Source organism: Mesorhizobium muleiense, assembly GCF_900099905.1.
GTDB lineage: Bacteria > Pseudomonadota > Alphaproteobacteria > Rhizobiales > Rhizobiaceae > Mesorhizobium > Mesorhizobium muleiense.
Map to the genome: position 1 here is coordinate 55,841 of NZ_FNEE01000010.1, position 48,499 is coordinate 104,339.

A 48,499-nucleotide genomic window follows, 5' to 3' on the forward strand; every position below is an offset into this window, starting at 1 on the left:
GGCCTGCAGAACGAGGTCGAGCCAGAGCGGCGTGTCGTTGTCGCACAGCGCCAGCGCGATGGCGCCTGCGGTGGCCGACAGCGGCGCCGGCGGGCGGGCAAAGACCGGCAGAGGCTGCAGGGTGCCCGGCCGCGCCATTGCGTCCATCACGGCGCGGAACACTGTCTGGGCGTCGAACACCGGATCGGCAAAGCCGCCCTCGATCGCCTGGGTTGCGATGTCCATCAGTCTTCTCCGCGCACCATGGTGAAGAAATCGACCTTCGTTGCCGCCGTCTCGGCGCGCCGCCGCTCACGTCGGCTGGCCAGTGCGGCCTGCAGCGGCGCAATGAGTTTGCTCTCGACCTCGGTGCGGCGGGTGGGATCCTGCCAGAGCGCGTCGGCGATCGCCGCCAGTTTTGCTTTCTGCTTGTCACGGCCCAGCACGTAGCAGTGGCCGACTTCTCCCGAGGCAAGCCGCACCGTCGCGCGGGTGACCGTCGCCTCGCCGAGGTTGAATGGCGCGCCGCCGCCGCCGATTCGGCCACGCACGGTGACCAGGCCGGTTTCGGGACCGCGCAGGAACTCTGCTTCCGAAGGCAGGCCGGCTTCGTTCCAGAGGCGGACGATATCGTCGCCGGTCGATTGCGCCAGCGTCGCCATGACGGCCTTGCGCTCAAGCTGCTGATCGCGCGCTTCCTGTCCTCGCATGGTTAACATTCCCTTGCATCGAAATTTGTCCATTGATATAGACAATTATACAAATTATATCTATTTTCTAATGCGTGTCCATGACGGATGGATGACAGGGGCGAAAAGATCGGGGCAAAGAGATGATCGGTCAGCAGATGGCCAACAGCTTGGAGCGGCGCAGCGGCGTCTCGCTGTGGCGGCAGATCGCCGACCAGATCCTGCAATCGATCGCCGTCGGCGACTTTGCCGAGAATGCTGCGTTGCCACCGGAAGTTGCACTGGCCGAGCGCTATGGCGTCAATCGCCATACGGTGCGCAGCGCCATCGCCGCGCTGGTGCAGGATGGCGTGCTTAGAGCCGAACAGGGGCGCGGCACTTTTGTGCTGTCGCGCAAGCGCCTGTCCTATCCGATCGGCGCCCGCACCCGCTTTTCGGAGGGCTTGCAAGGGCAGGCGTCGGAGCGTCGCAGCGTGCTGCTCGAATCGGCGGTCGAGCCGGCCAGCCGGCGCGTCGCCGAAGGGCTGGGGCTTGCCAGGGGTTCGACTGTCATACGCCTCGAGACACGCGGCGAAGCCGATGGGCAACCGGTCTCGCGTGCCACCGGCTGGTTCGACGCGGCTCGCTTCGCCGGCATCGATGCCGCCATGGCCGAAACCGGATCGGTGACCGCCTCATTTCGGCGTTTCGGCATCGGTGACTATCTCAGACAATCGACGGTGTTGTCGGCCCGCCACGCGGACGCCGCCGACCTTGCCGATCTCGATCTGCAGCCCGGCGCCATCGTGCTGGTCACGGTCGCCGTCAACGTCACGCCGGACGGCCAGCCGATCCAGTTCGCCGAAACGCGGTTTCCGGCCGAGCGGGTCGAGCTCAAGATATCGGCGCTTTAGGTCCGGTTCATCCGACCTGGATGACGGCCTTGATCAGGCCGGATTTTGCATGCGCCCAGCGGGCGAGGTCGCGCGGCGTGTCGCCAAGCGTCGTGCGATGGGTGACGAGCTTTGCCAGCGGCACAGCACCATCGCGGATCGAGGCAGCGACATGGTCGAAGTCGGCGCGCAGCGCGTTGCGGCTGCCGATCAGCGTCATCTCACGCTTGTGGAATTCAGGATCGGAAAAGACGATGTCGTCCTTGACGACGCTGACCAGGACCAGCATCCCGCCATGCGCGACATGGGCGAAGGCTGACTGGACGGACTGGGTGTTGCCGGTGGCATCGAAGACCGCGTCAAAACCTTCGCCGTTGGTCGCCTCGCGCACCAGATCGGTCGCAGACTGCCGCGAGGCGTCGAGAGTGGCGAAGCCGAGTTCGCTTGCAGCAAAACCCAGCCTCTCCGCACTCATGTCGAGCAGCGTTACGTCGAGGCCGGCGATGCGGGCAAACAGCGCTGTGCCGAGGCCGATCGGCCCGGCGCCGATGACCAGCGCGCGCGCGCCGGGATCAGCCAGCGAGCGCCGCACGGCATGCGCCCCGATCGCCAGGAATTCGACGGCGGCGGCATCGGCCAGCGACAGGCCGTTGGCCGGGTAAAGATTTTGCGCCGGCACCAGGATCCGTTCGCACATGGCGCCGTCGCGGTGGACGCCGAGCACTTCGATCCCGACGCAGCAATTCGGCTTGCCTTGGCGGCAGGCGATGCATTTGCCGCAGGCGAGATAAGGATTGATGATCACCGGCTCGCCCACAGCCAGATCGACGCCTTCGCCGGCCTCGATCACGGTGCCGGAGACCTCGTGACCCATGATGCGGGGATAGGCGAGGAACGGATGCTTGCCCTCGAAGATGTGATAGTCGGTGCCGCAGATGCCGACATGACTGACCGCGACCAGCGCCCAGCCCGGCGGTGGTGTGCTCGGCGCCGGGCGGTCTTCCACAACAAGATCGCCGGGCGAACGGCAGATGACGGCTTTCATGCTTTGATCCACTCGGTTGATGGCACCGCCGGCCCGATCGCCGGGCCGGCGGTTGTTAAGATGGTCTACTTGCCGCGGCGGCGCAGGCCGTCGAAATAGACGATGACGATGATCAGCACGCCGGTGATGATGCGCTGCCAGAACGCGTTGACGTTCAAGAGATTGGCGCCGTTGTTGATGGTGGCGAGGATGAAGGCGCCGAGCAGCGGTCCGTGCACCGAGCCGACGGCGCCGAACAGCGACGTGCCGCCGATCACCGACGAGGCGATCGCCTGCAACTCCCAGCCCTCGGCCTGCGTCGGATTGCCGATGCCGATGCGCGAGGCAAGCAGCACGCCGACAAAAGCCGCACACAGGCCAGACAGCGTATAGGCCATGTAGATGGTGCGCTGGACGTTGACACCGGACAGACGCGAGGCCTCGGCGTTGGAGCCGACCGAGAACAGATACCGGCCCCAGCGGCTGTGATGCAGGAAGATGTAGGCAGGGATGCCGACCAGGATCACCATCCAGAACAGATTGGGGACGCCGAGAAACGAGCTGCGCGAAAACAGCTGGAAGGCGTCGTTGTTGATCGAGATCGAGTTGCCGTTGGTCATCAAAAGGCCGATGCCGCGCAGCGAGGTCAGCGTCGCCAGCGTGATGATGAAGGGCGGCAGGCCCATCTTGACGATGCCAAAGCCATGGAACAGGCCGATGGCGACGCCGACCAGCAAGGTGATCAGGATGGCGAGGTAAATCGGCACGCCGGCATTGATCAGCATCGCAACGATGACGGTGGCGAAGCCAACGACGGCGCCGACGGAAAGGTCGATGCCGCCGGTGATGATGACGAAGGTCTGGCCGACCGCCAGGATGGCGATCATCGAACCTTGCCGCAGCAGGTTCGAGATGTTGTTGGCGGAGGCGAAGCTCGGCGTCGCCACCGACAGGATGACCCACAACAGCACCAGCAGCGCCAGCAGCGTCAGCCCGAACAGGGCATTGTAGTTGCGTTTCGGCCTTTCGGCAGCAATCGCCTCGGTGCTCATATCTGTCCTCCCGGTTTTTCTTGTTTCTCGGCCAGCGCCTGGGTGAGGATCTCCTCATGGTCGGCAGTGTGGAAACCATGCGTGGCCACCAGTTTGCCGCGCCGAAACACATGCAGCGTGTCGGCCAGTTCATAGACCTCGGGCAGATAGGACGAGATCAGGATGATGCCGGCGCCCTTGGACAACAGTTCGCCGAACAGGCGGTAGATCTCGGCCTTGGTGCCGACATCGACGCCAACTGTCGGCTCGTCGAAGATGAACAGCTTGGCGCCGTGCGCCAGCCATTTGCCAATGACGATCTTCTGCTGGTTGCCGCCGGACAGGCTGGAGGCGAGGGCGTGGCGCGTCGGCGTCTTGATCCTGAGATTGGCGATCTGGCGATCCGCCTCGGTCTTCTCCTGCGCGCTGGAGATCAGCAGATTGCTGGAGATGCGCTTGTAGATCGGCAGATTGAGATTGAGGCCGACCGGGAGGTTGAGGCAGAGGCCCTGGTCGCGGCGGCTTTCCGGCGCCAGAGCCATGCCGAGCTTGATAGCGTCATGCTCGGAGTTGACCTGAACCTCCTTGCCCTTCCAGAGGATCTGGCCGGCCGACTTGCGATGACGGCCGTAGAGCGTGGTGACGAACTCACTGCGCCCGGCGCCGATCAGGCCATAGAGCCCGACGATTTCGCCGGCACGGATCGTCATCGAGACATTTTCAAAACCCTTGCCGGAGAGATTTCGGGCTTCGAGGAGCGTCGCGCCCGGGATAAAATGCTCCTTGTGATAGACTTGCTCGATCGAGCGGTTGATCATCATCTTGACCAACTCGGCGTCGTTGGTCTCGGCGATGTTCCGGGTGCCGACAAGCGTGCCGTCGCGCAGCACCGAGACACGGTCGGCGAGCTCGAACACCTCTTCCATGCGGTGGCTGATGTAGATGATGGTGACGCCTTCGCCCTTCAGCCGGCGGATCAGCGTGAACAGCTGGTCGGCTTCCTTGCGGGTGAGATAGGCAGTCGGTTCGTCGAAGATCAGGAACTTGGTGCCGCGCACGGTGGCACGGGCGGCGGCGATCAGCTGCTGCTGGCCTATGGTCAGGTCACCCAGCACGACATGCGCCGGCAGATCGAAGCCGAGATCGTCGATGATCTTCTGCGCTTCCCTGACCATGGCCCGCTGCTGCAGGATACCGAAGCGGGAATCCTCCTCGCCGAGGAACATGTTGGCCGCGACAGTGAGATGGCGGCACAGAACGACCTCCTGATGCACGGCATTGATGCCGAGCGCCATCGCCTCATGCGGCGTCGCCAGCGCTGCCGGCTTGCCCTCCCAGATGACGTCACCGGAGGTGCGCGGCATGACCCCGGTCAAAAGCTTGATCAGGGTGGATTTGCCGGCACCGTTCTCGCCGACAATGGCGTGGATTTCGCTGGCCTTGAAGGCGAGGTTAACCGGCTTCAGCGCGTGCGTGCCGGGATATCGTTTTTCCAGTCCCTTGAGTTCGAGGATCGTCCTGCCCGGTTCCAGCGTTGGGGCCGGATGCAGTTCCTGCGCCGTCGACGTCATGACGTTCCTCCCAGATTGGCCTCCCAGATTGGCCCCACGAGTGGCACGAGTGTAGGTCGTTTCCGGGGCAAAAAGCCCCGGAAACGGTGTGCCAATGCCGGTGCTCAGTCGAGCTTCGGATTGAGCAGCGCGTCGATCTTCGGATCTTTCATGTTAGCCTTGGTGACGAGGTTGGCGCCGGTGTCGACATTGGCCTCGACCTTCTCGCCTTTCGAGGCAGCGAGCGCCGTCTTGATGCCGTCATAGCCCATCCGGTACGGATCCTGGACGACGAGGCCGGAAATGACGCCGTCATTGAGGAACTTGACCAGCTTCTCGTCGCTGTCGAAGCCGATCAGCCCGACCTTGCCGGCAAGGCTGTTCTCGGCGATCGCCTGGCCAACGCCCTGCGCCATGATCAGGTTGGAGGCGAAGATGCCCTTGAGGTTCGGGTTGGCGGTGATCAGGTCGGTGGCGATGTTGAGGCCGGTGGTGGCCTGGCCGTCGGCGTATTTGTCGGCGATGAGCTTGAGGCCGGGATATTTGGCGGCAAGCTGTTCCTTGAAGCCTTGGGCGCGCTGCTCGAGCGAGCCTGCGCCGGGAAGCGCAGTGATCAGGGCGACGTCGCCCTCGATTTTGCCGCCATTGGCTTCGCCGATCGCGGCGGCCAGCCCGTCAGCGGCGACGCGGCCGCCCTGGATATTGTCTGTGGTCAGGAACGAGGTGAAGGCCTTGGAGTCGGCGCCGGAATCGATGCCGATGATCTTGACGTTGGTGGCTGCCTCGTCGATCGGCTTGCCGAGCGCCTTGGCCTCGGTCGGTGCGATGACGACGGCGGCCGGGCTGCCGGCGACGGCGTTTTCAAGGATCGAGATCTGGCCGTTGACGTCGGTCTCCGCCTGGGCGCCGAGTTCCGGTACGTTGACGCCGAGGTCCTTGCCGGCCTTGCGGGCGCCGGCCAGGACGATCTGCCAGTAGAAAGAGGTGGTGTCCTTGACGATGATCGGAATGGTTACGTCCGCCGCCGAAGCCGGCGCCGAATGCATCACGCCGGCAAGCATCGAGGCGGCGGCGAGCGCCACGAATGCGCGGCGGTTGAGAATGCTGGTCACGAATTTCATTAGACTTCCTCCCTAGGTCGCCAGGTGAACGTAGCGGAAGCTCGGTTTGGATAGGCGCTGGCCAAACGGAACTTTATCAATAAAAAACATTTACCGCATTTTGATAGTGCATCGGTCCGGTCGACGCAAGCGGTGTTTCGTATCGTCCTGCCTATGCCTCGACCGGAAGGGAGTGCCGATCCTCATTGCCAAACCCCTCCCCCGAAAAGGTATGGAATATTAATTCTATCTGCCAGTCAAGATGGAATATTCGTTCTTTTTTGAGGCGTAAGGTGAGGCGCCTCCTGATCGCACCGTCCGCCGTTCAACCGGCGAAGGCCGCAGCGCATCAGCCGAGCTTCTGAACGACCGTGTAGGGATCATATTTGGCGAATTCTGTTTCGGGCACCTGGATGTCGAGCAGTTGCAGATTTCGTTCCAGATTGGCCGGTTTGGCGGTGCCCGTCAGCACAGAAGCCACCACAGGCTCGTGCAGCGGGAACTGGAACGCTGCGGCGGCAAGCGGATAGCCGCCCTCGGCGGCGATTTTTTCCATGGCGCCGACCCGGCCGAGAATGTCCTGGGTGGCCGGCTGGTAGTCGAAATGCGCACCCGGCACCGGGCCGGTCGCCAGGATGCCCGAGTTGAAGACGCCGCCGATGATCAGCGAGGTCTGCCGTTGCCGGCAAAGCGGCAGCAATTCGGCTTCGGCGGTGCGGTCAAGCAGCGAATAGCGGCTGGCGAGCAGGATGCAGTCGAGCGGCGCCTGGCGCAGCACATCGAGACAGATCTGAACCTCGTTGACGCCAAGGCCGTAGGCGGAAATGACCCTGGACGACTTCAGCTCTTCCAGCGCCTTCAGCCCGCCATCCAAAAACTGGCGGAAATGCAGCTTCGTTTTCTCGACGCCATGCGTATAGACGCCGATGTCGTGAACGAACAGGATGTCGATTCGATTGAGGCCAAGCCGCGCATAGCTGAACTCGACCGAGCGCATGATGCCGTCGTAGGAATAGTCGTAGTCGGGCGCAAAGGGCAGCGGATCGACATAGGAATGATCCGGAATCCGGTCTTCCGGCACCGGCCGCAACAGGCGCCCGACCTTGGTCGACAGCACGTAGGAGTCCCGCGGCTTTTCGCGCAGGAAATCGCCGAAGCGGCGTTCCGAAAGGCCGAAGCCGTAGAAGGGCGCGGTATCGAAATAGCGCAAGCCGGCATCCCAGGCGACCTGCAGCGTCTGCATCGCCGTCTCGCGTGGGCAGGCTCGGTAGAGCCCGCCGACCGCCGCGCCGCCGAAGCTGACCTCGGTTATTTCCAGCGCGGTGCTGCCGACACGGCGTTTCTTCATGCAAAGCCTCCCACCGGCCATTGTCCGGCCTGTCTATCGTCGTTGTCGGTTAGCGGTCGGGCTAGAGGGTCGCTCCGAGGTGCCACGGCACGAACTCGTTGTCGCCGTAGCCGAACTCCTCGCTCTTGGTCTTGCGGCCGGAAGCCGTCTCGACGATCAGCTCGAAAATCTCGCGGCCCATGCCGGCAATGGTCTTGTCGCCGGAGGCGATGACGCCGCAGTTCACGTCCATGTCCTCTTCCATCGCGTGGTACATGGTCGAGTTGCTGGCGACCTTGATCGACGGTGTCGGCCGGCAGCCGAAGCAGGAACCGCGGCCGGTGGTGAAGACGATGACGTTGGCGCCGCCAGCCACCTGGCCGGTGGCGGAAACCGGGTCGTAGCCGGGCGTGTCCATGAACACCAAGCCGTGGCCGCTGACCTTCTCGGCATAGCCGAAGACGCCGTTGAGCGGCGTCTGGCCGCCCTTGGCGACGGCGCCAAGCGACTTCTCCAAAATGGTGGTCAGGCCGCCGCGCTTGTTGCCGGGTGACGGATTGTTGTCGATGGAGGCGCCATGCTTGGCGACATGATCTTCCCACCACTTTACATAGCCATCGAGCTTGGCGGCTATCTCCGGGGTCGCCGCACGATAGGCGAGCAGATGCTCGGCGCCGTAGATTTCCGTCGTCTCGGAGAGGATGCCGATGCCGCCGACGCCGGCCAGGATGTCGACGGCGGCGCCCAGCGCCGGATTGGCGGTGATACCGGACATGCCGTCGGAGCCGCCGCATTGCAGGCCGACGACGATCTCGCTGACCGGGATCGGCTCACGCTCAAGCTTGCCGACCTCCTCTGATATCTCGGCCAGCACGACCAACGCCTTCTCGACAGATTTGCGCGAGCCGCCGGCTTCCTGGATGTTGAAATGGCGCTTTCCCGCGGCGACGCCCTTCTGGCCATAGAGGGTGAGCTGGTTGACCTCGCAGCCGAGACCGACCATCAGCACACCGCCAAAATTCGGATGACGGGCATAGCCGGCAAGCGTGCGGTGCAGCACCATCATGCCGTCGCCGGTGGCGCTCATGCCGCAGCCCTGGCCGTGAACGATGGGAACGAAGCCGTCGATCCCCGGATATCTGGGCAGCAGCGTCCGGTTCGCCTCGTCGGCGATGGCGTGGCAAACGGTGGCCGAGCAATTGACGCTGGCGAGAACGCCGATGAAGTTGCGCGTGCCGGCACGGCCGTCGGCGCGGCGGTAGCCCATGAAGGTGCGGGCGCGATCGGCCTCTGTGGCGTGTACGGCCTCGCTCGGCGGCACCACCGGCAAACGCCCGGATTCGAAGACCAGATTGTGCGAATGGACATGCTCGCCGGGCGCAATGGCTTCAGTGGCGCGGCCGATCGCCTGGGCGTATTTGACCACGGCCTCGCCGGCGGCAATCGGCTTGATCGCCACCTTGTGGCCGGGTTCGATCAGCGCCGTGGCAACGGCGCCGCCCGGCAGCACCGCGCCGATCTCGATGCGGCCGTTGGCGACCGCGACATTGTCGGCGGGGGACAGAAGAATGCTGTTTGCGGTGTTCACGGGCAGTTTCCTGGGTGTTCCTGGGATCGGCAAGCGATTGACACGCGCCTGTTAACAGTTAATGTCTTTTATCGTGAAAAAACAGTTTTGCGTCAATTGTTTTTTCGTGACGAAGCCGCGCGTTCTTGCGGATGCGCAGAGGACCGGACGCTGGAACCAGGCCTGACTTCCGAAAAGCGATTCCGCTTCCCGGGAGCTTGCGCCAGAAGCATCTGCATATCGCGCTTCAAGCCGGCCGCCGCAAGCGCCGGCGCGCAACGGGGCAGGGGATGTCGAAGAGCAACAACGTCTATAAGGACGCCTACAATCGCGGTTTGCGGCTGCTCGACGAAACGAAAAGCCTGCCGTCAGAGCCCGAGCTGGGCACCCTGCTTGGCGTCAGCCGCACGACGATCCGCACCATCCTTGCGCGCATGGAAGAGACCGGGCTGATCGCCTGGAACAAGCGCAGCAAGACGGTTTTGCGCGTGCCGCGGCCGGACGACTTTTTCCCCGAGGAAGAAACCGACACGCTGTCGCAGATCATCGAGCGCTCCTTCATGCGGCGGCTGCTTGTCGGCGGTGCTGAGCCCGGCATGCAGATCAACGAGCTCGAGCTGGCGCGCGAGATCGGCGTTGGCACCACCAGCGTGCGCGAGTTCCTGATCCGCTTTTCCCGCTTCGGGCTGATCGAGAAGCGCCGCAACAGCCATTGGGTGCTGAAAGGCTTTACCCGCGCTTTCGCGCTGGAACTGACTGAAATCCGCGAGATGTTCGAACTGCGCTCGGCCTCCGCTTTCGCCGCGCTGCCGGAAGACAGCCCGGTGTGGGCCGACCTCGACCTGCTGGAGGACGAGCATCGCCTGCTGGCGCGCGAGATCGCAACGCGCTTCAACGAATTCTCGGAACTCGACGAGCGCTTTCACCGGCTGATCCACCGCGCGTCGCACAATCGCTTCATCGTCGATTTCTACGACGTCATCGCCATGATCTTCCACTACCACTATCAGTGGAACAAGGCGCAGGAGCGGGAGCGCAACGAAGTGGCGGTCGCGGAACACCTTGCCTATATCGCGGCGCTCAAATCGCGCGATCTCGGCAAGGTCGACGCCGCCTGCCGCAAGCATCTGAAATCGGCGCGCAATACGCTGTTGACCTCGATCCCGGAGGGCCAGCAACCATAGCTAGCTTTAGGTTGTTGTTTTATGCATGTCGTTATCGCAAAACCGCTGCATACTTTTGCGCGACATGCATTAAAGCGCCGCGTTGCCGCAGTGGTAATTTGGCGATTTTCCGACCGCCGGCCGCGTGCTAAATATCTGGCCGTTGCTGCGTGAGGAGGCAGGCCTTTGAACATCCGGCGGAGACGATGGAGCATGCCGTCGGCATTCGCCGCGGTCTATTTGCTCGTCCTCCAGTCGGTGCTTGGCGCATTCGCCTTCGGCATCGGGCCGGATGCTTCCCAACGCGATGCTTTCGGCAACGTCATCTGCACCCAGGACGGCGCTGCCCAGCGTTCCGGCGGTGATCCGCACCAGCAGCACATGCCGGCTTGCTGCATGCCTGGCTGCGGCATGGCTTCGGCTGTCTACGCGCCGCCGCCCGCTGCCGCCACGGTGTCCGGCAATTTTTCCGTCGAAGCCGTTGCGTTTGTGCTGCCGGCGTTCAGGTATCTCGACTTTGCCCGCGACCGCTCTCCGTCGAATCCGCGCGCGCCTCCGGTGACGGCCTGATCCGTCCCAGTTCGCCTTGCGGAATTTGTCGCGGGCGAATTCGTTCAACATCGAAACTGTTCGCGACCGGCCGACGGCGCGATTTCTCAGTTCCTGGAGCTATCATGTCTCACACTTTTCGCGCGCGGCCCGGCCGCAACAGCCGCTTCCTGCGCAGCTTCGAGGAGCGACTCGGCGTCACCGTACTCCTCCTCGCCCTGCTGTTCGTCAGCGCCCAGGCCGTTTTCGCGCATGAGTTCAGGGTTGGCGACCTCGAGATCGTGCATCCCTGGTCGCGCGCCACGCCGCCCGGCGCCAAAGTCGCCGGCGGCTACTTCACCGTGACCAACACCGGCAGTTCGCCGGATCGGCTGCTGTCGATCTCCTCCGATGTGTCGGACAGGACCGAACTGCACGAAATGGGCGTCAAGGACGGCGTCATGACCATGCGGCCGGTCAGCGGCGGCCTCGAAATCCCGGCCGGCGGCAAGGTCGCGCTAGCTCCCGGCGGTTATCACTTGATGTTTATCGGCCTCAAGCGTCAGCCCAAACAAGGTGAGACGTTTTCCGCTGCGCTGACCTTCGAAAAGGCTGGCACGGTCGCCGTCGAGTTCACGGTGGAAGGCATGGGCGAAACGGGCGGCATGCACGACCATGCCAATTGATCCGGCCAGATCCGCTCAATTCAAACTCGAGGAACCATCATGAACAATTATCTTCTGTCGGCCGGCGTGTTTTTCGTCCTGGGGACAAGTGCTGCCTTTGCCCAAATTACGCTGGAAGCGCAGGAGGCGGCGGTCGGTTCGACCTACAAGGCCGTCCTGCGCGTGCCGCATGGCTGTGAAGGCAAGGCGACGACCGCCGTGCGCGTGCAGATCCCGGAGGGAGTGATTTCAGTGAAGCCGATGCCGAAGGCCGGCTGGACGCTGCAGGTCAAGAACGGCAGATACGAGAAATCCTATCAGCTCCATGGTCAAGAGGTGTCCAGCGGCGTCAAGGAAGTGAATTGGAGCGGCGGCAGCCTGCCGGACGAATTCTACGACGAATTCGTCTTCCGCGGCACACTGGCGGCGGATCTGCCGGCAGGCCAAACGCTCTACTTCCCGGTGGTGCAGGAATGCGAAGGCGCCGCCGAACGCTGGATCGAGATTCCAGCGGCCGGCCAGGATGAGGACGCGCTGGAATATCCGGCGCCCGGCCTCAAGCTTGCGCCGAAGCAATGATTTTTTGGCGGCGCGCCTTGTTCGAAAGAGCGCGCCGCTGTTTTTGTGCCGTGACATGAGTGCTGCATCCCTGCTGCGAACGGTCTGCACAACCGGCCGATTTGCGATCTGCCTGCTGGCTGCGATCGTGCTGCTTGCCGCCATTGCCGCGCCAGGTCAGGCCTTCGCCCACGCGGCGCTGGTCACAACCGAGCCGACGGACGGCGCCGTGCTGGCGCAGAGCCCCGCGCAGTTCTCGCTGACCTTCAGCGAGCCGGTGTCACCGCTGATGCTGACCTTGGTGCGGCCCGATGGAACGCCGGTTCCGCTGACATCCTTTCGGCTCAATGGCCAGACGCTCGACATCGACAATCCGCAACGGCTCGGATCCGGCACCCATGTGCTGAGCTGGCGGGTGATCTCCGCCGATGGCCATCCGGTCGGCGGCTCGGTGCTGTTTTCGATCGGCGCGCCGAGTGCGGCGCCGGCCGTCGCCGAAGCTGTCGACCGGGGTCTGAGGTCGGCAATCTGGATCGGCAAGGTCTTTCTCTATGTCGGCCTGTTTCTCGGCGTCGGCGGCGCCTTTGCCATCGCCTGGCTGGCGAAGGGCGAGCGTTCCGGCCGGCGCTTCGTCATCGCCGCGATCCTGTGCGGCCTCGTCGCGGCGCCGTTGTCGCTCGGCTTGCAGGGACTGGACGCGCTCGGCGCACCGTTCGTCCGGCTGGCGCAGCCAGGCGTCTGGCAGGCCGGGCTCGCCACCAGCTTCGGCTGGACGGTGCTGATCGCGCTGGTGGCGCTCGGGCTTGGCCTGCTGTCGCTGGTCGGGCCGCGCGGCGGCGCAAAACTGTTTGCCGTTGCAGGCCTGGCCGGTATCGGTGCCGCCCTTGCCGCCAGCGGGCATGCAAGTGCCGCCGAACCGCAATGGCTGACACGGCCGATGGTGTTTCTGCACGGCGCCGGCATCGCGTTCTGGGCCGGGGCGCTGGCGCCGCTCGGTCTCACTATCAGGCGGAAGCCGGCCGAGGCCGCGCCTTTCCTGCGTCGGTTTTCCCAGGCGATCCTGCATGTCGTGGCCGTGCTTGTGGCCACCGGCTTCGTGCTGGCTGTCATCCAGGTACAGGCGCCCGCAGCTTTGCTCGAGACCGCCTATGGCCGGCTGCTGCTGGTCAAGCTGGCGCTGCTGTTCATTCTGTTCATTCTGGCCGCCATCAACCGCTGGAAGCTGACCGGTCCCGCGGAAGCGGGAGAGACGGAAGTACAGAAGAGGCTGGTCCGCTCGATCGGCATTGAGATGCTGATCGTTCTGGCGATATTCGGCGTTGCCGCCGGCTGGCGCTTCACGCCGCCGCCACGCGCCCTGGCGATCGCAGCGGCGCAGCCGGCTTCGGTGCATATCCACACGCCGAAGGCGATGGCCGACCTCAGCATCACGCCCGGCCATGTCGGGCCGGTTGCCGCCTCGATCGTCATCATGACCGGGGATTTCGGCCCGCTCGATGCTGAGCAAGTGACGCTGGTGCTGTCAAAACCCGATGCCGGGATCGAGCCGATCAAACGCGCGGCGGCAAAGCCAGGCGACGGCACCTGGCGTGTCGACGATCTCGTCGTCCCGGTTCCCGGCCGATGGACGGCGCGGCTCGATATCCTCATCTCGGATTTCGAGATGGTGAAGATAGAGGCGCCGATCGACATCAGGCCGTGAGGACAAGCTGCAACACAATTCGGCGAGTGCGGTTGACGCGGCCCTGAAGGCCCGTCAATCATCCGGCAAGAATGGCATCCCGACAAGAATGGTCGTCGCCACAAATCGCGGCCTCAACAAAAGATCCGAAAGCAGGGAAGAAACGATGGAAAAAGCCGAAATCGGCCTGATCGGCCTTGGCACGATGGGCTCCAACCTGGCGCTCAACATCGCCGAGAAGGGGCACCGCATAGCCGTTTTCAACCGCACCGCGGCACGCACCGACGCCTTTGTCGAGAATGCCGGGGCGCTGAAGAACATGGTGGTGCCGTGCTACAGCCTGGAGGAACTCGCCGCCGCCATCCGGCCGCCGCGGCCGATCATCATCATGGTGCTGGCCGGCAAGCCGGTCGACGAGCAGATCGCGGCACTGCGCGGCGTGCTGTCGGCCAACGACATCGTCATCGACGCCGGCAATGCCAATTTCCGCGACACGATGCGGCGCTTCTCCGAGCTTTCCGGTTCGGGTCTCACCTTCATCGGCATGGGCGTGTCCGGTGGCGAGGAGGGCGCGCGCCATGGACCGTCGATCATGGTCGGCGGCACCGAAGAGTCCTGGAAACGCGTCGAAAAGGTGCTGACCGCCATTTCGGCAAAGTTCAGGGACGAGCCCTGTGCGGCATGGCTTGGCACCGATGGCGCCGGGCATTTCGTCAAGACCATCCACAACGGCATCGAATATGCCGACATGCAGATGATCGCCGAGATCTACGGCATCTTGCGCGACGGCTTAAGCATGGGGCCGAAGCAGATCGCGCAGGTGTTTGCCGGCTGGAACAAGGGCCGGCTCAACTCCTATCTGATCGAGATCACCGCCAAGGTGCTGGCCGCCGACGATCCGAAGACAGGCAAGCCGGTGGTGGATCTCATCCTCGACCGCGCCGGCCAGAAGGGCACCGGCAAATGGTCGGTGATCGAGGCGCAGCAGCTCGGCATTCCGGCCACCGCAATCGAGGCCGCGGTGGCGGCGCGCGTGCTGTCGTCGATCAAGGACGAGCGCCTGGCCGCCGAAAAGGCCTATGGCACAGGCGGCGTGACCAGGATTTCCGGAGACAAGGACGCGCTTCTTGGCGATCTCGAACTGGCGCTGTTCGCCGGCAAGATATCAGCCTATGCGCAAGGCTTCGCGGTGATGAGCGGCGCGTCGAAGGAATTCAACTGGGACCTGCCGATGCCGACCATCGCCAAGATCTGGCGGGCAGGCTGCATCATCCGCTCGCAATTGCTGGACACGATGGCGGAAGCCTTCGGCACCGGCGGGGCGGCCACCAATCTTTTGATGGCACCGGCCTTCATAGCGATGATGCAGGAAGCGCATCCATCGCTGCGGCGCATCGTGGCAAGGGCGTCGGAAGCCGGCTCGCCGGTGCCGGCGCTGTCGTCGGCGCTCGCCTATTTCGACAGCTACCGCCAGGGCCGCGGCACCTCGAACCTGATCCAGGCGCAACGCGATTTCTTCGGCGCGCACGGCTTCGAACGCATCGATGGGCCGGGCGCTTTCCATGGCCCGTGGGGCAGCGGAGCGGCAGCTTAGCGCCTCATGTCAGTCACTCCCGATCGGCCGCGGGCTTCCTGAAACCTGTCATTCACTGAGCCGGTCATTGAGACCAATTCGATTGCCGACGGGCTCATTCCCAGCTATCGAAGAAAATGGGGGCAAGTTTAATGGCAAAAGAAGAAATTGGCGCCGTGGACGTTGTGGCGGACGGCGAATTGGATTCAGCGACTACTGTTGCAGAAGCAATCCAGGCGATAATTGAGGAGTTTGACGTCCAGCCGGTCCTATTCGTCGGCTCGGGTCTACCTCGCCGGTACATGGGAGCGCCGGACTGGGAGGGCGCCCTTAGGTATGCCCTCGACACTGTCGGCAATCGCGCGCAGCCGTATTCTTATTTCGTTCAGAAGTTCGGGGATGACAAAGTCAGGATCGGTACCGCGATAGCCGATCTGATCTTCGAATGGGCATGGAGTGACGGCAGGGAGCGTTTCGACCCCGCGCTTTTCCAGGGCACAGACAGACACGTGTTCATGAAGTCGATAGTCGCGGAGCATCTAAATAAGATTACGCCGTCCGATCGGCGCGGTCTTGCGGCGGAGTATAGTGAAGAGATATCCGCGTTGAGGGATATACGCCCCCACGCCATCATCACCACCAACTACGATTCCATGATCGAGCTGATCTTTGAAGGCTACGAGCCTATCGTCGGGCGTGGGGTCCTTCGGTACGACCTCAATTCGTTTGGCGAAATCTTCCATATTCATGGCATGACCGAAGATCCGCAGAGCCTCGTTCTCACCAGCGCCGACTATGAAAACTGGCACAAGCAGAGCCGGTACTTCGCTGCGAAACTCCTGACGTACTTTGTCGAACATCCGGTCTTCATTTTTGGCTATGGCCTGGGCGATCCGAATGTCCGAACACTGCTTCAGGACATCGGACGGATTGTAGCGGACGAAAGTGGATTGGTAGGTAACGTCGCCCAGGTGGTTTGGCATGCCGAACTCAAAGCCGGTCCGTGGCAGTCCGAGGTGGCCATCGACGACGAAGATGATGGTCGACAATACAGGCTACGCGTCTTCAATGTTTCATCTCTGAAGGAGGTTTTCGAGTTGCTGTCCGCAAGGCACGAGCTGAAACAGGTCAATCCGGCCCTGCTACGCGCCCTCGCCGCAAGATTGATGAAACTCACGCGCAAAGACATTCCCCGTGGAACTGTGGAGGTGGACTATACCACCCTGGAAAAGGTAGCTCAGGACGACGAACAGCTCCCTCGTATGCTCGGTCTAACCTTGGCTGACACCGACAACAAAACGCATCCCTTCACGCTCACCCAAGTCGCGGACGAACTCAAGCTCAAGGGATGGAACGCCCTGAATCCGGTCATTAGAAAGATCAAGGATGAGAAAGGAATAGACTTGCGAGCCTCTGACAATTGCTACCACGAGCGGATTAAGACGGGGAAAAAGTCGGCGACGAGGAAATGGTCGCATGATGCAGTCGGGCTGTTCTGCAATGTGCTCGCGGGTAAGGAGTACAAGCTGCGGGATTGATTCATTTCGTCCCATTTTTAATCCGTATCAGAATCAGCACAGCGTTAAACGACTGCGTTTGGAAGCAGAACGGCGCCTCAAGAGGCAGCCTGGAAAGCAGGTTTCAAGTCGACTGCCGTAGTATGGATTTGAAAACGGGAAATCTGGCGCCGCAACCCAATGCTTGGTGAGATCTGCCAATGATCGACTGCAAAGAAATCCCTGACGGCGATGCTTGGGAGGCGTTTTGTCGAGACTATCTCGTAGCCCTAGGCCTGGTCGTCGAAATTCCACCTGCCAAAGGGCCAGATGGCGGCCTCGATCTCTTGGTCAAAGAACAGCTGCGCGGTTCTCTTGCGTCTCGGCCATTTACTTGGCTCGTTAGCTGCAAACACTACGCAACTAGTGGGAAGTCAGTCGGAACCGCTGACGAAATCAACATCACCGATCGCCTAGAGCAGCATGGAGCGGATGGCTTCATCGGGTTCTATTCTACCATGGCAAGCGCTGCGCTCGTCACGAGGCTTAAAGAGCTTCGCGACCAAAAGAAAATAGAATCCTACGAGATCTATGACGGCACGCGAATTGAAAATGGTTTTCATGACGCTGGGCTGTCCGGAGTTCTCTTACAGCACCTTCCCAAAAGTCACACGTCTCTACGGCCCATCCACCCGCTGCTGGGCCGGTATCAGCCTCTACCTTGTGACGTCTGCGGAAAGGACCTGCTTAAGGCTAGCGTAACAAAAGAGACACTAGGGAACATAACCTTTGCGACCCGCTACGGCATTGGCGACGAACCCATCATCGAGAGCGTTCACTTTGTATGCAAAGGCGAATGCGACCAGCGTATGGATCATCTTATCCATAACCGCGGCCTCACTACGGCGTGGGACGACATTTCTGATTACTGCAATCCACTGATTTTCATACGCCGGATCACGGGGTACACCAATCAGATGAGAACAGCTCCCAACTCTTACGCGAACGCAGCGCACGACAGGCTGATCAACTTTTACATCACTTTAAGTCAGCGAACCCTTCGGCAGACCAATGGGGAGGATCGGAAGGCACTCATTGATGCCATCGAGCTTGAAGGACTAGGCGTGTGACTGCCGTCTCAATTTGGTTGGTGCTCTATAGAAATCGAGATGAAGCCCTGAGACGCGGGTAACTATCAGACCCTTTACGTCGTGGGGGAACCAGTCATGGCGGTCGCAAACATAACGGCGGCTTTGTTCGGAATTTGGACCCGATTGCGGACTGTCAACTTGCGGCCCCATAGCTGTCGACTAGACTAAGCACGCCCGGCCTCCCATTCAACACTATCAGGATTGGCTTACCATCCACTTAGCAAGGCGTTGATACCTAAACATCAGTTTTGCTGCCGACCTCCCATTCTGGCCAGGGAAGCATGAAGAAGGCGACCATGGCCAGCAGGCACGCCGCGGCGATGAACGCGAAGACAGCAGCGAATTGATTGACGCTAAACGTGCTCGCGGTGGACGCCACCCATCCAGTTGCGCCCTGCAAGATGGCAACGCCGAGGAATGCAGCTGTGTTCAGAATTCCGAATGCCCGGCCGACGACCTGAGGATCATATGCACTCTTAGTGTCTGCGAACTGCAGGATCGTGAAGCCGGTGAGCGCCCCAAGCGCAACGCACATCGTGGCATCGACGATCCAGTTGGCGGAGATTGCAAGGATAAGGAAAATCCCGGCGGAAGTGGCCATGCTCGCGCAGATCAGGTATCGCCGTGAGCGTCCTTTCGCCCGCACCAGACCGAATAGCGGTGGGCCAACCAAGGTCGCGACCGACGAGGCGAGAAGCACATTCCCGACGCCCGTCAGTGTGAAGCCGTGTCGCTCCATGAACAAGGGTGTGGCCCACAGGCCCCTCAGCGCGATGTAGGACGGATAGCCAACGAGCGCGAGCGCAACGATGCCCTTGGTCTGCCGTTCTTTCAAGATTGCAAGCGTCTCTCGAATTGCGCCTGCGATGTCGCCTGAGTTCTTGCCGTGATCATCCCGAACGAGGACCAGGATGCAGACCAAGTTTGCCGCCGCAACGACGCCTGTCACCACAAAAGCGCTGCGCCAGCCCCAATGTTCGACTACCCATGCCAGCGGCGTGCCAGTGGCCAGTAACCCAAGGCCGCTGAAGCTGAGAACCAAGCCCGATACTCGGGCAAAACTCTTTTCAGAAAAATGTTTGCTTACAAAGAACAGCGATCCCACAAAGGCTGGTGCGCAGCCGATGCCAATGAGCAACTGCCCCAGCATCAAAACCGGGAAGCCGGTTGCAATGAACGACAGGAGCGCTCCCGCTACTGCAAGGAGGAAAGCCGAACCAACGGTCTTTCTCACGCCATAAAGGTCAAGCGCTAGGCCCATCGGGATCTGGGCGAGGGCAAAGGACAGATGGAAGGCGCCGGCGTAGATGCCGAGTTCTTCGGTCGAGAGTCCGAATTCACGTTGCAGTCCGGGGGCGACGATGGCCGCAATAGTACGAAACACCTGACTCATCGCAGCCACGCCAACAAGCGTCGCGAGCATGACTCCGGCCGCACCGGCCTTGTCTGCGTTGAATACTTTCAGCCTACCGCCCTCCTTCCGGCCAAGCCGCAATGCGATCGATAACCTGGTATCCCGTTGCACCTAGGGGCAAATCTCTCCCATGGGAATGCGGCCTCGTCTGCCTACGCTGTCCGCAACTCGAGCATCTCGACGTAGTGCGGATTGTACAGGATACCCAATACGTTGCCGAACGGATCAACCACCGAGGCGGTGACGAAGTCGCTCTCGCGCTTGGTGATCGGATCGTACTCCGTGGCGCCCATGGCCTTGAGCCGAGCGAACGCCGCCTCGATGTCGTCGACGTGCCACAGCAGTGTGGCGCCGCCCGGACCGGGCTGCATCGTTGCTGGTGAGTAGCGGCGGTCGATGATGCCGAACTCGTCCTCGTCGTCGCCGATTCGGAACTCGACATAGGCGGGGTTTTCCGCATCGGGCCGCTGGAAGTACGCCTCGACGCCGAACAGCTCCGCGTACCAGTCGCGCGCCGCGGCCACGTCGTCGGCCCAGAAGTTCACCGTGGCCATGCCACGCAAAAAGTGCTTGTTGTTCATTGTCGTAACCCTTTCCTTGATTGCGATCGGACGGCCAAATGATGCGCGATAGTGTAAAGCCCGTATTTCAAAAACCCGCAGACGGCTACGAGCCCCATGGGCGCCTCGATCCGGCCGGTTTCGACCGCCAAGGAGCGCGGTGTTCCGAACCTCATCGGGGAAGCGGGTAGCAAGGCCTGCTACTGACTCATCTTAATTGCACGTCTTAGGCGGGTGTAGTGACTTTGGAGGCGAGGCAGCCTCCGAACCTGGCGCTTTCCGGGTGGATCTGACAGGCAAGCTCGCGGGTGTCGGTCATCAGGCGCCCGTTGGGCGGCAGCTTGCTGGATGATCTGCTCCCAGCGGTCGGTCCGCATCCGGCCCCGTCCAGAAGAGCCGAAAGCGGTTTCACTTAGATGGAAAGGGAAGGGCCAGTTTCTGCTGGACCGGCCCAAGGTATCAAGGATCCGTTCTCTGCGGGCAAAATGCTCGTAGGTGATTTGCCACGGATCGTTGCCGGACGATCTTTCCTCGCCGATCCAATGGAAGCTGTCGGCCGCGATCTCGGTGAAACGCCACCGCGCTTTGAGGCCCCGCGAATCCTCGCCGATCTGGACAATGTCCTTACCCTCGGCTCGTCCAATCTGGCGCGAGTAGTCCTGGTTGAGCGGGTCGTTCCAGATGATGTGCCAGCCCCCGATGTCGGGATCGAAGATACGCAAGGTCGTGCCATACATGGTGGACGGCGCAGGGCGTCTGGGCCTGATCCAGATATCCTGAATGGCGCGACCTTCCAGCACCCAGCCGAAATGGATTTCTCCGGTTGATTCCTCGGTCGTGCCGTCATCGAGATGACGTATGGTGTCCATTTCCCAGCTTCCGATCAGCCACCCGTACAGGTGCATGTCTTTCGCCCCGTCGGCTGGCGGAGCCTTGGATCCGAGAGCGGCGAGAAACGGCGATATCGTCATAGTCAAAGACCTTTTGTTCTTCAGCAATCGTGGCAGAAGTTTAGCACGGCCCTCCTGACAGGGAGCCGTCAGGAGATCGGGCCAAACGTCGGGCTGGGCACGTCAGCCGAACGGCGGCTAACCGCTGAACTCACCCTGATTGCAGACAGACGGCTCACGGCCCCAAGGCTGCCAGTCAGCAGCGCGCATTTTGCAGCCAAGTGGAATCACTCGGCGTCGCAGAAATGCGGCTAAGACGAATAGATGGAGCGGGATGGCCCAGCTCAATTTGACCGCATCCGCTCTAGTCGGGACGGCGATAGGCCATAACCCCGGTCGGCTTGCTCAGGCTCTGCAAGGAGCCGGGTGCCGCGCCGCCGATCCAGCCCAGCACCGAGCGGGCGAGCTCCGCGCCGGCCAGCCGGAAGTTCTCGTTGACGGCCAGCAATTCCCTGCGGAACAGGTGCAGCAGGTCGGACGACTGCTTGGACACCGCGTCGACGTCCCGGCCGAGCCTGAACCTGGACATTCCTCGACCGCCTTGGTCGTAGCGAAGAAGTGCCAGCGCAGTCCACTGCCGGATTGCTTTCAAGGAGACAACCGGCAGTGGTCTGCGGAGTCGGAGAGAAACACTCTCGAAACAAAACCGCCGGATGAGCCATCCGGCGGCCGTATTTTCGTTTATGACAGCTTAAAGCTCGAAATGTCCGCACACGGCGCGTGGCCGAACTATTGCGCCTCGACAGATCCCTTGCGGGCAGCTTCGTCGATCACGTCAGCGACGACCTTTGGCTGAGTCATAAAGACCGCATGGCTTGCCGCGACCTCCGTGATTGTCGCCCCGATGCGCTTCGCCATCGTTTGCAACATACGCTGATCGAAGGCCTTGTCGTCGGTTGCAATCACTGCCCAGCTCGGCTTGCTTCGCCATGCGGCATGCTCAAGCTTGGTTGCGAAGGCGGACATGTTTATCGGCACCTGAGAGTCCCGCATGAAAGCGGCATCCGCGTCCGTCGTGTCGTTGGCGAAGCCGATCTTGAACCTGTCGGGAGAAACGAAGCCGAAGCCGTCCGCGGTAGTTTCGATGACAAATTCAGGCGGGGTCTGGTAACCCTCGTACTGCTGCGCAGTCGTCTCTCCGGCATCTGGCGACAACGCCGATACGTAAACCAGGCCTGTCACGTTTGAATGGGTACCTGCTTCCGTTATCACCGTGCCGCCCCAGGAATGCCCCACAAGGACCGCAGGTCCATCCTGACGGTCAAGAATGCGTTTGGTTGCGGCAACGTCGTCCGCAAGCGAGGTAAGCGGGTTCTGGACGATCGACACACGATAGCCGCGGGCGGTCAGTTCGTCATAGACGCCGCGCCAACCCGATCCATCAGCGAACGCGCCGTGCACCAGCACCACGTTCCGGACGGTCCGGTTGTCGGGAATTCTCTCGGCAGAATGAGCGGCCGTGGCTGCGGCAATTCCTGCGACGGCGGCAGTTGCGGCCAGAAGGTTAGTCGTCCTGGAAGTCATGCTGATCTCCTTTTGTTTATCCGATAACAATTATCGCGATATCTTTCTCTACGGTTCCAGCCGCGATATGTCCAGCATAATTTTTATCGCGATATCCTTTTTCGAATCGGGTAGGCTATATCGGGTCCAAGGAGAGCCACCCATGCCGGCGAAGAAACTCAACAATCCATTGCCGCTCGACGATCAGCTCTGTTACGCGATCTACTCTGCCGGCATGGCCATCCAGAGAGTGTACAAACCACTGCTGGACGATTTGGGCCTGACCTATCCCCAATACCTCGCACTCAATGTCCTCTGGCGCGAGGACAACCTGACCGTTGGCAGGATCGCCGAAAGGCTCGCGCTAGAGTCGAGCACTCTGACGCCCTTGCTCAAACGGCTCGAAGCGGCAGGATTTCTGCGCCGGACACGGAGTCCCGCGAACGAGAGGCAGGTCGTGGTTGCGCTGACTGATAAGGGACGCGAACTCAGATCTCGTGCAGGCTGCCTTGCTGACGCTCTGCTTTCCTCCTCAGGACAAAGCCCAGCGCATCTCAACCAGATCAACCGTGACGTCAGGGAGCTGCGTGACGCGATCTATGAACATACGGGCGTCTGGAAGAGCACGGCCTGAGCCGGCACGCATGGGAGGCTTTTTTACACTGTAGGCACGGTTCCTCCGTCGATTACGAACTCCGCACCCGTGATCGAAGAGGCACGATCGGAAGACAGAAAGGCAACGAGATTGGCGATCTCGGCCGGGCTTGAGGGGCGGCCGAGGGGGATTCCACCGAGGGAGTCCATTATGATCCTCTTGCCGCCTTCAATGTCGGTGCCTGCCTCATCGGCGAGACGTCGGGCGAGCTTGACGGAAGCCTCGGTTTCTATCCAGCCCGGGGACACGCGAACGACCCGCACGCCTTTCGGCGACACCTCCTTGGAGAGGCTTTTGCTGTAGGTCGACAACGCCGCCTTCGCCGCGGCGTATGCGGTCGTGGCTTCCGGCAGGGGGAGCAGCCTCTGGATGGAAGAGACGTGGATCACCACGCCGCTGCCTTGCGCGATCATTCCTGGGATCAGTTCTCGGTCGAGCCGCACGGCGGGAAAGAGGTTGAGATCGAGTTCCTTGTGCCAATCACTTTCGCCCAGCGCCGCGAAGCCGCCTGCCGGCGAGGAAGAACCGCCGAGCATGTGGACGATGATATCGACGCCGCCCAGCTGCCCCCTGACGGCCTTGGCGACCGTAAAGCAGCCTTCGCTGGTGGTGAGGTCGGCAGCCACGAAGAGGTCCGCCGAAGAACTTGGGGGGAACGAGCGAGCCGTCGTCAGCACACGCGCGCCGAGTTTGCGAAACAGGTCGACGGTTGCCGCCCCGGCTCCCCTTGTGCCGGAGGTGATCAGGGCGCGCTTGCCTGAGAGATTCAGGAAGTCGCTCATGCGCCTATCTCCAAGGCTGCGATCTTGTCGCCCATCAGACGGAAGACGTAGGTGAGATTTGCAGGGCTGCCGGGAAATTCACCGGTGACCTTGGCGATCACCTTCGTTCCATGCTCGTCGGTAAGGGCCTCGAGCGGCTCGGCGACATGCCGATACCTGGCTTTCGACCATTCCCACCAATTGCCGATGGCATAGTGCCCGGAGTAGGAGCGGCCCTCGTCATGGACAGCGGCGCTCGGCGCGAAACAGGCCGGCAGAGCCTCGCAGTTGTTCTTCCGATCCGCTTCGAAATATGCCTGGATCGCCTGAGGCAGTTGCATCTCTCATCTCCTCTTGGGGTTGTTCGCTCCACAAGTAGGCGTATTCCGGTGTTCGGATAATTGGGATAAATATGGATGTCGAATTGCGGAAAGTGGGATAATGGCGAGGCCTGGCCTTCACGATCTGGAAGCTGTCGTAGCCGTTGCTCGCAGATCCTCTTTCCGCGGCGCGGCGCTTGAACTGGGAATGTCGACGACTGCCCTTAGCAATGCCGTCGGCAAGCTGGAGGCCCACCTTGGCGTTCGCTTGTTCAACCGAACCACCCGCAGCGTATCTCTGTCGGATGCCGGTCGCCTGTTCGTCGAGAACGTCGGTCCTGCGTTGCAGGACATCCACGGTGCCATGGATGCAGCGCGCTCAAAGCAGGCAAACCCCACGGGAACGCTCCGCATCAATTCCTATGCCACTGCCGCGCGAGAAATCCTTTCACCCCTGCTTCTGGAGTTCATCAGGCGTTACCCGCAGGTCCATATCGATCTGGTCACCGAGGGACGGCTCTTGGACATCGTCGCGGAAGGCTTCGACCTGGGCGTGCGTCGCGCCACCCTCGTGCCGAGTGACATGATTGCGATCTCGCTGGGTCGGCCGCAGAGAAATGTGGTCATAGGCTCGCCCGACTATTTCAAAAGCTATGGTACGCCTTCCACGCCGACTGACCTGCTTCAACATCGGTGTCTCCGTATCCGGCTGCCGAATGGCGCGCTCTTTCGCTGGCGCTTCGAGAAGGATGGGGAACCGCTATTGATCGATGTGAACGGACCGATGACTTTGGATGAGGCAAGCCTGTCCCGCGGCACCGTGCTCGAAGGTGTGGCGCTGGGCTACGTAATGGAACGTGACGTGCGCGAGGATATTGAGGCAGGGCGGTTGATCAGCGTTCTGAAGGAATGGCTGCCGCCTTCCGACGAACTCTGCATCTATTACCCGGGACGACGGAATCCATCCGCGGCGCACAGAGCATTCGTTGAGCTAGCACGGGAACTCGGATCAAAAGCCCGAAACACGGCTTAAGCGCCGTTCCGCTTTGCGCCGCAATGGGCGTCGTTCGAGCTGTCGATCGCCTTCCAAAAGCAGACATAGTTGTGTTGCCGAAGTTCAGCCGAATATTTCGGCGCATGCGTTCGAACACTCCGTCCGCCACTGACAAACCAACCTTCACCACCTTCCGTCAGCTGGCGCGCGAGAACTCGTTCGCCGCCGCCATCAGCGCACCGGGATCAATTCCCATGCAGCGCAACGCACGTGCCGCCACTCCCTGCTCCATCGCTGCGACTATAGCCACGACATGCGCACCCAGCAGTGGACGGTGATCGTTTCGGTTGGCCGCCAATTCCTTCATCACCTCAGCTCCCGACGGGGCTGCGTCATAGAGGCCTGCCGCTCCCTGAAGCGGTTCTGGGGTTAAACCCCCGGATTTGTGTTCGCCGGCGTTCACCCCAACGGAGCGCAGGGCTTCCCAATATTGAGCGCCGACCGCGTCGCGGAAGCCAGCGGCATCCGCCCCAATTTCGCGGAATGCGAGACGGGCGGTATTGTCGGGAAGATCGATGGCCGCCAGCAGGAAATGTTCGGCGCCGGCCTGTCGCTGCTGGTCCTTTAAAGCGTAGTTTTCGGCACTTTCGCACAGTGTCTTGATGGTGCGGACGTTCGATAGACGGGTTTTGATGCCGCTGAGCATGATCGTCTCCTATGGCGGAGTGTCCTGGGCGTTGATGTCGGACAGCCGCTTATGGGCTGCCTGTTTGGAGATGCCGAGTGCCTGGGCAATCTTCGCCCAGGACCAGCCTTGCTTCAGGGCCGCCCTGACCGCTCTACGCTCCAATAGGTCAGCCGCTCGCCGAAGCGCAACGACCGCAGCCAAGGCTTCCTCCGGCTGGTCAGGTGTAGGCAGTTGGCGGACATCGATCATGCGTCAACATTAGTTGATGAAATCGTCTCGTGTCAACATATGTTGACGGGACGATGCATTCGGGTCGGTTTCCAGAGAACCCGGGGCAGAGCGGCCGCCAGGCACGCATCTGTGACTTCTGGTTTGGGAAAAAATCCGATGCTTGAACAAAAAGATCAGTCAGGAGCGCGATAGGCCAGAACCCCCGGTCGGCTTGCTCAGGCCTGCAAGGAGCCAGGTGTTGCGCCGCCGTTCCAGCCCAACACCGAGCAGCCGGAGCCAGACCCATTGCGGTCATTGGCACGCGCTGACGAATCTTTGTGCGCCCGAGCCTACGGACTCGAGTCGATCCGGGCACAAGCCGAACAAGCAGCAGGGCAGCCCAATCCGCCGCTGCTCGGTTTTGATGGGCCACGGCCCAATCGCCGATCGGGGAAGATCCACGTTCGAGATCGGGTCATTGGCAGGAAAGTGCGATCTCGCTGACGCGCCTCCTGGTTCGTTGTTACTTGGCAGCCCGGGTGGTAGAATGACGATGAGTTCAGGCAAAATAGCTTTATCATTTTCGAGCGCCATGACTTTCGTGCCGCGCGCTGCAGCCGCTGCGATGAGTATCTTATGGAGAGGACAGTCGTGACAGTCCCAGAGGACGATTTTTTCGTCCTCTCGACCTTGCCGCCAAGTCAGGCGCAGAAGCAGCTCGCTCTCGTTTTTGTGCTTGGCCTGTTGGCCGTCTACGTGTTGATCACTGTTAGTCCGCTCTCGGGCATCCATCTGAGCCGGGTCGACGCCTTCGTCCCTGCCTATGCGACAGCGATGTTCGTGAACGATTCGATCACCGCAATCCTCCTGTACACTCAGTTTTCCATCCTGCGCTCACGTGCCACGCTCCTGATTGCAAGCGGATATCTCTTTACAGCGCTCATGCTGATCCCGTTTGTTCTGGCATTTCCAGGTCTGTTCACGCCAAAGGGCGGCCTGGTGGGCGGCATGCAGAGTACGTCATGGATCTACTTTTTCCAGCACGCTGGCTTTCCCCTATTTGTCATAGGCTATGCCCTCTCAAAGGGCTCGAACCCCAGCAAACGATTTCGACAGGGTACCGTGCGGGGGCAGATCGCTGTCAGTGTCGCCCTGACTGCAGCTGTGGTCTCGTTAGCGTCTTTTTTTTTCATAGCGGGCGAAGCGTCGTTACCGCGCGTGACCCTCGATTCCACTCGCCTTAGCCCGGTGTGGCCCTATGTGGGTGCGCCCGTCGCGTTGTTGAGTATCGTCGCCATCGTCGTGCTCTGGATCCGGCGACACTCAATGCTCGATCTTTGGTTGATGGTCGTCATGATCTTATTCACGATAGAGATGCCTTTAAGCTATTACCCCGATCCGGCCCGCTTCAGCCTTGGCTGGTATACCGTCCGCATCTTCGGAGTTCTGTCCAGCGGTCTCGTCCTTATGGTTCTGCTTCACGAGATAACGACCCTTTATACGCGGCTTCTCGGAGCGGTCCGTGGCCAGCGTCACGAGCGCGAGGCGCGACTGGTAACCGGCGACGCAGTCGCAGCCACGGTTGCGCATGAAGTCAAACAACCTCTATCTGGCATTATAACAAGCGCCGATGCGGGCCTGCGGTTTCTCAGTCGCTCGATGCCCGATCTGGAGGAAGCAAAGGAGGCATTCAAGCAGATTATCGCCGGTGGTCATCGCGCGGCGGCGGTGATCGACGGAATTAGAACGATCTTCAAGAAAGAAGACCGCAAGCGAGCTCCGCTCGACCTCAACAGCCTTATCGGGGAAACACTCGCTCTGGTGCGAGAGGGTCTGGCGAAACACCGGATAATGGTCGAAGCCGAGCTGGATGAACGCCTGCCGCGGGTAACAGGCGATCGAATCCAGCTACAGCAGTTGCTTGTAAACCTGATCACGAACGCCATCGATTCCATGGCCGCGGTCGGCGGGGCGCGGGTGCTGTCCGTGAAATCCAAGTTGCATGACGATGGCCACGTAACGGTTTCGGTTGCGGACACTGGAACAGGAATTGGTCCGCAAGACGTGAATCGAATATTCAACCCGCTCTTCACGACAAAGCCCGACGGCATGGGGATGGGCCTGTCGATCTGCAGATCGATCGTCGAAGCCCACGATGGGCGGTTGTGGGCGGCCCCGAACACGCCCCGGGGTGCCATATTTCATTTTAGCGCAACTCGATCTGTCTCCGCATGACAAGGATCCGTCTGTGATCAAAGTCGCACCGAACAGTTTGCAGCCGACGACAGAGGTCGAGGCTGCTGTCTATGTGATCGATGACGACGTCGGAATCCGCGACTCGCTCGGCCTGTTATTCCGCTCGGTCGGTTTGCGCGCCGAACTATTCCATTCGGCGAACGAACTCATGCAAAGCAAGCTGCCTCCGATCCCGAGCTGCCTGGTTCTCGATGTTCGGCTACCGGGGTTGAGCGGCTTCGAGCTTCATGCCGAGTTGACCAAGGCCGATGTCCATATTCCCATCATCTTCATCACTGCACACGGCGATATCCCCATGTCCGTACGGGCTATGAAAGCCGGCGCCGTCGACTTCATCACCAAGCCGTTTCGCGACCAGGATATGTTGGATGCCGTCACCGCCGCGATCACCCGCGACCGGGCCAGGCTGGATGCCGATCGCGCACGGCTCGACTTAAAGGGCCTGTTCGACAGCCTGACGTCGCGCGAACAGGAGGTGATGGCGCTCGTCGCTACCGGCTTAATGAACAAACAGATCGCCGCTCACATCGGCCTCAGCGAGATTACGGTTAAGATTCATCGCGGCCACGCGATGAAGAAGATGCGTGCGAAATCGCTCGCGGACCTGGTCAAAATGGCCGAAGCACTCGGTATCGGCCGGGAAATGTCCTCGTAGCCTCATATCTATGTATGACTTTCGAACACAGCCGACTCGTACCATTGTCGGTGCGCATTGATGGGCCAATCGCTTGCCAGACACTCCCGTTATTTCAATCGTCGACGATGACGAATCCATTCGAAGCGGAACTACGAGTCTTGTACGGTCGCTTGGGTTTGTCGCCCACGCTTTCCCATCCGCACGTGCGTTCTTGCATTCGGAACAACTGGCTCAAACCTCGTGTCTGATTTCAGACATCCAGATGCCGGAGATGAGCGGAATCGAGTTGCACGATATCTTGCGCATACGTGGACATCACACGCCCATCATTTTCATCACGGCCTTTCCCGATGAAAAGGCGCACGCTCAAGCGTTGGTTCGAGGCGCCGTCTGCTTTTTGAGCAAGCCTTTTGACGGCGACACGCTGTCTCGCTGCCTCGACGTTGCATTGAAAAACAATGCTGGTGAGAGCGACTAGCGCGTCGCCGATCGCTGGGCACGATCAGGCTCAGCAGACCGCCAAGTCCAATCGTCGAAGCGCATCCGTTCAACCGAGGGACGCTCGGGCCCGTCGACGCCTATAAACCTAGGTATGACCGCCATAAACGAACACGCGGTCACGACCAACCTACGTCCGATGGAGCGCGCACTGGAGTGAGAGCACAACTAAAGTGTTCAACCACTCTAATGGCATCGCGCAACGAAGGAGACTGATCATGTCCACGGCATCACCGGCGCCAAATCGGCGCGACTTTCTTGCCACATCGGCCACCGCATTGCTTGCCACTTCGGCAGGTGCTGCCGCGTTCAACTTCACCTCGTCTCAGCCGGCGGCCGCGGCCGAAGCCAGTTCAATCCGCCCGTTCACCGTCAGCTTCCCGCAGCAGGAGATCGACGAGCTACGCCGTCGCATCGCCGCCACGCGCTGGCCCGATCACGAGTTGGTGTCCGAAGCAGCTTCTCGGCGGACTTCGGCGACGTTGGCGGCAGGCGACACACAAGGCGTGCAACTCGCGACGATGCAGAAGCTCATCCAGTACTGGGGGACGGAATATGATTGGAGCAAGTGCGAGGCGCAGCTGAAGTCGCTGCCGCATTTCGTCACCGAGATCGACGGGCTTGACATCCACTTCATCCACGTGAAATCAAGCCATCAGGGTGCGCTGCCGGTCATCATCACGCACGGCTGGCCCGGTTCGGTCATCGAGCTGCTGAAGGTCATCGATCCGCTCACGAACCCCACGGCGCATGACGGAACCGCGGCCGACGCGTTCGACGTGGTGATCCCGTCGATGCCGGGCTACGGCTTTTCCGCCAAACCGACCCAACCCGGTTGGGATCCGGTGCGCATCGCGAAAGCGTGGACCGTGCTGATGAAGCGCCTGGGCTATAACCGGTTTGTTGCACAGGGCGGCGACTGGGGGGCTCTCATCACCGAACAGATGGCTCTGATGGCGCCTCCCGAGCTGATCGCCATCCACACCAATATGCCAGCGACCATTCCGCCCGAGATTGTGAAGGCGCTTGCCGCCGGCAGTCCGCCTCCCGCCGATCTCGGGCCCGACGAAAAGCGCGCCTACGAGCAGGTCGCCTTCTTCTACAAGTTCGGCCTGGGCTATGCCAACGAGATGGCGCTTCGTCCGCAGACGCTTTACGGGCTCGTCGATTCACCGGCCGGCCTGGCGTCATGGATTCTCGATCACGATGCGGACAGTTATGCACTGATAGCCCGCTCCTTCGATGGGGAGCCGGAGGGCCTTACCCGCGACGACATCCTCGACAACATCACGCTCTATTGGCTGACCAACACGGCCATCTCGTCGGCCCGGCTCTATTGGGAACACCGGCAAACGGCGAAGGCGGGCTTCTTCGACGCCAAAGGCATCACCATTCCCGTCGGCGTGAGCGCGAACCCCAGCGAGATCTACACCGCGCCGAAGAGTTGGACCGAGCGCGCGTTCCCGAAGCTCCTGCATTACGGCCACCCGGCCAAGGGCTGCCACTTCGCGGCATGGGAACAGCCGAAGTACTTCACCGACGACGTGCGCGCATCGTTCAAGACGTTGCGGACGGCGTGACGTGTTGAGCGGGGATGGCGCGCCGGAGGTGCGCGTCACCCTCCGCCTGGCGATTAACCCCCAGCGCATCTCCAAAGGAGAGAATGCAATGAACCTTCTCATCCAGACGCTCACCGCACTCGCGGCTTGCACCGTGTTCGCCACGGGTGCGTTCGCCCAGAGCACGGTCGTGCCCATCGACAACGAGCCCGCGCCAAAGCTGATCGTGGAGCCGCCGCTTCCGGGTCCGTTGGCCGGGGGCGTGGTGTTCATCCCGTACCGGGTGGAGAACCTGCGCATCCTGCCTGTCGGTGGGCCGGCCGCGCGTAACGTGTCTCCGCGGGTCGGGCATCTGCACCTCACCGTCGACGACCTGCCCTGGGCGTGGGCGGATTACGGTCAGAGCGACACCATCATCCTGGTGGGCATGCCGCGCGGTCAGCACAAGGTCCTAGTCGAGGTGGTGGACGCCGAAGGTAACGTCTTCACCAAGCAAACGGTGACGTTCCACTCGCCGGGCAAGGAGATTCAGCCATGAAGCTCCACAAGTTGGCGACCGTGCTGGCATTCGGGCTTTGCATCTTTTCCGCCTTGGCCAACGCCAGTGCGGCCGAAGATCGCTCGATCCGGCCCTTCACCGTCAGCATCCCGCAAGCGGCGCTCGAAGACCTTCGTCGGCGCATCGCCGAAACACGGTGGCCGGATCGCGAGACGGTCGATGACCAGTCGCAGGGCATACAGTTGGCGAAGCTGAAGCCGCTCGTCAAGTATTGGGGCACCGGCTACGACTGGCGAAAGGCCGAGGCCAAGGTCAACACCCTGCCTCAATTCATGACAACGATCGACGGCGTGGACATTCACTTCATTCACGTCCGCTCGAAGCATCCCAATGCTTTGCCGCTGATCATGACGCATGGCTGGCCCGGGTCGGTGTTCGAACTGCTCAAGACAGTGGGCCCGCTGACGGATCCCACAGCTCATGGCGGACGAGCGGAGGACGCGTTCGATCTCGTCCTGCCTTCGATGCCGGGATATGGCTTCTCCGGCAAACCGACAGAGACGGGTTGGGGACCTGATCGCATCGCGCAAACCTGGGCGGAGCTGATGAAACGCCTGGGTTACACCCGCTACGTCGCACAGGGTGGCGACTGGGGCTCCCCCGTCTCCAGCGCGATGGCGCGCCAGGCGCCGACAGGTCTGCTCGGCATTCATATCAACTTGCCGGCGGTGGTGCCGCCCGAGATTGCCGCGGTGCTCGCCGTCGGCGGGCCAGCGCCAACGGGACTCACGGATAAGGAACGCGCAGCGTTTGACGCGCTCAGCGCTGCAGCCAAGATGGGGAACAGATCCTACGCTACGATGATGGGCACCCGGCCGCAGACGATCGGCTACGCCATCAATGACTCTCCCACAGGCCTCGCGGCGTGGATGCTCGGACATCCGGGCTTCTCACGCTGGACATACGACAACAGCGATCCCGAAAAGTCCCCGGACGAGGTGCTGGACGACATTACTCAGTACTGGCTGAGCAACAGCGCGACCTCAGCAGGGCGGCTGTACTGGGAGTACGGTGGACGCAGCGTTGTTTTTGCGGCCGTCGAGCGGACCCTCGAGATCGCGCTGCCGGTGGCCATCACGGTCTTTCCGGAGGAAACTTATCTGGCCCCGGAGACGTGGGCCCGGCGCGCCTATCCAAACCTGATTTACTTTCATGAGGTCGACAAGGGCGGTCATTTCGCCGCCTGGGAGCAGCCCGAACTGTTTTCCGCCGAGTTGCGTGCGGCGTTCCGACCGCTCCGACAAGATTTCTGAGGCGCGCGTACCAGGCCCCAGCCCGGACGCGTTCAACGCTTAACAGGTTAAACCTAAGGAGATATCGACATGAGCAGCACCACTCTGACGCCTAGCGAAAAACCGATCGAAACAGCCGGAACGCGGACGCTCGACATGAAGCTCGAGGCCGTGGTTATCCCAGTTTCGGACGCAGCACGCTCCAAGCAGTTTTACGAAGGCCTGGGTTGGAGGCTCGACGGCGACTTCGTCGTCGGCGACACGTTCCGGGCGATGCAGTTCACGCCTCCGGGCTCGCCGGCCTCGATCCATTTCGGCACCGGCATCACGTCGGCCGCGCCCGGCTCCGCAAGCGGGCTTTTCCTCGTCGTGTCGGAAATTGACGCCGCGCGCGCCGAACTCATTGGCCACGGCGTCGAGGTGAGCGAAGTGTTCCACCGCGCCGGTCCGGGCAAACCAGCGCTCAGCGGCAGGCATCCGGAGCGGCAGAGCTATTCCTCTTACGCAACCTTCAAGGATCCAGACGGCAACGAGTGGCTGCTGCAGGAGGTCACCACCCGGCTCCCTGGCCGGGTCGATTCCAATACGACGGACTATGCTTCGGTAGCGGACCTTGCGGCCGCAATGTGGCGCGCGGGCTTAGCCCATGGCGAGCACGAGAAGCGCAACGGCGGCCAGCGCGACGAGAACTGGCCCGACTGGTACGCCGAGTACATGGTGGCGGAGCAGGCTGGCAAACCGCTGCCGCTTTAAGCAGTAACCGAGATTGGGTGAGCGGGACGGGTCACCGTCCCGCCGCCAAACTTAGCCGGCGATCCAAGCCAGGTTTGCGGCTGATGGTTTTCACGCGCAGTTGCCAGCGCAATCGAATGGGAGAGCGATTATGACGTATTCCAAAATGGGCATCGCGATGGTGACCGGCGCCTCCGCCGGGATTGGAGCGATCTACGCCGACCGGCTCGCGCGCCGCGGCTATGACCTCATTCTCGTGGCACGCAGCCAGGAGAGGCTGGACGAAGTGGCCAGGCGCATCGCCGGCTCAACGAATTGCAACGTCAGCACTGTTGCGGCTGACCTCAACGACAAGGCGGATCTGGGCCGGATCGAGACCTTGCTCGGCGCCGATCCCGCCATCACGATGTTGGTCAACAACGCCGGCATCGGCGGGGTCGCGCCGCTTTTGGAGTCCGACGTGAACAAAATGCAGGCGATGATCGAGCTCAACATCACAGCGCTGACTCGCCTGACTTATGCCGCGGCTCGGGCCTTTGTGGCGCGAGGCGGCGGCACAATCATCAACATCTCGTCAGCGGTCGCCATCGCGCCGGAAATCCTCAACGGTGTCTATGGCGCGACGAAAGCCTTTGTGCTCGCTTTCAGCCTTTCGCTCCACAAGGAGCTTGCGGACAAGAAGCTGCGCATCCAGGTGGTTCTGCCCGGCGCCATCGCCACCAATTTCTGGGACGTATCAGGAGGTTCGCTCGACGATCTGCCGAGCAAGGCGATCATGCAGTCCGATGACCTTGTCGACGCGGCCCTTGCCGGCCTCGACCAGGGCGAGTTGGTGACTATTCCCTCGCTTCCCGACGTCGCCGACTGGCACGCTTATGAAGCGGCCCGGCAGAAACTCATCCCGAACCTTTCGCTCAACACCTCGCCGGCGCGGTACGGCATCGCCGTGGCCGCGTAACCAAGCGAAAACTCAATGGGTCAGCCTGAGTAAAGCGCCGGAGGAGAATCAAAATGGACAAACTTTTGACGGCGGTCCTCGAGGCGCATGGCGGTTTGCCGAATTGGGGCAACGTTACAAGCATCACTGCGGAAATGTCGCTGGGGGGCGTATTTTGGGCTGCAAGGGGCTGGCCGGACATCTATTCCAGGCAGACGGTCACGCTCGATCCACATCGCGAGCACATCGTTTTTGCGCCCTTCACAGCGCCAGACCGTATGTCAGTGCTGGATGTCGGTCCCGAACGGATCGCTATCGCTACGCGCGACGGCCGCATCGTCGAGGAACGTTTCAATCCACGTGGCTCATTTCCGCTGCCCTTTCTGGATGGCAGCACACCCTGGGATGCGATCCAGGTGGCGTACTTCACGAGCGCCGCCGTATGGAACTACCTCACGGCGCCGTTCGTCTTCACCCTGCCCGGTGTCGAAGCACGAGAAATCGCCGCCTGGAGAGAGGGCGCGCAAACTTGGCGACGGCTGGCCGTCACGTTCCCTAAGACCATCGCCAACCATAACGCCGATCAGGTCTTTTATTACGACGATGCGTTTATGCAGCGGCGCATGGACTATTCGCCCGACGTGACGGGAAACCCGCCGGTCGCACACTACGCTTATGACCACAAAACCTTTGACGGGTTCGTATTCCCGACACGGCGGCGTGTGCTCCTGCATGACGCCGAGGGGGTCGCAAAGCAAGCATTCGCACCTATCACGGTCGACGTGTCCGATGTGACAGTCGACCGAAAATAATCCTCCACCAGGCACCATGCCTTATCAACGGATACAAACCACTATGACCGAACAGATCGACCTCCATCGACGTCACTTTTTGGGCGTGGCCGTCACCACCGTCGCGGCCGCTCAGTTTGCCATGACGGGCTCGGCAAATGCGCAGTCCAGCATTACGAAACCGGACGCCGGCACAATCGAACCACAAGCAAACACGTCGTTCGGTCCGTTGAAGCAGGTTCAAGCTGGCGACCTCGACATTGGATATGCCGATGTCGGTCCTGGCAAAGGGTCGGTCGTCATCCTCCTGCATGGATGGCCGTACGACATCCACACCTATGTCGACGTTGCGGCGATTTTGGCGTCGAAAGGCTTTCGGGTCGTCGTTCCATATCTACGCGGCTATGGCACCACGCGGTTCCTCTCCAACAAAACGCCACGCAATGGCCAGCAGGCGGTGGTCGCGATTGATGTCATTGCGCTGATGGATGCACTGCAGATCGATAAGGCGATCGTCGGCGGTTGCGACTGGGGCGCACGCACGGCCAACATCGTCGCGGCATTGTGGCCGGAACGCTGCAAGGCCCTGGTTTCGGTCAGCGGTTATCTGATCGGCAGCCAGGAGGCCAACAAGATGGCGCTGCCGCCGAAAGCCGAGCTGCAGTGGTGGTACCAATATTACTTCGCCACTGAGCGGGGCCGCGCTGGCTACGGTAAACACACGCGGGATTTTGCCAAGCTGATCTGGCAGCTCGCTTCTCCGCAGTGGAATTTCGACAACGCAACCTTCGAGCGCAGCGCTACCGCCTTCGACAATCCGGATCATGTCGACATCGTAGTACACAACTACCGCTGGCGGCTCGGGTTGGCGGAAGGCGAGCCACAATATGACGAACTGGAGCTGCGACTTGCGAAAGCTCCAGTCATCGCCGTGCCGACGATCACTCTGGAGGGCGACGCCAACGGCGCGCCGCATCCCGACCCCAGCGCCTACGCCAAGATGTTCTCCGGCAAATACGAGCACCGGCTCATAACCGGTGGCATAGGGCATAATCTTCCTCAGGAAGCACCGAAGGCATTTGCAGACGCCATAATTCAGGTGGCGAGTCTAGCCTGAGCAAAACGGCCATGCCACGATACATGATCGACCATGCCCAAGGCAAAAACTGATGAAATCACACCCGGGGCAATCCCTCCGATACGAAATGAACATTTGGCGCGGCCGGGACCGCTTTCGTCGCCCTTTGCAGTGGCTCCTCGCACCCATTGTGGGGGCAGTAGCGGGCTTGGCCTACGCACTGATGTTCGATGTCGAAGCACTGCACTCCGCAGTCAGGGGCGTGTTCATCGGAACTCCTATTCTGTTGTATGAGCGCGGCGTTATCTTGCGCCGATGGCGTAATGTGATCCGGCAAGCGGCAACGCCGGTCTTCGTCGTGGCTACGATCGCAACCTACGTATTGACGATCTTGATCGGCAATGCCGCCGCCGGCACAGCGCTTCACCATCTCCTCGGCTATATGAGCACCGCTCGCGAAGCCATGGTGATGTCGGAGTCCGGTCTTCTGTATTCACTCGGCGTCTCCACCCTCGTCGCATTCGTGTTCCGACTGCGTGACCTTATCGGGCCAAGCCTGTTCACCAGCCTGCTTCTTGGTCGTTATCACCGTCCCATCAAGGAGGAGCGGATCTTTCTGTTCCTCGATGTCAGTGGCTCCACGCACTTCGCGGATCGGTACGGAGATCTGGAGACCCAGGCCTACCTCGGACAGATATTCAACGCACTTGCGTCGCCTGTTCGTCGCTCCCAGGGCTCTATTGACGACTACATCGGGGATATGGCGGTGGTCACCTGGCCCATGGATCGCGGCATGCGGGACGCCGCGTGTCTTCGTTGCGTCTTCGACTTCGCGGCGGTCATAAGGGATCAGGCGGCGGCGTGGCAAGCGCGTTTCGGGCAGGTGCCGGAGTTTCGCGCCGTCCTGCATTGCGGCTCGGTCGTTACCGCTGAGATTGGCCTTGAGCGACACAAGATCGCGTATTTCGGCGATGTCGTGAATACCACTGGACGTCTGGAGTCGCTATCCAAAGCTCTCGGTCAACCTATCCTGGTCTCCGCAGATCTTCTCGCCGGTATCCGTGTTCTACCTCCACATGTCGTCGCGGAGAACCTCGGATTTCATGTGATTAGAGGCCGAGATGAACCGCTTCAGATTTCAGCCGTAAGGCTAGCATTGGAAGCCTGATTGGAGTGGCGCCATCATTCTGCACCACCATACCCCACGACTGTTTCCAGCCGTGGGGTGGAGCGAGTGTTCGCCCTGCGGTCAAATGTTGGCGAGCAGTTCGTTGATGCGGCTTTCCATGTCGGCCAGTGCGGCGTCGACGTCCTTCTGGCCACTGATTGCAGCGCTCATCTCTTCGCCGACAATGTCCTGGATCGCAAATTGGCGCTGTACGGCGGAGGGCAGCGGCTTGCCGAGATCGGCGACCGCGGCGATCGCGTTGCGATGCGGCAGGGCCTTGAAGGCGTCAGAGGCGATGACGGCCTTGTATGCCGGCAAATGACCGGTGCGTGACCATTCAAAATCGTTGTCCGCGAAGAACTTCAGGAATTTGCCGATTGCTGCCGTCTGTTCAGGCGTGCGGTCCTTCTGCGAGACTGCCCAGGTATGGCCGTCGGCATATTGCGCGTGAGCGCCGCCAAACAGCTGTGGATACGGATAAACCGCATAGCCGCCCTTGTTGAGCGCCGTACCCTTGGTTTCTGACTGGGCGTTGTAGTCGCCGACGACCCAGGTGCCGTTAAGGTGGACGCCACCCTCGCCAGCAAGGAAGGCGTTGATTGAGCCGCCATAGTCGAGGTCCTTGGTAGTGTAGCCCTTGTCGAAGATCGCCTTGTACATCTCGATGACGTTCTTGGCCTCCGGCGTATTCAACTTCACATGCTTCGGATCGGCAAAGAAGTCGGAGTCCTGTTGGAAAAGATAGGTGTAGAGGTTGCGCGTGTAGAGTGCCGTCTCATTGGCCAGGTTCTGGACGAAATAGGGCTTGCCCGTCTTCTGTTTGAACTGTTCGGCCTGGGCGAGCAGTTCCTCGGGCGACTTCGGCAGGATCGGCGTGCCGTCGGCGTTGACGAGCCCGACTTGTTTGAAAAGATCCATGTTGATGTGATAGAGCATCGTCCAGCTGTCGATCGGCAGGCCGTAGATCTTGCCGTCTTTGGTCGCGCCATTGCTCGCCGCATCCGTGAAGGCGTCGGGTGTCACACCGACCGACTTCAAGAGATCGTCCAGCGGCATCAACAGGCCCTTCGACTGGTAGTCCGAAAGCACGGACTCGTGGATCGTGACGATGTCCGGAGCGTCGCCTGAAGCAAACTGCGCAGTCAGCTGATCATAGCCAGGCCACTCCACGGTGGTGACGTTGACGTGCACATCGGGATTGTCGGCGTTGAACTTGTTGATCAGCGACGTGATGATGCCACATTCGCCAACCGCCTTGGTGGGATCGGTGTTGGTGCCGAAATCGGCATCGCAGGCGCCGAAAAAGCGCTGCACGTTCAGTTCGGTCGTCGCAAAACTTGGGCTTGCAAGCGCCGTCGCGCCCGCAGAAACGGCGGCAAACAGTATTTTCTTCAGTTTCATATCAGTTCCTCCTACTACTGAGTTTCCGCCGCTCCACCCTGGATTGGCCTTCGTGCTTCAATCGCTGCGCCTTCCCCCGGCCATCAGGCAATTTTCGCTATTTCACCGCGGCGCCGGAGACCGCCGTGACGATGTATTTCTGGAAAAACAGGTAGAAGATCAGGATCGGCGCACCGGCGAACACCGCCTGCGCCATCAGGAAGCCGATGCCTTCGGACTGCGCGAAATTGGTCTGCGTCGAGGCCATGCCGACCGTCAGCGTGAACATGTCCTTCTTTGTTGCCGAAATCAGCGGCCAGAAGTAATCGTTCCACGCGCCGAGAAACGTGAAGATACCGAGCGTTGCCTGTGCAGGCAGCGTGAGCGGCAGAAGCACCTTCCAGAAAATCCTGAAGCGGCCGGCATTGTCCAGCATGGCGGCTTCGTCCAGTTCCTTTGGAATGGCCTTGAAATATTGTGTCATCAGGAAGACGCCAAACGGAGCCGACAGGCCGGGAAGAATGAGCCCTTGATAGGTGTTGTGGAATTTCAGCACGCTGAAGATCTGGTGGCGGGCGACAAGCACTGCCTGTTCCGGAACGGCCAGGCCGAACAGCACAATGACGAACAGCACGTCCCGGCCGGGAAAATTCAGTCGTGCAAAGCCGTAGCCGGCAAGCGACGACAGGATCAAGGTGCCGAGCGTCAATCCACCGGAGACGATGATGCTGTTGCGCACCCAGATGAACACCGACGACGTGCCGACGGTGTTGATGTAGTTTTTTAGCGTATAGGGCGCGTGAAACACCGAATTCGGATCGGCCATCAGTTCGGCATTGTCCTTGAGCGACAGGCCGATGACCCACAGAACCGGTGCGATCATGACGATCGACAGTAGGATGACAAGGGCCAGCAACAAATGGTCGCCGAATGCCCGTCCCTTGATCGAAACGGCTGGAGCGCTCATGTCTGGTCTCCTCTGCTGCGCGTCACCAGGTACTGGGCCATCGCCGCGATCAGGATGAGGATGAACAGGATTTCCGATGCCGCGGCGCCCAGGCCCAGATCCCAGCGACGGAACGCGGTGTCGTAGATGTAGAGCACGATCGGCTTGGTCAGGTTGTTGGGGCCGCCGCGCGTCATCAGCCAGGCCTGGCCGAACAGCTGGAATTGCAGCACGATCTGGATGATGACCACCAGAATGAAGGTGCGCTTGATGGACGGCAGCGTGATCGAGCGCAGCGTCTGCCAGCGACTGGCATTGTCCAGTGCTGCCGCCTCGTAGATATCCTGCGGGATCTGCTGGAGCGCCGAGAGAAAGAGCATCATCGGCAGGCCGATGCACCACCAGATGGTGGCAATAGCGATGCCGATCATCGCAAGGCTGGGATCGGAAATGAAAGCCGGAGCAGTCGCGCCGAACCATCCGTAGATCGTCGACAGCAGACCGACATTCGGAATGAACACGATGCGCCAGATCAGTGTGACGATGGTGACCGACAGCACCGAGGAGGAAAAGAACAGGGTCCGCAGCACCGCGGCAGTGCGGGTGCGGCGGTTGAGGCAAAGCGCGAGAAAAAGGCCGAGGAGTGCCAGTGTCGGAACAGTCAGAAGCACGAAGTAGAAGGTGTTCCAGACCGATTGCAGGAACACCTTGTCGTGGAACAGCCTGACATAGTTGCCTAGCCCGATAAAGTTGCCGGACGAGAACGTATCGGCCTTGTGGAAGCTCAGCCACATTCCCCAGAGGAGTGGGAAGACAAGCAGCGTCGTGAAGAAGAACAGGAACGGCGCGACGAACATGAAGTTTCGCCATTGCGGCGCGTAGATATCAGCGCTCGGAGTCCTGACGCCTGCTGCCGGCATCGCGGTCTGCGGCATTGTCAGCCGATCGGCCATATCAGGCCTCCCTCGCGTGCCAGGCGCGGCCGGATTCGTCGAACAGATGCGATTTCTGGCCGTCGAAGGCGAGCCCGACCTTGTGGCCAACCGCGATGCGGCTGTTGCCGGCGTCGGAGCCGACGATTTGCTGACCATCGCCCAGCCGGGCGTAGACCAACGTGCGTTCGCCGAGCCGCTCGAGCACCTCGACCACGCCGTCGGCATTTCCCTGTCCGGCGGCAACGATGCGAACATCTTCCGAACGGATGCCGAAAGTGTGCTTGCAATCGCTCAACTGGTTGGAGACAATCTCGGTCTGGACCGATACGCCATCCGCAAACCTGGCCGCGGCATTCTCAGCCGACCTGTCGAGTGTCGCTTCGACAAAATTCATCGCCGGTGCGCCGACGAAGCCGGCGACAAATTTGGTCGCGGGGCGTTCGTAGATCTCCATCGGAGAGCCGATCTGCTCGATCCTGCGATTGTTCATGACGACGATGCGGTCGGCGAGCGTCATGGCCTCGACCTGATCGTGGGTGACGAAGATCATCGTCGATTGCAGGCGCTGGTGAAGCTGGGCAAGTTCAAGACGGGTACGGGTGCGCAGAGCCGCGTCGAGATTGGAGAGCGGCTCGTCGAATAGGAAGGCCTTCGGTTCCTTGACGATCGCACGGCCGATGGCAACACGCTGGCGCTGGCCGCCCGAGAGCTGGCCAGGCTTGCGCTCGAGCAAGTGCGGCATTTCGAGGATGCGAGCGGCTTCGTTGATCCGGGCATCGATGACCTCGCGCGACATGCCGATATTCTCAAGCCCGAAGGCCAGGTTGTCGCGCACGGTCATATGCGGATAGAGCGCATAGGACTGGAACACCATGGCAACGCCGCGCTTGCCCGGCGGCAGATGATCGATGCGTTCGTTATTGATGGCGATCTCGCCGCTGTCGACGGTTTCGAGGCCAGCGATCATGCGCAGAAGCGTCGATTTCCCGCAGCCGGACGGTCCAAGAAACACAATGAATTCGCGTGCCTTGATGGATAGGGACAGATCTTCCAGCACCGCCATGGCACCGAAGTGTTTGTTCACATTCCTGATCTCGATATCGGCTGTCACGTCGACGCTCCTCCTCGGCGCATGCACTTTTCGATGATCCGCCAGTCAGAGCTTCAGGCGGATCATCTGGTAGGAATAGGCCGGCAGCGACAGGCTCAGCTTGCCGCCAGCCACCGAGGCGCCGGCCCCTTTCCTGGGGCCGACATTGCCGGGGTTCGCGGCCGAGTTGACGGCTTTCAGATCCGCGTGCGTCATCACTTGGTGATCGACGATGTCGGCCGCGCCGAAGCCGGTGATGTCGATCACGGTTTCGATTGCTTCGCTCGAATGGCGGTTGACGGCGAAGAATGTGACATGCCCGTTTTGCGTGTCATGCACGCCGGTGACGTCGACATAGGAAACGTCGCCAGCGACAGTGGACTTGTAGGTCGGGCATTCCACCCTGAGATTCAGCGCATTGCCGCGTCCGTAGATCGAGGCATAGAGATAGGGATAGTAGATCGTCTGGCGCCATGCCGGGCCATTGGGAACGGTCATGATCGGCGCGATGACGTTGACCAGTTGCGCCATGCACGCGATCTTGACCACGTCGGATCGACGGATGAAGGTGTTGAGGATCAGGCCGACCTGCAGCACGTCCTCGAAATTGTAGATGTCTTCGAGCAGTGGCGGGGCAAAGGGCCAGCCGTCATTGCCACCGAGGATCTTCTTGTCCTGCTCCTTGGAATGGTACCAGACGTTCCATTCGTCGAACGAGATGTAGACCTGCTTGCTGGAGCGCTTCTTCGCCTTGATGTAGTCGATGACGCCGGCGACCGAGACGATGTAGTCGTCGAGTTTCTCGCTCATGGCGAGATAGTTCGGAGCGTCGTTGGCTTCGTTGTCGAAATACATGTGCAGCGAGATGTAGTCGACCTCGTTGTAGGTATGGTCGAGAACCGTCGCTTCCCATTCAGGGTAGGTCGGCATCTTGGCATTCGAAGAGCCACAGACCACCAGCTCGAGCGACTTGGAGAAGGCGCGCATGGCCTTGGCCGTCTCATGCGCCAGGCGACCATACTCGTCCGCAGTCTTGTGGCCGATCTGCCAAGGACCGTCCATTTCATTGCCGAGGCACCAGAGCTTGACGTCGAAAGGTTCCTTGCGGCCGTTCGCGATACGCTTGTCGCTCCACTTACTGCCGCCGGGATGATTGGTGTATTCCAGAAAGTTGCGGGCTTCATCGAGGCCACGCGAGCCGAGATTGACGGCTAGCATCATCTCGGTGTTGGCGGAGGCGCACCAGTCCGCAAATTCATGCAGGCCGACTTCGTTGCTTTCCGATGTGTGCCAGGCGAGGTCGAGGCGCACCGGGCGTTCTTCCTTGGGGCCGATGCCATCTTCCCAATTGTAGGCGGAGACGAAATTGCCGCCGGGATAGCGAACGATCGGAACATTGAGTTCCCTGACCAGATCGATGACGTCCTGACGCATGCCATTGGCATCTGCCGTCGGGTGGCCCGGCTCATAGATGCCGCTGTAAACCGCACGCCCGAGATGCTCGATAAAGGATCCATAGAGCCTCGGATCAATTTTCGAGACAACATAGTGCGGATGCGCCGTGACGGCTGCCTTCATGCATTCCTCCCACAATATCACAAATAGTGATTTAAATCACCTTGTTCGATATCAAAGGGAAGCAATAGGCATTCGTCAAGTCAAAACGACCAAATGTCTGACAATTTGACGGCGGCATCGTCCATCGATAGAGTCAATGAACTGAAATTGCTATATTATTTTCGAAACCCGATTTGGTGATATCAGCCGGTTTTGATCCTGAGCACGATGTCCTGATCGTAATTTCCGAATCCCTTGCCGAAAATATTGATTCCACCGGGGCACTTGGCGTCGTCCTTGACGCCGATACGGATGCGGATTGAATGATGGCCCTTGAGATCGAGGACAGCGAGGCTGGTTTCGGAAATCCTGACGCCGTCGACATAGGTGCCGTCCGTGGAAATTCGCCAGCTCTTCAGCTTGCCATATTGCGAGCCTTTTAGCTTCCACCAGGAGGGCGTGAAGACGCCGCGCTTGTCGCCGAAATCGCCGGGTGACGTCCAGGTGCCGACATCGATGCCATTGATCGCAAGTGTGATGTCGGAGGGCCAGTCGGCGCTGGTGCCCGGCACTTCCGAGGACAGTTCCACCACCACTTCAAGCTCGGTGATCTCGGCATTGGCGAGCTTGGCATTGTTGGGGAACTGGTATTCGACAAAGCCGCGGGTGAACCATAACAACCCAGCTTTCATGCGGTCCGGATCGAGGAAAGTGTTCGGCACATCGAGCAGACCGATGATGCCATCCGGAGAACACAGGCCGCAGGGTGCCGTCACCTCGAAACCGGTGTAGAGCCCGATCGGCATCGACACTTCGATGGCATTGTTCTTGACCGCACGATACTCGCTTTTGAACACCACGAGCACTTCCTCGGCGGTCGGATAGCAGATCTTCTGGCTGCCTTTTTTCGCCTTCTGGTTCTCGGTACGGATCAGGCCGGCATCCTCAAGCACCTGGATATTGGTTGAGACAGTCGATTGCGGCAGCGACAGCACGGCGGCGATGTCGTTGACATTCATCGGCCCCTTTTCATGCAGCAGTTTCAGCATGGAGATACGTGCCAAAGAGGCAAGCCCCTTGAGGACGGCAATGCCTTCCTCAGGTTCGATCACCAGAAAATTGCGACTCATGGATTTGCCAATCTATGCGAAATCTGTACCCGAAATTGTCATGTATATCTGGATATCTGATTTAGGCAATGCGTTGGCCGAATTCATGTAGCCGGCACGGCTCTCGCGCCGAGTGGTCATGCAAGCGCGGCAGCGCCCACAATGGCTCGCGCGGCCGATGGTGTTCCTGCGCATGACGATAGCGGTCTGGGTTGGCGAGCGGCCATTTGGCAGCGCTGGATAGCCGCTTCCAGCGCGACCGACCCGGCCGAAGGATTCGGTTCTGCCGTACAGCCGCGGAGCGTTTTACGTCGCGGTTAGGTGGTGAGCAGACGGTCCCATTCCCTCAGCCAATTGGAAAGATGCGCCATTTTCCGGCCGTTCCTGGCGCTTCTCCAAAGCGGATCTTCGCGTTTCGGCTGGAGTCGATGCAAGACGGACGTTCACTTCATTCGGGAAGACCTGCCTTCAGCAAGCCTTCGCGCAGATGCTCGGCATCGGCAGGATATCGGTAGTGCGGCATCTCCGCCCGCACGCTGAAACCGGGCTTGCGGCGGAGCACCTCTGCGGCTTTAGAGCGAGCTTCGTCGAGACGCCCAAGCTGCGCCAGGCAGGCTGACTCGCGCGCCATCATCCACGGCGACAGCTCGTGCCCGAGCTTCCGGTTTGCCGCCAAGGCTTCTTCATAGCGCCTCACGGCGTATAGACAGAAGGCAAGGGTACCCCAGGCGAACTTAACATAAGGATCAAGTCTGATGGCCCGGCGAGCCAGCTCGATGCCCTCTTCGGCGCGACCGGACACGCCAAACGCCGCGCTCAAGTGCACTATGCCGACCACGTCGTTGGGGTTGAGCGCCACACCATTTTCGAGGTGCGTTATCGCTAGATCGTACTCATCGCGGAATCGGTGGATCTGCCCGAGGAACGTGTGACATCGGCTTTCGCGCGGGTCCAGCCGGACCGCAGTCATGGCCACCTCCAATGCCCGTTGTTTGATGGCATCCGACGCGGCACCGTAGTTATTCTCGACCAGAAGTGACAGGGCCAGATAGGCGTGGGCCATAGCGTATTGCGGATCGAGAGAAACGGCCTGCTCGAACAACTCGCGAGCACGACGGTTGTTTTCCATGCCGAACCCACGCAATTGCTGAATACCGCGGAGCAGACAGTCATATGCCGGTAGGCTGTCGGTCCGCCTGCTCGACGCCATCCTGATTTCGGCGTCCTCCAGCCGGCCCACCACGGTTGCGACGACGGTGTGTGTCAACTCGTCCTGAACGTCGAATAGGTCCTCGATCCTGCGGTCGAAACGCTCGCTCCACAGATGATTGCCTGGAACGGCGTCGATCAGCTGCGCCGTGATGCGAATCCGGCCGCCCATTTTGCGAACGCTGCCCTCGATGACGTAGCGCACGCCGAGGTCGCGCGCGACCCGGCGCACGTCCACGGCTTTGTCGCGATACTGAAACGACGAGTTCCGGGCAATGACGAACAGCGCACGCGAGCGTGATAGTTCGGTGATGATATCCTCAGTGATGCCGTCGGAGAAATATTGCTGTTCAGGATCGCCGCTCATGTTGGTGAAAGGCAGGACCGCGATCGACGGCTTGTCGGGAAGCGACAACGCAGGCCCGGCGGGTGCCGGCGCCACACCGTTCACGATTCTGAACACGCGCACCGGATTGGCAATGTTCTTGAGTTCGACCTCTCCCATCTCGTCGAAGACATGAGCGCCCTTGCCACGCAGTTCATCGCGCACCTTTGCCGAAACGCAGATCCCGCCCGGCTCCGCCAACGCCTCCAGCCGCGCGGCTACGTTGACGCCGTCGCCGTAGACATCGGATCCCTCGCCAATGATATCGCCAAGATTGATGCCGATGCGCAGAAGGATGCGTCTATCCTCGCCCAAAAGCGTGTTGACCTCGGCCATCTTCTCCTGCAGGTCCAGCGCCGCCTCGACCGCGTTCACCGCGCTGGCGAATTCCATCAGCACGCCATCGCCCATGACCTTGACAATGCGGCCCTCATGGTCGCGCACTATCGGCTCCAAGACGCTCTTCCGCTGTTCCCTCAGCGCCGCCAGCGTTCCCGCCTCGTCGGCCTCCATGAGGCGCGAGTACCCCACGACGTCGGCGACGGCGATGGCGGCAAGACGGCGTTTGGCGCGTTCATCGGCCATTTAGATGATGCCTTAAGGCCCAGTTTCCGCCGATGGTATTTGTGCCATGCCACGATGTCCATTGCTGCTATGGGTCCCATTCCGAACATTGCTCAGGGGCCGACACAGGTCTGCGATGGGGGGCATCAGTGCTGGTTTCAGCGAATGTCCGCTGTCGGCAGCAAAAGAGTACAGGAAGGTCCGTTCAGGGTTCCTGCTGACTCGTTGGTCGCCGTTCGGTAGAGGCCGCTCAGGGTAGACACCTGCCGGAGCGGGAACGTCCGGTCCGGAGAACTGTCGGGAACGGCGGCTTATGGCGCAACTTTCCTGTTCGCATGCGCGAATGGATCGACGGGGAGCGTGGTGCGTGGCAACTGCGCCCCTCATTCGCCTCGCCGGACTGCGCCGGCTGATACCCTAGTCGCCTTCACCGTCGTCGAGCGTGAAACCAGCCTTCAAAGTCACCTGGAAGTGACGAACCTCACCATTCTCAACATGGCCGCGCGTCTGCGTTACCTCGAACCAACGCAAGTTCCTGAGCGTCTTTCCGGCGCGGGCGATCGCCACGCGAATAGCATCGTCGATGCTCTCACCTGATGAGCCTACGAGCTCAACCACCTTGTAGATATGCCTCTCATCCATGGAATGCTCCTTTCCAGTTTGCACCATATTTGTGGCGCAATCCGGAAGCGGAAAGTGAGCAGCGAGCGCTTTATCTCCGACCGGCAACTGCTTCGGAAAGGAGCGGGCGACCTCAATATCCTTCGGCTACGATCTGTATATCTGCCCAGGTCTTCAATAGCTTGAAGTTGCCGTCAAAGGCGCGCCGCTTCAACTCCTCGTAAAGAACCGAGCATTGCATGATTTCGCTGGTATCTAGATCACTCTTTGCGGCCTCGCGTTCGCAGGCGAGGTAGAGTGCTTCAGTAGCCGGCACGGCGCGCCGAGTGGTCATGCAGCGCGGCAGCGCCGCAATGGCTCTCGCGGCCGATGGTGTTCCGGCACACGACCACGATAGCGGTCTGGCACGATAGCGGTCTGGATTGGCGAGCGGCCATTTGGCAGCGTTGGATGGGCCGCTTCCAGCGCAATCCGCTCCTCCCCCTGATGGCTGAGCTTAGGTGGAATGTCGACGGTCAGGTTGGATAACGCGCGGGCTCTACGCCGATAACATTCTGCTCCGCGTCCGTGGTGAGCGTTCCCTTCGATTGATCCAATATTACAAGCACGTTGCCGAAAGGGTCACAAACACGAGCGCATCGCCCGATCGCGATGTCGAAGGGCGGTTCCACTGCCTCTCCGCCCGATGCCAAAAATTCTCGAAATGCCGCGTCCACGTCATCAACCAGAATATCGGTCTCTGGACCAATACGAAGATGAACTACTAGTTCTGCATCAGTTTCAGGCAACGCGAATCCGGCGGCTTCCGCGTCCCGCCAGATAAGGGCATGGCCGAGCCGATCCCGATAAAAGGATATGGCTTCGTCAAGATCGCTTACATGCAGTAGATAGTTGTCGAGTTTTCGGAACAACGGCTTTTTGGCGGCCTCGTAAGCCATTGGGGAACCTCGCGCAGCATCGCGGCTCACATCACACACTACCCAAGATTATGCTTTCGTACGCGTTCCGCAACGGCTCAGCGTCGGCTCAACTGATGTCCAGCTTGCAACAGGCTAAGACAAATAGATGGAGCGGGATGCCCAATTCTATTTGAACGTATCCCGCTCTAGTCGGGACGGCGATAGGCCACAACCTCGCCAGGCATGCTCAGGTTCTGCAAGGAGCCAGGTGCCGCGCCGCCGATCCAGCCCAGCACCGAGCGGGCGAGCTCGGCGCCGGCCAGCCGGAAGTTCTCGTTGACCACCAGC

At 60.8% G+C, this 48,499-nt stretch carries 48 protein-coding genes and 2 pseudogenes (1 of these 50 only partly in view); 22 read left to right on the plus strand and 28 right to left on the minus strand.

What is annotated here, in order from left to right:
• Positions 1-225 carry the beginning of a phosphonate C-P lyase system protein PhnH gene (gene phnH / locus BLT09_RS18455; RefSeq protein WP_091595426.1) on the minus strand. It extends 387 nt beyond the left edge of the window, so 225 of the gene's 612 nt are visible here — the first part of the coding sequence; its start codon is at positions 223-225; its stop codon lies beyond the left edge, outside the window.
• On the minus strand, positions 225-689 hold the full coding sequence (phnG, locus tag BLT09_RS18460) for a phosphonate C-P lyase system protein PhnG (protein WP_091595428.1): 465 nt from the start codon (positions 687-689) through the stop codon (positions 225-227). The genes phnH and phnG overlap by 1 nt, the downstream gene beginning before the upstream one ends.
• A 122-nt stretch (positions 690-811) precedes the next feature.
• Here phnG and phnF point away from each other — a divergent pair, with 122 nt between their 5' ends.
• Positions 812-1,561, plus strand: coding sequence for a phosphonate metabolism transcriptional regulator PhnF (phnF, locus tag BLT09_RS18465; protein ID WP_091595430.1), 750 nt, complete (start codon positions 812-814; stop codon positions 1,559-1,561).
• A 7-nt stretch (positions 1,562-1,568) separates the two neighbouring features.
• Here phnF and BLT09_RS18470 read toward each other — a convergent pair whose 3' ends face one another.
• From BLT09_RS18470 to BLT09_RS18495, 6 genes are all read right to left on the minus strand, one after another.
• Positions 1,569-2,585 carry a zinc-binding alcohol dehydrogenase family protein gene (locus BLT09_RS18470; RefSeq protein WP_091595432.1) on the minus strand — a complete coding sequence of 339 codons (1,017 nt, stop codon included), beginning with the start codon at positions 2,583-2,585 and terminating at the stop codon, positions 1,569-1,571.
• 65 nt (positions 2,586-2,650) lie between these two features.
• Entirely contained in the window at positions 2,651-3,616 is a 966-nt protein-coding gene (locus BLT09_RS18475; RefSeq protein WP_091595434.1) for an ABC transporter permease, read from the minus strand.
• Entirely contained in the window at positions 3,613-5,166 is a 1,554-nt protein-coding gene (locus tag BLT09_RS18480) for a sugar ABC transporter ATP-binding protein (protein WP_091595436.1), read from the minus strand. The genes BLT09_RS18475 and BLT09_RS18480 overlap by 4 nt, the downstream gene beginning before the upstream one ends.
• Before the next feature lie 104 nt (positions 5,167-5,270).
• Positions 5,271-6,266, minus strand: coding sequence for an ABC transporter substrate-binding protein (locus tag BLT09_RS18485; protein ID WP_091595438.1), 996 nt, complete (start codon positions 6,264-6,266; stop codon positions 5,271-5,273).
• 328 nt (positions 6,267-6,594) lie between these two features.
• Positions 6,595-7,593 (minus strand): aldo/keto reductase, encoded by a 999-nt coding sequence (locus BLT09_RS18490; RefSeq protein ID WP_091595440.1) that lies wholly within the window; start codon positions 7,591-7,593, stop codon positions 6,595-6,597.
• 61 nt (positions 7,594-7,654) lie between these two features.
• The gene (locus BLT09_RS18495) at positions 7,655-9,160 is read right to left on the minus strand and encodes a UxaA family hydrolase (RefSeq protein ID WP_091595442.1); all 1,506 of its coding nucleotides are present in this window, start codon (positions 9,158-9,160) and stop codon (positions 7,655-7,657) included.
• 269 nt (positions 9,161-9,429) lie between these two features.
• Here BLT09_RS18495 and BLT09_RS18500 point away from each other — a divergent pair, with 269 nt between their 5' ends.
• The 8 genes from BLT09_RS18500 (at position 9,430) to BLT09_RS18535 (ending at position 17,933) form a co-directional block, all read left to right on the plus strand.
• Entirely contained in the window at positions 9,430-10,323 is an 894-nt protein-coding gene (locus BLT09_RS18500) for a GntR family transcriptional regulator (RefSeq protein WP_091595661.1), read from the plus strand.
• Between the two features lie 192 nt (positions 10,324-10,515).
• Positions 10,516-10,872: a DUF2946 family protein gene (locus BLT09_RS18505; RefSeq protein WP_091595444.1), complete on the plus strand. Its 357-nt coding sequence runs from the start codon at positions 10,516-10,518 to the stop codon at positions 10,870-10,872.
• Between the two features lie 104 nt (positions 10,873-10,976).
• Complete coding sequence (locus BLT09_RS18510; protein WP_091595446.1) at positions 10,977-11,516, plus strand: copper chaperone PCu(A)C; 540 nt, start codon at positions 10,977-10,979, stop codon at positions 11,514-11,516.
• 39 nt (positions 11,517-11,555) lie between these two features.
• Positions 11,556-12,074, plus strand: a complete 519-nt coding sequence (locus tag BLT09_RS18515; RefSeq protein ID WP_091595448.1) for a YcnI family copper-binding membrane protein — start codon at positions 11,556-11,558, stop codon at positions 12,072-12,074.
• A gap of 55 nt (positions 12,075-12,129) precedes the next feature.
• The gene (locus tag BLT09_RS18520) at positions 12,130-13,755 is read left to right on the plus strand and encodes a copper resistance CopC/CopD family protein (protein WP_091595450.1); all 1,626 of its coding nucleotides are present in this window, start codon (positions 12,130-12,132) and stop codon (positions 13,753-13,755) included.
• 145 nt (positions 13,756-13,900) lie between these two features.
• A complete protein-coding gene (gene gndA / locus BLT09_RS18525; protein ID WP_091595663.1) occupies positions 13,901-15,328 on the plus strand; it encodes an NADP-dependent phosphogluconate dehydrogenase in 1,428 nt (475 codons plus the stop codon).
• Between the two features lie 131 nt (positions 15,329-15,459).
• Positions 15,460-16,845, plus strand: coding sequence for an SIR2 family protein (locus BLT09_RS18530; protein WP_167366473.1), 1,386 nt, complete (start codon positions 15,460-15,462; stop codon positions 16,843-16,845).
• Positions 16,846-17,024: 179 nt separating this feature from the next.
• Complete coding sequence (locus BLT09_RS18535) at positions 17,025-17,933, plus strand: restriction endonuclease (RefSeq protein ID WP_091595454.1); 909 nt, start codon at positions 17,025-17,027, stop codon at positions 17,931-17,933.
• Positions 17,934-18,189: 256 nt separating this feature from the next.
• Here BLT09_RS18535 and BLT09_RS18540 read toward each other — a convergent pair whose 3' ends face one another.
• From BLT09_RS18540 to BLT09_RS18560, 5 genes and pseudogenes are all read right to left on the minus strand, one after another.
• Positions 18,190-19,479, minus strand: a complete 1,290-nt coding sequence (locus BLT09_RS18540; RefSeq protein WP_091595456.1) for an MFS transporter — start codon at positions 19,477-19,479, stop codon at positions 18,190-18,192.
• A gap of 41 nt (positions 19,480-19,520) precedes the next feature.
• A complete protein-coding gene (locus BLT09_RS18545) occupies positions 19,521-19,949 on the minus strand; it encodes a VOC family protein (RefSeq protein ID WP_091595458.1) in 429 nt (142 codons plus the stop codon).
• Between the two features lie 179 nt (positions 19,950-20,128).
• A complete protein-coding gene (locus tag BLT09_RS34620; RefSeq protein ID WP_208602517.1) occupies positions 20,129-20,899 on the minus strand; it encodes a hypothetical protein in 771 nt (256 codons plus the stop codon).
• Positions 20,900-21,182: 283 nt separating this feature from the next.
• Positions 21,183-21,395 (minus strand): annotated as a pseudogene (locus BLT09_RS18555) (LacI family transcriptional regulator); the annotation flags it as partial.
• Positions 21,396-21,607: 212 nt separating this feature from the next.
• Complete coding sequence (locus BLT09_RS18560) at positions 21,608-22,402, minus strand: alpha/beta fold hydrolase (protein WP_091595460.1); 795 nt, start codon at positions 22,400-22,402, stop codon at positions 21,608-21,610.
• A 142-nt stretch (positions 22,403-22,544) separates the two neighbouring features.
• On the opposite strand from BLT09_RS18560, the gene BLT09_RS18565 reads away from it, so the two are divergent.
• A complete protein-coding gene (locus BLT09_RS18565) occupies positions 22,545-23,015 on the plus strand; it encodes a MarR family winged helix-turn-helix transcriptional regulator (protein WP_091595666.1) in 471 nt (156 codons plus the stop codon).
• Between the two features lie 23 nt (positions 23,016-23,038).
• On the opposite strand, the gene BLT09_RS18570 is transcribed toward BLT09_RS18565, so the two are convergent.
• Together BLT09_RS18570 and BLT09_RS18575 are read right to left on the minus strand one after the other, a co-directional pair.
• Entirely contained in the window at positions 23,039-23,818 is a 780-nt protein-coding gene (locus BLT09_RS18570; protein WP_091595461.1) for an SDR family oxidoreductase, read from the minus strand.
• On the minus strand, positions 23,815-24,138 hold the full coding sequence (locus BLT09_RS18575; protein WP_091595463.1) for a nuclear transport factor 2 family protein: 324 nt from the start codon (positions 24,136-24,138) through the stop codon (positions 23,815-23,817). Before BLT09_RS18575 ends, BLT09_RS18570 begins: the two co-directional genes overlap by 4 nt.
• Positions 24,139-24,238: 100 nt before the next feature.
• Here BLT09_RS18575 and BLT09_RS18580 point away from each other — a divergent pair, with 100 nt between their 5' ends.
• Positions 24,239-25,150, plus strand: coding sequence for a LysR family transcriptional regulator (locus BLT09_RS18580; RefSeq protein ID WP_091595465.1), 912 nt, complete (start codon positions 24,239-24,241; stop codon positions 25,148-25,150).
• 157 nt (positions 25,151-25,307) lie between these two features.
• Here the strand turns inward: BLT09_RS18580 and BLT09_RS18585 are convergent, their stop codons facing one another.
• Positions 25,308-25,817: a Clp protease N-terminal domain-containing protein gene (locus tag BLT09_RS18585; RefSeq protein ID WP_091595469.1), complete on the minus strand. Its 510-nt coding sequence runs from the start codon at positions 25,815-25,817 to the stop codon at positions 25,308-25,310.
• 9 nt (positions 25,818-25,826) lie between these two features.
• The gene (locus tag BLT09_RS35835) at positions 25,827-26,048 is read right to left on the minus strand and encodes a helix-turn-helix domain-containing protein (RefSeq protein ID WP_091595471.1); all 222 of its coding nucleotides are present in this window, start codon (positions 26,046-26,048) and stop codon (positions 25,827-25,829) included.
• A 612-nt stretch (positions 26,049-26,660) separates the two neighbouring features.
• Here BLT09_RS35835 and BLT09_RS18595 point away from each other — a divergent pair.
• The 11 genes from BLT09_RS18595 to BLT09_RS18645 all read left to right on the plus strand — a co-directional run bounded on the left by BLT09_RS18595 (position 26,661) and on the right by BLT09_RS18645 (position 37,456).
• On the plus strand, positions 26,661-28,244 hold the full coding sequence (locus BLT09_RS18595; RefSeq protein WP_091595668.1) for an MASE4 domain-containing protein: 1,584 nt from the start codon (positions 26,661-26,663) through the stop codon (positions 28,242-28,244).
• Positions 28,245-28,257: 13 nt separating this feature from the next.
• On the plus strand, positions 28,258-28,920 hold the full coding sequence (locus BLT09_RS18600; protein WP_091595473.1) for a response regulator transcription factor: 663 nt from the start codon (positions 28,258-28,260) through the stop codon (positions 28,918-28,920).
• 73 nt (positions 28,921-28,993) lie between these two features.
• Positions 28,994-29,380, plus strand: coding sequence for a response regulator transcription factor (locus tag BLT09_RS18605; RefSeq protein ID WP_091595475.1), 387 nt, complete (start codon positions 28,994-28,996; stop codon positions 29,378-29,380).
• Between the two features lie 238 nt (positions 29,381-29,618).
• Positions 29,619-30,980 (plus strand): epoxide hydrolase family protein, encoded by a 1,362-nt coding sequence (locus BLT09_RS18610; RefSeq protein ID WP_091595477.1) that lies wholly within the window; start codon positions 29,619-29,621, stop codon positions 30,978-30,980.
• Between the two features lie 88 nt (positions 30,981-31,068).
• A complete protein-coding gene (locus BLT09_RS18615; RefSeq protein WP_077380650.1) occupies positions 31,069-31,497 on the plus strand; it encodes a DUF6130 family protein in 429 nt (142 codons plus the stop codon).
• Positions 31,494-32,771, plus strand: a complete 1,278-nt coding sequence (locus tag BLT09_RS18620) for an epoxide hydrolase family protein (protein WP_091595479.1) — start codon at positions 31,494-31,496, stop codon at positions 32,769-32,771. Before BLT09_RS18615 ends, BLT09_RS18620 begins: the two co-directional genes overlap by 4 nt.
• A gap of 69 nt (positions 32,772-32,840) precedes the next feature.
• Positions 32,841-33,503 (plus strand): VOC family protein, encoded by a 663-nt coding sequence (locus BLT09_RS18625; RefSeq protein ID WP_091595481.1) that lies wholly within the window; start codon positions 32,841-32,843, stop codon positions 33,501-33,503.
• Positions 33,504-33,633: 130 nt separating this feature from the next.
• Complete coding sequence (locus BLT09_RS18630) at positions 33,634-34,440, plus strand: SDR family NAD(P)-dependent oxidoreductase (RefSeq protein WP_091595483.1); 807 nt, start codon at positions 33,634-33,636, stop codon at positions 34,438-34,440.
• 53 nt (positions 34,441-34,493) lie between these two features.
• Complete coding sequence (locus BLT09_RS18635; RefSeq protein ID WP_091595485.1) at positions 34,494-35,231, plus strand: hypothetical protein; 738 nt, start codon at positions 34,494-34,496, stop codon at positions 35,229-35,231.
• Positions 35,232-35,274: 43 nt separating this feature from the next.
• Positions 35,275-36,327 (plus strand): alpha/beta fold hydrolase, encoded by a 1,053-nt coding sequence (locus tag BLT09_RS18640; RefSeq protein ID WP_091595487.1) that lies wholly within the window; start codon positions 35,275-35,277, stop codon positions 36,325-36,327.
• Positions 36,328-36,496: 169 nt separating this feature from the next.
• Positions 36,497-37,456, plus strand: coding sequence for an adenylate/guanylate cyclase domain-containing protein (locus BLT09_RS18645; protein ID WP_329608784.1), 960 nt, complete (start codon positions 36,497-36,499; stop codon positions 37,454-37,456).
• 81 nt (positions 37,457-37,537) lie between these two features.
• Here BLT09_RS18645 and BLT09_RS18650 read toward each other — a convergent pair whose 3' ends face one another.
• The 11 genes and pseudogenes from BLT09_RS18650 to BLT09_RS34950 all read right to left on the minus strand — a co-directional run.
• Positions 37,538-38,857: an ABC transporter substrate-binding protein gene (locus BLT09_RS18650; protein ID WP_091595491.1), complete on the minus strand. Its 1,320-nt coding sequence runs from the start codon at positions 38,855-38,857 to the stop codon at positions 37,538-37,540.
• A gap of 97 nt (positions 38,858-38,954) precedes the next feature.
• Positions 38,955-39,803, minus strand: coding sequence for a carbohydrate ABC transporter permease (locus tag BLT09_RS18655; protein WP_091595493.1), 849 nt, complete (start codon positions 39,801-39,803; stop codon positions 38,955-38,957).
• Positions 39,800-40,735 carry a carbohydrate ABC transporter permease gene (locus BLT09_RS18660; RefSeq protein ID WP_091595495.1) on the minus strand — a complete coding sequence of 312 codons (936 nt, stop codon included), beginning with the start codon at positions 40,733-40,735 and terminating at the stop codon, positions 39,800-39,802. Before BLT09_RS18660 ends, BLT09_RS18655 begins: the two co-directional genes overlap by 4 nt.
• Before the next feature lies 1 nt (position 40,736).
• Positions 40,737-41,828, minus strand: a complete 1,092-nt coding sequence (locus BLT09_RS18665; RefSeq protein WP_091595497.1) for an ABC transporter ATP-binding protein — start codon at positions 41,826-41,828, stop codon at positions 40,737-40,739.
• Between the two features lie 45 nt (positions 41,829-41,873).
• A complete protein-coding gene (gene arfA / locus BLT09_RS18670; protein WP_091595499.1) occupies positions 41,874-43,385 on the minus strand; it encodes an arabinosylfuranosidase ArfA in 1,512 nt (503 codons plus the stop codon).
• Positions 43,386-43,567: 182 nt separating this feature from the next.
• Positions 43,568-44,494, minus strand: coding sequence for an ArsR/SmtB family transcription factor (locus tag BLT09_RS18675; protein WP_091595501.1), 927 nt, complete (start codon positions 44,492-44,494; stop codon positions 43,568-43,570).
• A 427-nt stretch (positions 44,495-44,921) separates the two neighbouring features.
• On the minus strand, positions 44,922-46,652 hold the full coding sequence (locus BLT09_RS18680; RefSeq protein WP_091595503.1) for an adenylate/guanylate cyclase domain-containing protein: 1,731 nt from the start codon (positions 46,650-46,652) through the stop codon (positions 44,922-44,924).
• A 396-nt stretch (positions 46,653-47,048) separates the two neighbouring features.
• Positions 47,049-47,273, minus strand: coding sequence for a dodecin (locus BLT09_RS18685; RefSeq protein ID WP_091595669.1), 225 nt, complete (start codon positions 47,271-47,273; stop codon positions 47,049-47,051).
• A gap of 112 nt (positions 47,274-47,385) precedes the next feature.
• Entirely contained in the window at positions 47,386-47,586 is a 201-nt protein-coding gene (locus tag BLT09_RS18690; RefSeq protein WP_091595504.1) for a hypothetical protein, read from the minus strand.
• A gap of 181 nt (positions 47,587-47,767) precedes the next feature.
• A complete protein-coding gene (locus tag BLT09_RS18695; protein WP_091595506.1) occupies positions 47,768-48,190 on the minus strand; it encodes a VOC family protein in 423 nt (140 codons plus the stop codon).
• Positions 48,191-48,357: 167 nt separating this feature from the next.
• A pseudogene (locus tag BLT09_RS34950) lies at positions 48,358-48,499 on the minus strand (LacI family transcriptional regulator); the annotation flags it as partial.

Bases quoted from the DNA above. Each gene is read 5' to 3' on its own strand.
- BLT09_RS18585 (WP_091595469.1), bottom strand. From the start codon at position 25,817: ATGCTCAGCGGCATCAAAACCCGTCTATCGAACGTCCGCACCATCAAG.
- BLT09_RS18615 (WP_077380650.1), top strand. From the start codon at position 31,069: ATGAACCTTCTCATCCAGACGCTCACCGCACTCGCGGCTTGCACCGTG.
- BLT09_RS18650 (WP_091595491.1), bottom strand. From the start codon at position 38,857: ATGAAACTGAAGAAAATACTGTTTGCCGCCGTTTCTGCGGGCGCGACG.
- BLT09_RS18675 (WP_091595501.1), bottom strand. From the start codon at position 44,494: ATGAGTCGCAATTTTCTGGTGATCGAACCTGAGGAAGGCATTGCCGTC.
- BLT09_RS18685 (WP_091595669.1), bottom strand. From the start codon at position 47,273: ATGGATGAGAGGCATATCTACAAGGTGGTTGAGCTCGTAGGCTCATCA.
- BLT09_RS18485 (WP_091595438.1), bottom strand. From the start codon at position 6,266: ATGAAATTCGTGACCAGCATTCTCAACCGCCGCGCATTCGTGGCGCTC.
- BLT09_RS18580 (WP_091595465.1), top strand. From the start codon at position 24,239: ATGGCGAGGCCTGGCCTTCACGATCTGGAAGCTGTCGTAGCCGTTGCT.
- BLT09_RS18520 (WP_091595450.1), top strand. From the start codon at position 12,130: ATGAGTGCTGCATCCCTGCTGCGAACGGTCTGCACAACCGGCCGATTT.
- gndA (WP_091595663.1), top strand. From the start codon at position 13,901: ATGGAAAAAGCCGAAATCGGCCTGATCGGCCTTGGCACGATGGGCTCC.
- BLT09_RS18570 (WP_091595461.1), bottom strand. From the start codon at position 23,818: ATGAGCGACTTCCTGAATCTCTCAGGCAAGCGCGCCCTGATCACCTCC.
- BLT09_RS18510 (WP_091595446.1), top strand. From the start codon at position 10,977: ATGTCTCACACTTTTCGCGCGCGGCCCGGCCGCAACAGCCGCTTCCTG.
- BLT09_RS18500 (WP_091595661.1), top strand. From the start codon at position 9,430: ATGTCGAAGAGCAACAACGTCTATAAGGACGCCTACAATCGCGGTTTG.
- BLT09_RS18480 (WP_091595436.1), bottom strand. From the start codon at position 5,166: ATGACGTCGACGGCGCAGGAACTGCATCCGGCCCCAACGCTGGAACCG.
- BLT09_RS18470 (WP_091595432.1), bottom strand. From the start codon at position 2,585: ATGAAAGCCGTCATCTGCCGTTCGCCCGGCGATCTTGTTGTGGAAGAC.
- phnF (WP_091595430.1), top strand. From the start codon at position 812: ATGATCGGTCAGCAGATGGCCAACAGCTTGGAGCGGCGCAGCGGCGTC.
- BLT09_RS18695 (WP_091595506.1), bottom strand. From the start codon at position 48,190: ATGGCTTACGAGGCCGCCAAAAAGCCGTTGTTCCGAAAACTCGACAAC.
- arfA (WP_091595499.1), bottom strand. From the start codon at position 43,385: ATGAAGGCAGCCGTCACGGCGCATCCGCACTATGTTGTCTCGAAAATT.
- BLT09_RS18630 (WP_091595483.1), top strand. From the start codon at position 33,634: ATGACGTATTCCAAAATGGGCATCGCGATGGTGACCGGCGCCTCCGCC.
- BLT09_RS18545 (WP_091595458.1), bottom strand. From the start codon at position 19,949: ATGAACAACAAGCACTTTTTGCGTGGCATGGCCACGGTGAACTTCTGG.
- BLT09_RS18560 (WP_091595460.1), bottom strand. From the start codon at position 22,402: ATGACTTCCAGGACGACTAACCTTCTGGCCGCAACTGCCGCCGTCGCA.
- BLT09_RS35835 (WP_091595471.1), bottom strand. From the start codon at position 26,048: ATGATCGATGTCCGCCAACTGCCTACACCTGACCAGCCGGAGGAAGCC.
- BLT09_RS18565 (WP_091595666.1), top strand. From the start codon at position 22,545: ATGCCGGCGAAGAAACTCAACAATCCATTGCCGCTCGACGATCAGCTC.
- BLT09_RS18625 (WP_091595481.1), top strand. From the start codon at position 32,841: ATGAGCAGCACCACTCTGACGCCTAGCGAAAAACCGATCGAAACAGCC.
- BLT09_RS18575 (WP_091595463.1), bottom strand. From the start codon at position 24,138: ATGCAACTGCCTCAGGCGATCCAGGCATATTTCGAAGCGGATCGGAAG.
- BLT09_RS18505 (WP_091595444.1), top strand. From the start codon at position 10,516: ATGCCGTCGGCATTCGCCGCGGTCTATTTGCTCGTCCTCCAGTCGGTG.
- BLT09_RS18610 (WP_091595477.1), top strand. From the start codon at position 29,619: ATGTCCACGGCATCACCGGCGCCAAATCGGCGCGACTTTCTTGCCACA.
- BLT09_RS18490 (WP_091595440.1), bottom strand. From the start codon at position 7,593: ATGAAGAAACGCCGTGTCGGCAGCACCGCGCTGGAAATAACCGAGGTC.
- phnG (WP_091595428.1), bottom strand. From the start codon at position 689: ATGCGAGGACAGGAAGCGCGCGATCAGCAGCTTGAGCGCAAGGCCGTC.
- BLT09_RS18655 (WP_091595493.1), bottom strand. From the start codon at position 39,803: ATGAGCGCTCCAGCCGTTTCGATCAAGGGACGGGCATTCGGCGACCAT.
- BLT09_RS18660 (WP_091595495.1), bottom strand. From the start codon at position 40,735: ATGGCCGATCGGCTGACAATGCCGCAGACCGCGATGCCGGCAGCAGGC.
- BLT09_RS18535 (WP_091595454.1), top strand. From the start codon at position 17,025: ATGATCGACTGCAAAGAAATCCCTGACGGCGATGCTTGGGAGGCGTTT.
- BLT09_RS34620 (WP_208602517.1), bottom strand. From the start codon at position 20,899: ATGACGATATCGCCGTTTCTCGCCGCTCTCGGATCCAAGGCTCCGCCA.
- BLT09_RS18635 (WP_091595485.1), top strand. From the start codon at position 34,494: ATGGACAAACTTTTGACGGCGGTCCTCGAGGCGCATGGCGGTTTGCCG.
- BLT09_RS18530 (WP_167366473.1), top strand. From the start codon at position 15,460: ATGGCAAAAGAAGAAATTGGCGCCGTGGACGTTGTGGCGGACGGCGAA.
- BLT09_RS18475 (WP_091595434.1), bottom strand. From the start codon at position 3,616: ATGAGCACCGAGGCGATTGCTGCCGAAAGGCCGAAACGCAACTACAAT.
- BLT09_RS18640 (WP_091595487.1), top strand. From the start codon at position 35,275: ATGACCGAACAGATCGACCTCCATCGACGTCACTTTTTGGGCGTGGCC.
- BLT09_RS18680 (WP_091595503.1), bottom strand. From the start codon at position 46,652: ATGGCCGATGAACGCGCCAAACGCCGTCTTGCCGCCATCGCCGTCGCC.
- BLT09_RS18690 (WP_091595504.1), bottom strand. From the start codon at position 47,586: ATGACCACTCGGCGCGCCGTGCCGGCTACTGAAGCACTCTACCTCGCC.
- BLT09_RS18620 (WP_091595479.1), top strand. From the start codon at position 31,494: ATGAAGCTCCACAAGTTGGCGACCGTGCTGGCATTCGGGCTTTGCATC.
- BLT09_RS18515 (WP_091595448.1), top strand. From the start codon at position 11,556: ATGAACAATTATCTTCTGTCGGCCGGCGTGTTTTTCGTCCTGGGGACA.